Below are 57,671 nucleotides of genomic sequence, written 5' to 3' on the forward strand. Positions count from 1 at the left end.
TTATAAGGATCTTCCTCCTTACCTTATTTATGCCCTTCAGGCTAAAGAAGATGAGCGTTTCAAAGAACATTCAGGAATCGACTTGTATTCTATTGCCAGAGCCGTAGCATATGGTGGCGGACGTGGTGGTGGTTCTACGATCACCCAACAGCTGGCAAAACTTCTTTTCACAGGAAATGCTTCTCAAAATAAGTTTGAAAGAGCATTCCAGAAATTAAAAGAATGGGTTGTTGCGGTAAGCCTTGAGAAAAGATATACCAAAGAAGAGATTGTTACTCTTTATTTCAATAAGTTTGATTTTCTTTTCAATGCTAACGGTGTTGAAATGGCTTCCAGAGTTTATTTTAACAAAAAGACTTCGGAGCTTACATTACCTGAAGCTGCAACTTTTGTAGCAATGCTCGAAAACCCAAGAAAAAACAACCCTTACAGATATCCTGAAAAGGCAAAAGAAAGAAGGAATGTTGTATTGGATCAGATGCAGAAAACCGGATACATTGATGCTGCTACCTATGAAAAAGCAGCCAACACTCCGATAGAAGTAGACTTCCACCCTATCAAAAGCATTACTGACGGATATTCGGCTTATTACAAGTTCTATCTGAGAAAAGAGATTGATAAGTATCTTGAAACTCATGAAAAAGAAACCGGTAAAAAACTTAACCTTTACAAAGACGGTTTAAAAATATATGTTACTCTTGATTCTAAAATGCAGAAGTATGCAGAAGAAGCAATCAGGGAACACTTAACGGATCTTCAGAAAAGATTTGATGCAGAACAAAGAGGAAGAAAGAACAGACCTTTCTACTATCTTAATGACAAACAGATCAAAGATGTGATGCTTCAGGCTATGAAAAGAACAGGCCGTTACAAACTGTTAAAAGCTGACGGAATGCCGGAAGACTCCATTATGATGGAATTCAAGAAACCTATCAAAACTTCAAGATTCACATGGAACGGAGAAGAAGAAGTAGAGATGTCTCCTTGGGATTCTATCAGATATCACAAACAAATTGCACAGGCAGGTCTGATGTCTATGGTTCCTGGAACCGGAGAGATCAAAGCATGGGTAGGAGGTATTGACTGGCAGCACTTCCAATATGACCACATCAAGCAAGGTAAGAGACAGGTAGGATCTACCTTCAAGCCTTTCGTGTATGCAACGGCTATTATGAAACTGGGAATGACACCTTGTTCTGCTGTTTCTAACGGAACTTACGATCATAACGGATGGCATGTACCGGGAAGAGGAGGAATGCTTACTTTAAAAGATGCATTGGCACACTCTCAAAACCCTGTTGCTGCAAGACTTATTGAAATGACAGGAGTAGACGCTGTAATCCAGACTGCAAGAGATTTGGGAGTAACAGAAGATATTCCAAGAAACAATACAATTGCTTTAGGTTCATCAGACATTACTATTTATGAAATGTTAGGAGCTTACAGTACTTTTGCCAACTATGGTAACCACAATAAACCGGAAATGATCTGGAGAATTGAAGATGCCAACGGTAGAGTTATCAAAGAAGTAAATGTAGAGCCAAAAGAGGTAATGAACCCAATGTATGCTTACACCATGATCGAACTGATGAAAGGTGTTGCACAATACGGAACCGCTTCCGGAGAGCTGGGAAGAAGAGGAATTTCAAAAGCAGTAGAAATTGCTGCTAAAACAGGAACAACTCAGAACAACTCCGATGGATGGTTTATGGGAATCACACCAAAATTAGCAACCGGAGCATGGGTTGGATGGGAAGACAGAGCCACTCACTTCTTTGGAACCGGTGAAGGTCAGGGAGCAAAAATGGCATTGCCAATATGGGCAATCTTCATGAAGAAAGTATGGGCAGATAAAAGTTTAGGAGTTACTCCTGATGATAAGTTTGTAAAACCTTCTGATTGGAAAGACGGCTGTTCAAACCTTAAAGGCTTAAGCGGAGGATATGGAGATGATGGAAGTCTTCAGACGATTGATGAGATCAAAAATCCAAGACCGGCAGATCCTACTCCTAAAAAACCTACAGAAAAGAAAGAGGACAACATCAATGAAAACCTTCATTCTAATGATGAAGTAGATTTCAATAAATAAATTCTCTTTTAGAAATACACAAGACCTTTCAATTATTTGGAAGGTCTTTTCTTTTATAATTAATACCTTTGACCTATGAATATCGAACGTATCAGACAACCTTTTATCGAGAATTTCCCAGGTGATTTTTCCAACAACGCAATGCAGAGAAATACTCCAAAGGTTTTATTTGCCACTATCAAACCCGCTGGTTTTGATCAGCCTGAACTGATTTCTTTTAATGAAATTTTATCAGAAGAAATAGGATTAGGGAAATTTGAAGATAAAGATCTCGACTTTCTGGTTGGAAACAACCTTCCCGAAAACGTTAAAACATATGCTACAGCTTATGCAGGGCATCAGTTTGGAAACTGGGCTGGACAGCTCGGAGATGGAAGAGCAATCCTTGCAGGTGAGATCACAAACGAAACTGAAAAAAAAACAGAAATTCAATGGAAAGGTGCCGGAGCTACCCCTTATTCCAGACATGCTGACGGACGAGCCGTATTAAGATCTTCTGTACGGGAATATCTGATGAGTGAAGCTATGCATCATTTAGGAGTTCCTACAACAAGAGCACTTAGTCTTGCTTTTACCGGTGAAGACGTAATGCGCGATATTATGTACAGTGGAAATCCTCAGCTTGAAAAAGGTGCAGTAGTTATCAGAACCGCAGAAAGCTTTCTACGCTTCGGACACTTTGAACTAATGTCAGCTCAAAGAGAATACAACAGCCTGCAGGAACTTGCTGATTTCACCATTGAAAATTATTTTCCTGAAATAACATCATCTGACAATCGGAAATACAGAGACTTCTTTGAAAATATCTGTACGCGTACTGCAAATTTAATGGTTGAATGGTTCAGAGTAGGATTTGTACATGGAGTTATGAATACCGATAATATGTCTGTTCTGGGATTAACCATTGACTACGGACCTTATTCTATGATGGATGAATATGATTTGAATTTCACCCCAAATACCACAGACCTGCCCGGAAGAAGATATGCGTTCGGAAAACAGGGACAGATTGCCCAATGGAATCTTTGGCAGCTTGCTAATGCACTTCATCCCTTAATTAAAGATGAAAAATTTTTAGAAGATACCTTAAATAATTTTGGAACTTCTTTTTGGGAAGCTCATGATCAAATGCTTTGTAAAAAGTTTGGGTTTGATCAGCTTCAAAAAGAAGATGAGGATTTTTTCACCAACTGGCAGGGATTAATGCAGGAGCTTCAGCTAGACTACACCCTCTTTTTCACTCAGCTGGAAAAAATAACTCAAGATACGGATATCAAAGAGCATTTTAAAGATGTTTCTTATATCGTTTTGAATGAAAAAATGCTGGAAAAACTTAGGGATTTTATTAAGAATTATGAAGCGAAGCTAGATTTAAATTCTATTTCAAGAGAGGCTTCATTAGCCATGATGAAAAAAACAAACCCTAAATTTATACTGAGAAATTATCTTCTTTACGAATGCATTGAAGAGATCAGTAACGGCAAAAAAGAAATGCTGGAGAAACTCACCAAAGCTTTAGAATTTCCCTATCAGGAAATATACCCTGAGTTCTCTGTTAAAAGGCCATCTGGCTATGATGATACTGCAGGATGCTCTACACTTTCCTGTAGTTCTTAAATAAGAAATATTCATAAATAACACAAAAACAAGTAATTATTTTCATTTTTTTATTACATTTACTAATAACTTTAAAACCAAAACAAATGAAAACAAAATTACTATTCATGTTCTTAGTCTCTTTTATATTTGGGAATGCGCAAATTCTCTCAGAGACTTTCCAAGGTACAATATTTCCTCCTACGGGGTGGACAACAGGCACCAATGTAGCATCCAGACCTTGGGGTTTTACAACAATCATCTTCAATGCATCCGGACAGCTCACATTTAATATTAATGGAGGAAAATCGGCAGGTATTGGATGGATTGCACAGGCACAGGACGCTCATTTAACAAGCCCTTCTTTCAGCTTAGTAGGAACAACAAATCCAGTACTTAAGTTTAATGCCAAAATAGGATACGAATACATGGTTAATCCCAATCCTAACGGAGATTTAAAAGTAGAGGTTTCCACAGACGGAGGAACTGTATGGAATCAAGTATGGGTTGAAGAAGACTATGGAGTATTTGTTGATTATGAAACATTGGCAATTACAGTTAGTTTAACGCCATATGCCGGACAGGCAAATGTTAAATTCAGATTCCACTATGTTGCCAATGATGCAGATAGTCTTTCAATAGATGATGTACTGGTTTTATCAAGTGCTACATTAGCCACGCAGGAAGCAGGTGCAAGAGCAAAAGATATCACTGACATTTATCCAAATCCAACAAAAGGAGAAATTAATATCAAAACAGATAAAAAAATCAAATCTGCCACAGTAATTGATATCAGCGGAAAATCCTTACTCAATGGCACTTCCGAAAGAATAGACATCTCTTCCCTTCCAAAAGGAAACTATCTATTAAAAGTAGACTTCTCTGACGGAACTTCTACTACAGAAAAAGTAATCAAACAATAATACCGTTTATACAAACTTCTACAACCACCAACTTTTGGTGGTTTTTTTATTTTACTTTTGCAAAAAAATCCTACACGTGTCTTTTATCAAAACAAAAATCATCAATTTCTTTAAACTGATTTTTCCTTCCACTTACACTGAGCTGGCAGTTTTTCTCTTTTTTATAATCTGCTATGGAATGTTAGGCTCATATATCGCCCTTCATTACAGGATTATATTTGACAGCAGAATTCCTTGGGATGCTTATTTCAGTTTTGATAACAAATCTATCCTTATGACTGGGGGAAGTTTTGAAAGACACCCTCTATCCTACTATTTTTTCAACTGGGTAAGAGAATTTTCATTATTTATTTCAGGGGGAAAAATGGATGCAAACTTCAGACTTACATTGGCATGGCTTAGCAATATTATCATCAGCTTAAACATCGTTCAGGTTTTCAAATATCTAAAGAACATTATCTGTCTTCCGCTATGGTTGAGTGTTTTAATTATTTTATTTTTTGGAGCTTTTTCAACCAATATTATATTATCCTTTACTCCGGAAAACTTCACATACACTCTATTTTCACTCTCATTATACAATTACTATGCAGCAATAAAACTTAGAAAGGAGGAAAAAACACCAGCTGTCGCTCTTTCGCTTGCCGGAATTACGATCGGAGGACTTACTATTACCAATTTTGTAAAGGTTTTCATTCCCCTACTTTTTGAAAAAAATCTTTTCAAAGACTGGAGAAAATTCGGAAATGCAGTGCTTAGAGTAGCTGTTGCTGCCATCTGCTTTGTGCTGCTTTATTTAAACAGAATTGATTTTAAATATCAGAATATCTTTTCCAAAACCAATCAGCAGTATGAAAAATTCTCTAATGTAGAATCAATGCCCACCTGGGATATGATTCTTTCATTCTTTTTCGGAGGCAACATTCTTTTCCCGGGATTCATTATTTCAGACAAACATAATATGAAAGGATTTGACTTTAAAGGGCTTTATATGGACCTTTATTCATCTGCTTTTCCTTACATTTTTACAGCAATTTTACTGATCCTGCTCATTTGGAGTTATTTTAAAAATTTCAAAAACAAATGGGTTCAGGTTATTGCTATTTCTTTTTTCGTTGATATTGTGATCCATTGTGTGATGAGGTTCGGGCTTCATACTTCCTCTATCTATGGAGGACATTTTGTTTTCGTATACCCACTCCTTTTGGGATGGCTTTTTTATGCTTACAAATCATCCCCGAAAATACTGTCAGTTTTAACATTAACTATGGTTTTACTATTTGTCTATCTGCTACTCAACAACCTGTTTCGAATGACAGAATTTTTCTGGTTTATGGAAACGTATTACCAATAAAAAAAGCTGAGAATATTTCTCAGCTTTTTTGTTTTTATGTTGAAATGAATCACTTCTATTTTGCTTCCGCACAGAAAATTCTGTACTGTACTGCTACAGCAGATTTGAAATACTCTCTGATTTTAGAAAGGTCGCTCGCTGCACTTTGTTTAGTGAAATAACTTCCAGCTAAAATCTTATAGTTAGGTCTTAAAGAAGCATCCGTTTCCACTTTCAGGTTAGGGAATCTTTTTCTGAAATAAGACTTTACTTCATTAGCTTCTTCGTTACTTTTTACCGTTGTAATTTGAATCTTAAACCCTAAAATTCTAGGATTTTTCTTACAAATTTCAGCATTGGTAAGTTCTCTGTTCGGCACAAAGATTTTAGGAGGCTTTGTACTTATCCCTGTAGAAATTCCAATATCATTGGATCCGGAATCTTTAGGAGAATTTGTAGGAGTAACTTTCGCACATTTTCCTTCCACTCCTTCCAAAGCAGCATTTATTTTGGAGTCCATTGTCATAACAAGCTCTGTTCCTGAAAGAGTGTCTTTTTTAACAACCTGCTGTGCCTCAATATTATAAAAACCAAATAATGATAATATCGAAAATATTTTAATCAAATTTTTCATTTAAACTTGTTTTCGCAAATTTATACAAATTAAAAAACTATACCAAACAGAGTTATTTAGAATCAATACAAATTAAACGTAAATGATATTTTCCCCTTTCCTTATACCGTTAAATTCCTGTTAAAAATATTATTTTTGCGGGATTGATATGTTCAATATTTTACTAACATAAGATAATTTAAATGATTAGTTGGAGAAAGCATTATAAAAAAACGTTGATCGCAATAGGATTATTGCTATCAACCAGTGCTTCATTTTACGGGCAAGACGGCGATCCTAAAAACGGAGAGAAACTTTTCAAAGCGAATTGTACTGCATGTCACGCGCTGGACAAACAAGTTATTGGACCTCCATTAAAAGGGGTTGTAGAACGTGTAAAGACAGAAGGCGGTGTAGACAAAGATTGGCTTCACAAGTGGATCAAAGACAACAAAGCTCTGAGAGCTTCTGGGGATAAATACGCCAATGAAATTTTTGAAAAGTATAATAAAACTGAGATGTTGCAGTTTCCTAATCTTACAGATAAGGATATTGATGACATTTTAGCTTTCACTACTAATCCTCCTGCTCCGGAAGAGAAAAAGCCGGAAGCAACCCCTGCAACTGACGCTACTGCGGCAGCACCTGCAGACAAAACTACGACAAACGTTGTTATCATTTCACTTTTAGCGATCGCAGGATTACTAGTTTGGATCTTGGTAAAACTAAGACAATTGGTAAAACTGGGTCAATCTGAAGACTTAGCTGGGCTCAACGAATCAAGAGTTCGTTCTTTCAGTGAAATGTATGAGAAGTTCCACTACATTGGGAAAGGGCTGTTAGCAATTCTTGCTATTTTAGCTGCCTATGGAGTATGGAACTGGTTGATGTGGATTGGGGTTTACAAAGGGTACAAACCTGAGCAGCCTATCTACTTCTCTCACAAAATTCACGCTGGAGAACAGAAAATTGATTGTCAGCTATGCCACTCTAGTGCTAAATACGGAAAGGTATCTGAAATTCCTTCTATGAACGTTTGTATGAACTGTCACAGAACAATTTCTGAATACAACGCAGATCACTACATGGAGCCAGGAAAAGATAAGGCATTCTATGACGGAGAAATCCAGAAGATCTACGCTGCAACAGGTTGGGATCCTGCAAAACAACAGTACACAGGAAAAACACAGCCGGTTGAATGGACAAGAATCCACAACATGCCAGATTTCGTTTACTTCAACCACTCTCAGCACGTAATTGCTGGAGAACAAGCGATCATCAATTCTTTCAACAAAAAAAATCCTACCAACAAAATTGATGTTGTATGTAAAGCTTGTCACGGTAAAATTGATACAATGAATGTTGTTCAAATGGCTAACGACTTTACTATGGGATGGTGTATCGAGTGCCACAGAACGACTGAAGTTGATATGAACAACGGTTATAATAAAGAGTACTTCAAAAATCTACATGACAAGTTGAAAAAACAATATCCACAAGATGGAGGTAAGATCACTGTAGATGCAATTGGAGGTCTTGAGTGTGGTAAATGTCATTATTAATAACTAAAAAATTAGAAGTATAAATGGCTTCAAACAAAATACAATTCAGAAGTATTCATGAACTTAAAGATCCAGCTTTGAATAATAAGCTGGCTCAGAAAGAGTTTCAGGAAGAAATTCCGGTAGAAGATTTCCTTGGAGATGCTGAGAAAAACGGATCTAGTACTTCAAGAAGAGATTTCCTGAAATTATTAGGATTCTCTACAGCAGCAGTTACATTAGCTGCCTGCGAAGCTCCGGTAATCAAAACGATTCCTTATGTGGTAAAGCCGCATGACATTATTCCGGGAGTCCCTAATTATTACGCTTCAACATATTTTGACGGTTTCGACTTTGCTAGTGTTTTAGTAAAAACCCGTGAAGGGAGACCTATCAAAATTGAACCAAACCCAGCTGGTGGTGATTTAGGTAAAACTAATGCAAGAGCTCAGGCAAGTGTACTTTCTCTTTATGATAATGATAAAGTAAAGCAGCCTAAACTAGACGGTAAAGATGAAACTTTCGATAAAGTAGACAGTTTTGTTATTAAAGGTTTGGAAGAAGCTAAAGCGTCTGGCAAAAAGATTGTGGTTTTATCACACTCTTTTGCTTCACCAACTTTCAAAAAGTTATTTGCTGAATTCAAAGCTAAATATCCTACAGCTGAATTAGTAACTTATGATGCTTTCCCTTATTCTGCAGGATTAGATGCAGCTCAGGAGGTATTCGGACAAAGAGCATTGCCTGTTTATGACCTTAAGGGTTCTGAATTGGTAGTTGCTTTCCAGGCTGATTTCTTAGGAGACTATAATGCTTCAAGCTTAGAAACTTCTTATGCAGCAGCTAGAAAACCAGGAGCAAGCATGTTGAGACACATCCAAGTGGAATCTAACTTGTCATTAACTGGTGCTAATGCTGACTCAAGATATAGATTAAAACCAAGTGCTGTAAACAAAACGTTAGTTGAAGTTTACAATGCAATTGTAGGTGCAGGTACTTCAGATAAGACTGCCACTGAAATTGCTAACGAATTGAAAGCGAAAGGAAGCAAAGCGGTTGTTTTCGCTGACGGTTCTAAAGGAGCACAGGTTTTAGCACACTTAATCAACCAAAAATTAGGTTCAGTAGCTTTCACTGGTAAAGCAAACTTCCTTAAAGAATTTAACGGTGCTAAATACCAGGAATTCCTGGGATGGGTAAATGGTGGACAAGTTGGTGTATTAGTTACCAACAACGTAGACCCTATCTACTCTCATCCAAAAGGAGAAGATTTCAAAAAATCTTTATCAAAAGTTCCTTATGTAGTTGCTGTAGCAGATAAGAAAAATGAAATGTACAAAGCAGCGAAAGCTGTAATTCCTGTAGCTAACTGGCTAGAGTCTTGGGGAGATATCGAACCACAGACAGGAGTATATTCATTGATGCAGCCTACGATCCAGAAAATCTACAAATCTAGACAGATTGAAGAATCTCTATTGGTTTGGAAGAATGGTAAAAACAATGCAGCAAATAACTACTACGATTATTTAAAAGCAAACTCAGCTTCACTTTTAGGTGGTACTTCTTTCAACAAAGCATTGTATAATGGTATCAACGCTTCTACAAACGCAGCAACTTTATCTTACGCAGGCGGAAACGCTGCACAAGCGGTTGCTGAATTAGGAAACTTCAAAGCTTCTGAATTAGAATTAGTATTATATACTAAGACTTCAATGGGAGATGGTACTCAGTCAAACAACCCTTGGTTGCAAGAATTACCTGACCCAATTACTAGAATGTCTTGGGATAACTACCTTACAATTTCTCCGAAAGATGCAGAGAAGTTTGCAATTGACAACGATCTTAACGCGAGAATGCAGTTAGATGGTTCTATTGTAAACCTTACTGTAAACGGAGTAAAAATAGAAAACGTTCCTGTATTCGTACAGCCAGGTCAAGCTGAAGGATCTGTAGGTCTTGCACTTGGTTATGGTAAGAAAAACTCAGGAGCAACTGCAGATACAGGGGTAAATGCTTATCCTTTATTTGATGGTTCTAACTTAGCTCTTTCAGGTGTTAAAATCGAGAAGACAGGAGAAGATCACGAATTTGCAGGTATCCAGCTTCAAAATACATTAATGGGTCGTTATGAGATCGCGAAGGAAGTTCCTTTAGCTGAATTCATTAACGTTGCTTTTGATGATGAACACAAAGGATGGAATAAGCCTTTGGAATACCACACGATCAGTGGAGCACTTCCAGCGAGAAAAATCGACCTTTGGGATGCTTTTGATGATACAGATGGTCCTCACTTCAACTTATCTATTGACTTGAACTCTTGTACTGGTTGTGGAGCATGTATTATTGCTTGCCAGGCAGAGAACAACGTTCCTGTAGTAGGTAAAGAAGAGGTAAGAATGTCTAGAGATATGTACTGGTTAAGAATTGACCGTTATTATTCTTCAAGACAGAAAGTAGAAGTATACGAAGGATTGAAAGAAGGAATGGCTGTACCTGAATTGTATGGTACTGCTTTCGGAGATGGAGGTGCATTAAACCACCCTGCAGACAACCCGGATGTAATCTTCCAACCTGTAATGTGTCAGCACTGTAACCACGCTCCATGTGAAACTGTATGTCCGGTAGCGGCTACTTCACACGGTAAGCAAGGTCAAAACCATATGGCTTACAACAGATGTATCGGGACAAGATATTGTGCAAACAACTGTCCGTACAAAGTAAGACGTTTCAACTGGTTTACTTATAACCTAAATGAAAAGTTCGATTTCAACATGAACAACGATTTAGGAAGAATGGTACTTAACCCGGATGTAGTTGTAAGAACTAGAGGGGTAATGGAGAAATGTTCAATGTGTATCCAAATGACTCAGAATACTATTCTTGAGGCTAAGAAAGAGGGAAGAAAAGTGAAGGATGGAGAATTCCAGACTGCTTGTTCTAAAGCTTGTTCTACAGGAGCAATGACATTTGGAGACATGAATGATAAAGATTCTTCAATTAGAGAGCAGTATGCATCTAACAGAAGATATTATTTACTAGAGGAGATCGGAACAAAGCCAAACGTGTTCTATCACACTAAAGTAAGAAACAGAGTAGAAAAATAAAGTTTAAATAATAAATAGGTAAAAAATGTCAGGACATTACGAAGCTCCGATAAGGGAACCTCTAATTATTGGTCACAAAACTTATCACGATATTACGGAAGATATCGCACGACCTATCGAAGAAAGAGCAGGTAAATTATGGTGGATCTCACTATATGCTGCACTAGTTCTATTCCTCTATGGATTCGGCTGTATTGCGTACACTATCGGGACAGGTATTGGAGCATGGGGGCTTAACAGAACTATTAACTGGGGTTGGGATATCACCAACTTTGTATGGTGGGTAGGTATCGGTCACGCCGGAACCCTAATCTCAGCAGTATTATTATTATTTAGACAGAGATGGAGAATGTCTGTAAACAGATCTGCAGAGGCGATGACGATCTTTGCGGTTGTACAGGCTGCAATCTTCCCTGTAATTCACATGGGTAGAGTTTGGGTTGGATACTGGGTATTCCCTTTACCAAACCAATTCGGTTCTCTTTGGGGGAACTTCAACTCTCCTCTACTTTGGGACGTATTTGCGATCTCAACGTATTTCTCAGTATCAACTGTATTCTGGTTCATGGGACTTATCCCTGACTTTGCAATGATCAGAGATAGAGCTAAAACCCCTTGGACTAAGAAAATTTATACATTCCTTGCATTCGGTTGGGGTGGTAAAGCAAAACACTGGCAAAGATTCGAAGAACTTTCTTTGGTTCTTGCAGGTTTGGCAACTCCACTTGTATTCTCAGTACACACTACCGTATCTTTTGACTTCGCAACTTCAGTTATTAAAGGATGGCACTCAACAATCTACCCTCCTTACTTCGTAGCTGGTGCGATCTTCTCAGGATTTGCAATGGTACAGACACTATTGTTAATTGCAAGAAAAGTTTGTCACTTAGAAGAATATATTACAATGTATCATATCGAAATTATGAACATCGTAATCGTTCTTACAGGTGGTATGGTAACTGTAGCTTATGCTACTGAATATTTCATCGGATGGTACTCAGGATCTAGATTTGAAGATTTTACATATCTTTCTCCAGGTGCTGCTGTAGGACCTTACTGGTGGGCATTCTGGTCATTGATCATCTGTAACCTTGTGGTTCCTGCTTCTTTCTGGTTCAAAAGACTTAGAACGAACATTATCTGGACATTCATTGTTGCATTGATCATCAACATCGGTATGTGGTTTGAGCGTTTTGATATTATCGTTATCAACCTTTCAAGAGACTACTTACCAGGATCATGGACAATGTTTAAGCCAACGATCATTGATGTGGGTGTATATTTGGGAACTATCGGATTCTTCTCTGTATTATTCTTACTATACGCAAGAACATTCCCTGTAATTGCACAGGCTGAATTAAAATCGATTCTGAAAATTTCAGGTGAAACTTATAAAGCAAAAGAAGGAGATGAGCACCACTAAAATTGTATACGGACTTTATGCTGACGACGACGATTTAATGAACGGCGTTAAAGCATTCAACGATAAAGGAATCGCTATAAACGAAGTATATACTCCGTTTCCGGTTCACGGACTAGACAAGGCTTTAGGGTTAAAGAAAACTAGAATTTCTGATGCCGCATTCTTATATGCTCTTTACGGTGTTACTATCGGTGCTACTGTAACTTGGTATGTGATGAATCATGACTGGCCTCAGAATATCGGTGGTAAACCAGCTTTTGACTGGGCACACAACATGCCGGCTTTCGTAGTTCCAATGTTCGAATTAATGGTATTCTGTGCTGCTCACATGATGTCTTTAACTTTCTTGGTTAGAAACAAAATGTATCCGGGAGCTCCAGCTCAGAACCCAGATCCAAGAACTACTGATGATAAATTCATGATGGAATTTGTAACTGAAGATGTAGAATCTGTAAAACAGTTGCTTATTGAAACTGGAGTTGAAGAAATAACTGTTAAAGACGCTTAAAATGAAAAAGAATGTATTAAAAATTACAGCAGTTTTAGGTTTAACAACGGTTTTACTTAACTCTTGTGGACCAAAGGAGAATACTCCGTTGGTATATTTCCCGGACATGTATTTTCCGGTAGCTTATGATCCATTGATGAAAGCACAGGATGCTTATTCAGATCATGAAAATGAAATTCCTGCTTTTGTTAAAAATAGTGGCGCAACAGGTCTTGCTCCAGTAGAAGGATCAGTATCTCAAAATAAAGATGGAGTTTTTGAAGAAAGCTTACTACCTAAGAATGTTGATGAGTACAACGCTGGGTATGACGCTTCCAAAAAACTTACAGTATCTCCTCTAAACCCGGCTAATGCAGCTAAGGATATTGAAAGAGGAAAAATATTGTTTGATCACACTTGTGCGGCATGTCACGGAACAGGAGGTGATGGACAAGGACCTATCGTACAAAGTGGGGCATTCTCTGGAGTACCCAACTATGCAGACAGAGAAATTACTGTAGGATCTGTTCATTATGTATTAACAAACGGTAGAAATGCAATGGGATCTTATGCGGGACAACTGAACGCAGGAGACAGATGGAGAGTAGCATTGTATGTGATGAGTGCTTTCAAGAAAGGAGCAGCAGCACCGGCAGCAGCTACAGCGGCGGCACCAGCAACAACTGAAACGACTACCGAAACTAAAAAATAAGAAAAGAAATGTATAGTTTTTCACCAAAATTAAAATCAACTTCTATAATACTTCTTGTTGTAGGTTTAGTTCTTTTCGGTATTGGTTTCTTTATGAACAAAGGAATTTCTACTGAGAAAATAGAACAAATGATGGAAGCTGTTCATGCTTCTGGTCATGATGCTCCTACACACTCAAGTGAAATGGTTGGACCACAGGATCACGCAGCTCATTTAGAGCATGCTGAGCTTCAGATTCACAACCAGCCATTAGCATCGCTGCACTTTGTAGCTGTCTTTTTCTTTGGAGTAAGTTGCGCTGTACTGTTCTTCTACTGTATTCAGCACGCAGCTCACGCAGGATGGCCTATTATCATCACAAGAGTAATGGAAGCTATTGCTTCTTATATTCCTTACGGTGGGGCAATTCTGGTTATCATGATGATCTTGAACATCACTCATAATGGTCACTTATTCCACTGGATGGACCCTGAGTTGACAAACCCGGAATCTGCACATTTTGATGTGATCCTATTTGAAAAGAAAAGATTCTTAAATATTCCTTTCTATGCAATAAGAACTTTAATCTACGTGATTGGTGCTTCTTTCTTTGCTTGGAAATTAAAAGCTCAGTCTAAAAAAGTAGATGAAACTAAGTCTAAAGTAGAGTATCAAATGCTTTACAGATGGGCAGTAGGATATATCGCATTCTTCGGATTTGCTTCTGCAGCTTGGGCTTGGGACTGGTTGATGTCTATTGACCCTCACTGGTATTCTACAATGTATATCTGGTATTCAATGGTTAGCTGCCTTTCAAGTGGTATTGCTGTAATCATTTTATTAAGTGTTTATCTTAAGAAAAATGGTTTCTTACCACAGTTCAATGACAACCACTTACACGATTTAGGAGTTTTCCTTTTCGCTACAAGTATGCTTTGGACATATACATGGTTCGCTCAGTTCATGCTTTACTGGTATGCAAACGTTCCGGAAGAGGTTAACTACTTCTTCGGTAGATTCCAGCACTATGGTACTACGTTTTTACCAATGCTGATTGTAAACTTCTTATTACCACTATTGGTATTAGTAAGCAGCAGCATCAAGAGAAACTACAAAGTGGTTACCACAATGGCTGTAATCGTTATCTTAGGACACCTTTTAGATTACTTCAACATGGTAATGCCGGGAACGGTAGGACCATACTGGAACACTCCTGAAGTATTCTTATTAATTCTGGGAGCAGTTCTATTCGTAGCTGGACTATTTATGTTTACTGTACTTTCAGCTTTATCTAAACTGAAGTTGATTCCTACAGGAAACCCATACCTACACGAATCTGAAATTTATGAGTATCCTTTCTAAGGACTTGTAACAAAATAAAATTATAAAAGACTGATTGTTAAACAATCAGTCTTTTTTTATGCAATGACGCAAATAAGAATTTTCAGGCAACCATTTTCTACTTTTCCCGTCTTTATATAAAAGTCTGTTTTATTAACACCGAAACCAAAATACTGCTATGAAAAAAATTCATCTTCTATACCTTCTGTTCTGTCTGCTTTCCGTATTCACGAATGCACAGGTCATAACTTTCGTTTCTGAAAAAAGTAATAATCCTCTTCCCAGAGTTTCTGTATTTGGCAAAGACGGAAGCATACTTGCCTACTCTGATATTGATGGCAAGATTGACAAGCAGTCATTGTCCCCTGCTCAGGAAAAATTTCAGCTGGTCTATAATAATTTTCCGGTCGCCACCCTATCGTATTCCGATTTTGATCAGCCGGTCATTAAAATAAACGATCAGGTAAAAGAAATTGAAACCGTTGTTATTAAAAATAGCAAACCAGCCAAATATATTTTCATCAAGGGAAATTTTAACGCCTATGTAACGGTAAACAATAAACTGAACAGCTATGCTGACGGAATTGTAACCTACATTTTTGATAATAAATCCAAAAAACTGAAAAGTACAAATGTTGAACAGTACAGAATTTTCAGATTGGCAGAATCTAAAAATGAGAAAAAAGAAACTTCATCATGGGATTATGGCAACTCTCTTCAGCTTCCAAAACTCAAAAACGTAGGAAATCCTGAAGAATATAAAACAACAAAAAATATTATTAAAGAATTAAAAGGCGACCGCAAAGATCAGATTGAAGTGACTGGCGGTGCCCTGCAGGATAAAGAATTTTCATTCTTTGGATATAGATTTTATGACATAAGAACAATCCTAAATATGTCCTTCGAAAAAGGCTCAGAAAAAACGCTGAAAGATTTCCTGGAGTATAATGAACTTGTTTTTATAAAATTGAAACATAAAAGCGAACCGAATTACAATCAGATAGCAGTTTATACTAATTTTTATCCCACAGAACTTAACTTCAGCAATGATAATGATATTGAGAAAGTGAAGTTTGATAAAGACAACAGCAATTACAAAACATCCTACTGGCAGGATTCTTCATTTCCCAATATGCAGACTATTTTCAGCAGCTTTTTCAAGGATGATTTAAAAGAGCAAACAAATAAAAAATAATGAGAATCCTTTTCATCATCACTTTCAATAGTACAAATACCAATATTGAATTCTAAAATTAAAAGAACAGCATCCATTCCTATAAAAAAGTAATAAATAAGCAAAAAACATAAAGTAAAAAATAAAATCCAGTATTAATAAAGGTTTTATTAAATTTGCAACAAACCAAATAAAAATGAAAAAGTTTTCTTTTCTACTTGTTTTCAGTCTGTTGCTTTTTACAGCATGTAAGAAAGATCATGTAGATGCTACGAATACTAAAACACTGCAGTCAAGTATCAATGATATGACTTCCAGTTTACCTACCATTAAGCAGATTAAGTTTAATGAGGCTCTTTATATCCTTAAAACATTTGGCGTAGAGGCAGATGGTGATATCAATGAATTGAAAGCTCTTGGTAAATTGATCAACGGGAAAAAAGTTCCTGAAGTCATGGCACTTGCAGACGAAGTTGCACAGAAAAATGGAATAGAATGGGCCAGTACTGCCCCACCATCACTTGGAGAAATGAATATTTTCGGTGATGATAAAGCCAAAGAAAGCGATCCTAACGACGTTAAAGCCGGCTCATTAACCCTTATAACAAACCCTACGGGAGATGATGGATCTGGAGCACCTACTGCAATTCAGATCGTTCCAAGACTTGTGGATGCGGCTGGAAAACCTGTAGCCTTTACTGGTGCAGGTCTGGAAGCTACATTGGAAGTCTTCAGTAATGGAGTAAGACTTGCTACAGCCAAAAACCTGATGCAGGATAATAACTTCAAAGGATTCAACCTGAAGTTCTCCTCCATTCCGGCGGCAAAGGTTATCGACAACAAAATCGACATCACAGTTTCTGTAAAAACGACAGCGAAAACCTTCAAAATGTCAAAAATTGGTCTTGATGTGAATGCGGCAGCTCTGAAAGTTCCTGCAATTCCTAAAACCGATACAACAGCTGTACCAGAACAACCGAATGCTGTAATAGATCCAAATAACCCATCTGCTACCACTGGGACAACTACAGATCCTGCGACAGCTACTCCAGCTACACCAGCAGCTCCGAAACAGCCAACTGCAGATCCTAAGAATACAGTAAGCAAATTTTTAAACAGCGTAAGTTCACAGAACTTAAAAGCGGCATACGAAACTGCCAGCAATCCAAACTGGGGAAGCTATGAGTCTTTCTCAAATCCTACTTCAGGTTTCGGATCTGTGAAAAATGTAAGCGTAAAGAATATTACAACAAGCGGTGCTACAACCAACAGTGCTAGCGTAAATGCGACCTATGATGTAACAGATAAAAGTGGTAAAACAACTTCTTTAAAAGTAACATTTGGGCTTAAAAATGTAAACGGAGACTGGAAAATTTCCAGCTATAAAATCAATTAATAAATGGCTTCAGCAGAACTGATCAAAAATTTAGAAGAAACAATTGAAAATATCCCTGATTTTCCGATTCCCGGAATACAGTTTAAAGATATTTCACCCATCTTTTTAGATCCTAAACTTTATGAAGACGTGATTGCAGATCTTGCAGCCTTCAGTAAAGGGAAAGTAGATGCAGTCTGCGGAATTGAAAGCCGTGGTTATTTGTTCGGAATCGCTATTGCTGTAGCACTGGAAGTTCCATTCATTTTAATCAGAAAAGCAGGAAAGCTTCCTCCCCCTGTCATTTCAGAAAAATATGACCTGGAATATGGAAGTGCCATTATTGAAACCCGTGAAGGGCAGATAAAGCCGGGACAAAGAGTTTTGATTCATGATGATCTTTTAGCAACAGGAGGAACTACTGAAGCAGCAGCCAAATTGGTAGAAAAACAGGGAGCAACAGTTGCCCAATTCAGTTTCCTGATTGGCTTAAAAGGTTTGAATGGAGATGAAAAGCTGAAAAAATTTGGTGCAGAAGTGTATCATATTTTAGGATATTAAAGTTAAAACATATATGCTTCGGCATGCTCAGCATGACAACACTAATAATTTACTGTAAGATTAGAAGTGCCATGCTGAGCTTGCCGAAGCATCTTTTTTTAATAAATTCATCATTCACCATTAACAATTCACAAAATTTCATCAATAATACTCATAAAGTATTTTGTAAATCTCTCAGAAACAATTAAATTTGCATTTCAATTTTTAAAAACTTATGGCAAAATTGGGAAAGAGTGCTCAGAACGAGCAAGAAGGTAAAGAAACGGTTGAGTTCTTTAAAGACCTTGACAGAGAAGCTTTAAACACTGAAAGATTTGTTGAAAAATATTCAAAACCTCTAGGTTTTGTATTTGGAGCATTAATTTTAGCCGTTTTAGGATTCTTCGCTTACAAGCAATTTGTAGTTGCTCCAAAGAACGTTGAAGCTGTGAAAAGTTTCCTTTCTGCTCAGAAAAGCCTTACTGAAGGCAAAGATAAAGATGCTTTGGGAGGAAAATCTGCAGCCAACCCAGGTTTTGTAGGTACATATAACGAATATTCTTCTACTAAAATCGGTAAGCTTTCATCTTATAACGCTGGTTTACTGAAGTTCAAAGAAGGAAAATTCCAGGAAGCTTATGATCTTTTAGATCAATTTTCATCTGACAACAAAACTTTAGTAGCAATGAAATTCGGAGCTATGGCAGATGCAAAATCAGGTCTTAACAAAAATGATGAAGCTCTGGCTTTATTAGACAAAGCAGCAACAGCTTCTGATGATCCTTACACAGCATACTATTTTACAAGAAAAGCAGGTATTGTTGCTTTAGGATTAAAGAAAAATGCAGAAGCTAAAAAATACTTCTCTGCAATTGATGAGAAATATCAGGACTACGACAACGGAATGTCTGATTCTTATATTGAAATGACTAAATATTACTAAAAAATGGCAACAGTTAATCTTTCCGATTACAAGCCACTTCATATAACTAATGCCGAAGATTTTTCTATCGGCATTGTTTTTTCTGAGTGGAATGATTTTGTAACGTACAATCTTCGTGATGCAGCTTTGGAAATTCTTGAAAAAGAAGGGGTAAAACCTGAAAACATCAAACTTTTCCCTGTTCCCGGAGCTTTTGAACTCAACTATGCAAGCATGCAGCTTTGCAAAGAGAGAAAATATGACGCAGTAATTTCTATCGGATGTGTGATCCGTGGGGAGACACCTCATTTTGACTACGTATGTTCTGCAGTAGCACAGGGAATCAAAGACTGTAACATTATGACTGATACGCCTACCATTTTCTGTGTATTGACAGATGATACAAAGGAGCAATCTATCGCAAGAAGCGGGGGTGATCTTGGAAATAAAGGGGTAGAAGCAGCCGTTACAGCTTTAAGAATGATTGATTTCAAAAAGAAATTATCTGATAAAAAAGGAAATATAGGTTTCGGACATTCTTAACCGAAAATCAACCATAACCAACACAAAGGGACTATTTTTTAATAGTCCTTTTTTATTGGGACAATTTTAAATCTAAAATCTTATTAATAAACAGGATGTTTTTGTTTTTTTCCATCAAAAGTTAAGTACAAAAACTATCTTTGTGAAACTAATATAGACAGTAAATACATGTTTTTAAGAAAAATAAAACCGTTCCTATATTTAGGAGTTTTCTATCTTATTATTTCATTGATAATAAGAACAGTATTCTTTTTTCATCCTATTACTACCGCTAGTTTTGGATTTTTCGAAGTTATAAAAGTCCTGTTAATAGGCCTGGTGAATGATATTTTTGTATTCATGCTTGCCAGTGCTATTCTCGCGCTTTACTTTCTCTTCCTCTCCAATTCAAAATATAAAAAACCTTACGGCTACATTATCTTTGGAGCACTGGTTTTATTCTTACTCTATATCTGGCTTATTCCCAACAACATTTTCAAGCAATATGGAGGTTCTGTAACAGAAGTGGCCCTTGCTTTTGTAGGTATAAAGACTCTTTTCTTCGGACTGATGCTCTTCCTTCCTACACAAAGAATAAAGATTCGTAACACCCTATATTTCATTACATTATTATTATATGTTCTTCTGATTATTTTCAACGGAGTAAGTGAATACTTCTTTTACAATGAATTCGGAGTTCGTTATAATTTTATTGCAGTAGATTATCTTATCTATACCAATGAAGTCATTGGGAATATTATGGAAAGTTATCCTGTTGTTCCATTGTTTTCCGGGATAATGATCGTTACACTTACCATCACATGGTTCATTTATAAGAAAACGAAAGATGATCTGCTGGAACTTCCGGATTTTAAACAAAAAATGGTTCTTCTAGGTAGTTTTATCGTCCTTTGCGCTCTTAGTATGCTGGCAATACCATCTTTAATGCAGATCAAATCAGATAATGTTTTTGCTGACGAAATTGAAGCCAACGGACTTCCGAAGTTCTATTGGGCCTTTACTCATAATGAGCTGGATTACTTCCAGTTTTATTCCCAGATCAATCAGCAGCAGGCCGAAAAGAATTTCCTTAGCCAGTATCCACAGCAGACATTATCAAGAAATATCGTTGCTGAACAGCCTGAAACCAATAAAAATGTAGTATTGATCTCCATTGAAAGTCTTTCTGCCGACTTCATGGAACATTATGGAAATACACAAAAAATTACTCCTTTCCTGGACAGCCTTGCCGAAAAATCACTGATGTTTACCAATCTGTATGCTACCGGAAACAGAACGGTACGCGGACTGGAAGCTTTAACATTGTGTATTCCTCCTACAGCGGGAGAAAGTATCATCAAAAGAGATGACAATAAAAACAAATTCACAACCGGAAATGTATTTAAATCCAAAGGGTATGATGTTAAGTTTTTATATGGTGGTTACAGCTATTTTGATAATATGCAGGACTTCTTTAGCGGAAACGGCTACGGAATTGTAGACCGAAATAACTTTAAACCTGAAGAAATCACTTTCGCCAATGTTTGGGGAGTTGCTGATGAAGATATGGCTAAAAAAGCTATTCAGGTAATGAATGCTGAAGCAAAATCAGGAAAACCATTTTTCAATCACTGGATGACGGTTTCTAATCACAGACCATTTACTTATCCTGACGAAAGAATAGATATTCCGGGAACTGCAAAATCCCGTGAAGGCGGTGTAAAATATACCGATTACTCTCTTAAACTGTTCTTTGATATGGCTAAGAAACAAGACTGGTATAAAAACACTGTTTTCGTTATCATTGCAGACCACTGTGCTTCGAGTGCCGGAAAAACTGAACTTCCTATGGATAAATACAGAATCCCTGCAATGGTATTTTCAGAAGGGTTTATTCAGCCTCAAAAGTTTGATGCACTGATGTCCCAGATCGATGTAATGCCAACCGTTTTAGGACTATTGAACTTCAGCTACCAATCTAAGTTTTTGGGTCAGGATGTCTTCAAAAAAGAATTCCAGCCTAAGGCCTATATTGCAACGTACCAGGATTTAGGACTTGTAAAAGATGGTCGTCTTACCATTATTTCACCGGTAAAAAAGGCAAAACAATATTCTTTAGAACTGGAAAAAAGTGATTTGGCTCCAGCTTTTAAACTCTATTACGACGAGAAACTCTTAAAAAACACAGACCAGAAATTGGTAGATGATGCCGTATCAGCATATCAATCTACATCCTACTGGCTAAAAACGAAACAACTTAACAGATAAAGATCTAGATATTTTTCGCTTATAGTTTGGCTTAAAATATTTAAATTAACGAATAAATTTATTACTATGAAATGGACAGACGACAGAGGCGGAAACGTTGATGACCGCCGTGGTTCCGGAGGTGGAAATGGAGGTATGATCGTAGGCGGAGGACTTGGAACTTTAATTATAGCAGCTATCGTGTTCTTTTTGGGAGGTGATCCATCCGGTATTCTGAATTCCGGCAGTATGCAGTCTTCAGGAAATTCCAGAGAACAAAGAGAACTTACAACCGGTGAAAAACAAATCGGGGAAATGGTAAAAATGATGGATGCATGGAATAGCCAGACCTGGACCCAGATTTTCAAAGAAAATGGGATGACTTATACTGATCCGGGTATTGTTCTTTTTGAAAATACAACTTCTTCAGCATGTGGTACAGCTCAGGCTGCCATGGGACCATTCTATTGCCCTGCTGATCAGAAAGTCTATATGGATATGAGTTTTTTCGGTGAACTTCAGCAAAAATTCGGAGCCAAAGTAACGGAATTTACGGTAGCTTATGTTCTTGCCCACGAAGTAGGACATCATGTTCAGACTCTTTTAGGAACCACTCAAAAAGTGGATCAATTAAGAAGAAGCGGAAGATATTCGGAAGAACAGATGAACAGAGTATCTGTGGCTACAGAATTACAGGCTGATTTCTATGCTGGAGTTTGGGCAAAAAGGACCAATGACACCAAACATATACTGGAACCTGGAGACATTGAGTCTGCAATAGATGCTGCAGAAGCCGTTGGAGATGATAATATTCAGAAAAGAGGCCAGGGATATGTCAATCAGGAAAGCTTTACCCACGGATCGTCTGCACAACGTAAAGAATGGTTTATGAAAGGCTATAACACCGGAGACATCAGACAGGGTGATACTTTCAACCAGCTATTAAAATAGTTTATCAGAATCAAAATTATACAAAATAAAAAATGCGGTCTTAAAGTAAGACCGCATTTTTTATTTATTGCAATTCAATAGGATTAGAATTTTTCTTGACTTCTTCCTTTACCCTTTCTTCCATTCTTTTTCTCATATCGGCAGGGTTCTGATTTCCTCCACCGCCGGCACCTCTTCCTCCGCCAGCTCTTACTGTTGTCATAAATCCACCTTGTCCACTACTTTGGCTCATAAATGACATGGGATCAGTTTTAAACTTTTGCTGCTGTTTTAAATAATCTGCTCTTTTCACTTTTAAAGTATTTCCAAATTGGTTCAAAGTCGGGAACTCAGCAATTTTATAATTTTTCATTAAGTCAAAAGAATATTCTCCTTTATCATCTTCTATTTTCACAATTAATCCCGGAAGCCCTCCAAACTTGTAAGGCCCATCCTGATAAGGAAGATCTGTTGTAAACCAGGCAGTCCATTTTCTTCCTCCAAAATCAGTTTCAGCTTTCTGAACTTTGTACTCTCCTATTTTTCTTGTTTCTGACTCAATTTTCCAGTTCAGAGGTCGGTCTTCTTCATACGAATAGATATCTCTGCCAATTCTGTCTTTAAAGTAAGTCTTTTGGTTTGTTTTATCTTTTTCTACAGAATAATTGATATTCGTTCTCAAACCTTCCATCTGATCTCTGTTGATACTTCCTCTTCCGCCTCCACCTTGAAATGCTTTTTGCATGACAGAGTCTCTTTTGATTCTGTTTTCAGAATAAAACACAGATTTTTCCGGAGAAATGTCCAGATAAGCATTTTCTGTCTTAATGTCTGTTTTATTTTCAGCATCAGGTTTCATAGTCACCTGATACACAAACCTGTTTGCCTGTGCAGAAACATTCTGTATAAAGAGTGCCAATGCGATAATACCTAATTTTTTCATTTATATTTTTTTTATTTATTTTAACTCAATTGGGTTTTGGACTGTATTAGTAAAAGAAGGACTTTCTACAGATGAACTTTGTGACATAGGAGAACCCTGATTTCCACCATCCATTCCGCCTCTATGCATTCCGCCACCTCCGTGGCCTCCGCCTCTCATTCCTCCTCCGTTCATTCCGCCACCGTGTCTTCCACTTCCAGTGCTCATATTTCCACCTCCTATATTTCCGGCTATAGCTTTTCTATTTTTACCAAACTCTAGTTCCAATGCGGCTTTATCGCTATGAAAATTAACTCTGGTACTTTGTTTTGCATCGGAATATATTTGTTCTTCAAAAGCATTTTTAATGGTAATTTTTTTAACAAGATCAAATTTGTAATCTCCTTTATCATCTTCCAGCTTTACAATCAACCCCGGTAATCCAGAAAACTTATAAGGTCCGTCAGATAGAGGAATATCTTTTGTGAACCATGCTGTCCAGATCCTTCCTCCAAACTCTGTAACTGCTTTTTGGGCAGAATATCCATTTTGCTTCTCAATAATATTTGTCACTTCCCATTTTACAGGTCTGTCTTCCTGATAATAAATCTGTTTTCCGGCCGCTCTTTCATAATAATATACTTTCTGGTCCGGAATACTTTTAGAAATAAAATATTCAAAAAAAGTAGGTTCAAAATATTTCTTTCCTTCCAGCTTTGAAAAAGCTTTTTCTTCTTTTTTATCATTTTCTTTTACTTCTGATCTTAGAGAAGTAAAAAGAGAGTCTCTTTTCAGTTTATTTTCGCTGATGAATAATGACCGCTCTCCCTTAACATCCAGAAAAGTTCTTTCACTTTTCATACTTACCAGATTAATAGAATCTGGGTTTACAAGCGTTTCATAAACATATCTTGTAGTCTGTCCGTAAGACACTACGGTGAAAAACAATACAAAAAAAAATATTATTTTTTGTCCCATTACCGATTTTCTTTATAGATAGAAAATACGATTCAAGGTTAAAATCAGAAGTAAAATCTTCACATCAGGATAAGAAATTTATCTAATTTTAACATAAATCACCCCCTTCAAGATCGCTATTAATATCAGAATCATTAAAATAGATATCTTCGATTTGAGATTGCGGAAATTAGTTCGTATTTTTGCATCATTAAATCATTCTAAATAAATACAATGATAAAAGTATCAGACTATGCAAAGGAGAAAGCTATCCAGTTGATGACTGAAGATGGTTTTAACCCTGCTGAAGATTATATAAGAGTAGGGGTGAAAAGCGGCGGATGCTCTGGTTTAGAGTATGTTTTAAAGTTTGATAACCAAAAAACAGACACGGATCAGATATTTGAAGATAATAACATCAAAATTATTATAGATAAGAAATCCATCCTTTATTTGGCTGGAACAACTCTTGAGTATTCAGGAGGATTGAACGGAAAAGGGTTTGTATTTAACAACCCGAATGCATCCAGAACATGTGGATGTGGAGAATCATTTAGTCTTTAAGAGAATTTAAAATTAAAAGATTAAGAAATTTAGAGAGCATTACGACTGTATCCTTTGAAAGTTTTCAGATTTATAAAAAATCAATTTCTTTTACGGTCGCTATTTTTAAACTTCTTGATAACGAAAATTTACAAAAAGAATTTTCACTTAAAGATCAAATAAAAAGAGCTGTTTTATCAATAACCAATAATATTGCTGAAGGGTCTGAATATGGAAGTAACAAACAATTTATCAGATTTCTCTGGATTTCAAAAGGAAGTTGTGCAGAGGTAAGAAATATGCTGTTTGTTTTATATAGCTTAGAAAAAATCAATGATGAGACTTTCAATGCATTGAACACCGAGTGTTTGGATATAGCAAAGGAAATTTATCATTTCATTAAATATTTGGAAAGGAGCAATTCAGGTAACAAGTAATATCTAAATTTCTTAATACCTTAATCTCTTAATAATTATGAAGTATACAGAAGACGATCTAAGAGTCGATTTAGAAAATAAAAAATATGAATTCGGTTGGGAAACGAAGATTGATTATGAAGACTTCCCGATCGGTTTAAATGAGGATATCGTCCGTGCCATCTCTGCTAAAAAAGAAGAGCCGGAATGGATGACCGAATGGCGACTGGAATCTTTCAAAATCTGGTTGAAAATGGTAGAGCCTACCTGGGCGAATATCAAGTATGAAAAACCAGATTTTCAAGCAATCCGTTACTATGCTGCTCCTAAAGTAAAGCCTGAACTGGCAAGTCTTGACGAGGTAGATCCTGAATTATTGAAAACATTTGCAAAATTAGGGATCAATATCGAAGAGCAGAAAAGACTTTCAGGAGTTGCTGTAGATATCGTAATGGACTCAATTTCTGTGAAAACCACTTTCCAGGACACATTGGCAGAGAAAGGAATTATTTTCTGTTCAATTTCTGAGGCTATTAAAAACCACCCGGATCTGGTAAGAAAATATCTTGGAAAAGTAGTTCCAAGAGGAGATAATTTTTATGCAGCATTGAATTCCGCAGTATTCTCTGACGGAAGTTTCTGTTATATTCCTAAAGGCGTAAAATGCCCAATGGAGCTTTCCACGTATTTCCGTATCAACCAAGCAGGAACAGGACAGTTTGAAAGAACGCTTCTTGTAGCTGATGAGGGAAGTTACGTGTCGTACCTTGAAGGATGTACAGCACCATCAAGAGATGAAAACCAGCTTCACGCTGCAGTAGTGGAACTGATCGCTTTAGACGGAGCCGAAATTAAATATTCTACCGTTCAGAACTGGTATCCTGGTAATGAAGAAGGTAAAGGAGGTGTATTCAACTTTGTAACGAAAAGAGGACTTTGCGAAAGAAATGCAAAAATCTCATGGACACAGGTAGAAACAGGTTCAGCAGTAACATGGAAGTATCCTTCTTGTATTCTAAAAGGTGACAATTCTATCGGAGAGTTCTACTCTATTGCGGTAACCAACAACCACCAGTATGCAGATACAGGAACGAAAATGATCCACATTGGAAAGAATACCAAATCAACGATTATTTCAAAAGGTATTTCTGCAGGAAAATCTCAAAACTCATACAGAGGACAGGTGAAAGTAATGCCTTCAGCAAAAGGAGCAAGAAACTTCTCTCAATGTGACTCTTTATTGATGGGTAATGAATGTGGGGCTCACACTTTCCCTTACATTGAAATCAAAGATCCTACTGCACAGTTAGAGCATGAGGCAACGACTTCAAAAATTGGGGAAGATCAGATTTTCTACTGTAACCAAAGAGGTATTGATACGGAAAGAGCCATTGCTTTGATCGTAAATGGTTTCAGTAAAGAAGTTTTAAACAAGCTTCCTATGGAATTCGCTATTGAAGCACAGAAATTGTTGGAAATTTCACTGGAAGGTTCAGTAGGATAATCCTTAAAAAAAGATCTATTAGATATAAACGAACTGATTAATGGCAAGGTTTTCAGCGTTTTTATCAGATCAAAAACCGTTACATACGGAAATATAAGTTCTAATCTTCACAAAAGATTATGACAAACATAAAATATAAAAAGCTTCTCTTCGTCTGTTGAGAATACTGCAGATAATAGGCATTATTATACTTACAGTGAAGAAGCTCACACAATTATAAAAGCAAAAGTTAGCAAGAATGTTACAAATTAAAGACCTTCACGCCAAAATTGAAGATGGCGCAGAAATATTAAAAGGTATTAATCTTGAAATAAAGCCAGGCGAAGTTCACGCTATCATGGGGCCGAACGGAGCTGGGAAATCTACCCTATCTTCTGTAATCGCTGGAAAAGAAGATTACGAAGTGACTGGTGGAGAGATTCTTTTCCAGGGAGAAGACATCATTGAAGACGCTCCTGAAGATAGAGCTCACAAAGGAATTTTCCTTTCTTTCCAATATCCAGTGGAAATTCCGGGAGTTTCTGTAACGAACTTTATCAAAGCTGCTTTAAACGAGACAAGAAAAGCAAACGGATTGGGAGAAATGCCTGCAAAAGAAATGCTTGCATTAATCCGTGAAAAATCTGAAAAACTAGGTATCAAGAAAGATTTCCTTTCAAGATCACTGAACGAAGGATTCTCCGGAGGTGAAAAGAAAAGAAACGAGATCTTCCAGATGATGATGCTTAATCCTAAACTGGCTATTCTTGATGAGACCGATTCCGGATTGGATATCGATGCTCTAAGAATCGTAGCAGATGGGGTAAATCACTTTAAAAATGAAGGAAATGCAGTTCTTTTGATTACTCACTATCAGAGATTGCTTAACTATATTCAACCTGACTTCGTTCACGTTTTAGCGGATGGAAAAATCATCAAAACCGGTGATAAATCTTTAGCGTTAGAACTTGAAGAAAAAGGTTACGACTGGCTTCTTAACTAAGAAGAAAATATATTATTTCAGAGATTACTTTTTTTCGCAGTCATTCTTGAAATCACGGGAAAATAAAAATCTCTACTATTAAAAATTGGGTTCCCTATTCCTCGGAATAACAATATTTTAGTTAATAAAAAAAGAAAAAATGGTGCAAACCACAGATATACCAGTAATGGCATTAAAAGAACAAATTATAGAGAACCATAATGAATTTTTGGAGAGTCTTCGTCACCGATTTTTGGATGACAGCAGAAAAGCAGCTCTTCAAAGGTTTCAAAGCGTTGGTTTTCCGACAAAAAAAGACGAAGAATATAAATATACCAATCTAAAGGAAATCACGGAAAAAAGCTACAACTTCTTCCCGAAAGAGAGCCACAATATCACTAAAGAACAGTTTGATGAACTGCACCTTGGTGAAGAAAATTTTGATTGGATTGTTTTTGTAAATGGTAAACTTCACAAAGAACTTTCAAAAGTTTCTATTGAAAATGTAGAGTTCCTTTCATTCAACTATGCACTGAATGATGCAAAGCATAAAGAAGTTTTTGAAAAGTATTTCAACAGCATTGCTTCTAAGGAACAAGCTTTTACGAACTTAAACCTTGCCTACTGCAAATACGGTTTCTTTTTGAAAGTTCCTAAAAATGTAGTGATTGAAAAACCAATCCACATTTTTTATATTTCTCAGAATCAGGAAGAAAATACATTCTACAATACAAGAAACCTTTTGATCGTAGAAGAAGGCGCAAAAGTAGAAGTGATTGAAAGCCACCATAATTTTGACAGCACTTATGTATTGACAAACTCTGTAACAGAGATCTTTACATACCCTAATGCAAAGGCTGACTGGCACAAGCTTCAGAATGATAACAACACAACATATCTTATCGACAATACGTTTGCAAGACAGGAGAAAGACAGCTTAACGACTGTAAATACATTCACTTTCGGAGGTAAACTGGTAAGAAACAACCTTGATTTTATTCATAATGGATCCAACATCAATTCATTCATGAACGGAATCACCATCATCGGGAAAGATCAGCTGGTAGACCACCATACGGCAGTTCACCATAACTTCCCGAACTGTGAAAGTTATCAGAACTATAAAGGAATCTTCGATGGCAATGCCCACGGAGTTTTCAATGGAAAAGTTTTTGTAGATAAAATTGCTCAGAAAACAAACGCTTATCAGCAAAACAACAACGTGTTACTAAGTGAAGGAGCAAGCATCGATACAAAACCTCAGTTGGAGATCTTTGCAGATGATGTAAAATGTTCTCACGGATGTACGGTAGGACAGCTGAATGAAGATGCTTTATTCTACCTGAGAGCAAGAGGAATCTCTAAAAAAGAAGCTCAGGCATTGCTTTTATATGCTTTCGCAAATGATGCCATGCAGAACATTGATATAGAGCCTCTAAAAGAGAAAATTTCAAAGCTATTGGCTGAGAAACTAGAAGTAGATATAGAATTCTAAGACTTATATATATTGATACGCAAAAGCACTTCTTTTTGAAGTGCTTTTATATTTCTTACAGATGTTATTTCTGTTTATTTTTTTAACCAACCTTGGTTATCCTTATTATCTGAACGTTTCTTACCATTATCAAAATTGTAAGCCAGACCTACTCCCAATGTCTGCTTCAGCTGTGTTTTCCAGATCTGATTATGGTCATACAGCAGATCCAGGGTAATATTGGATGAAATATATTTATTGATCTTCATATTTAAGATCGCTCCATAAGCCAGTACCAATCTATCCGGATGATCCAGATAATTAGAAAATACAGACGCTGTATTGGTCAGGTTAATATTCTCCATGATCTTGATCTTATAAATAGCAGTTCCAAGGAAACCGAACTGGAAAAGCGATGAATCACCATCATTTTTAAGGCCGTAGGTTCCTGCAGTTTGAAGATCCTTATCCAACACAAAAGTCCATCTTGCGTTCGCTGGACGTAAAGTCACAGTCAGATTATCATTAGGACGGTAGGTAACCCCTGCACCCACATTTACATATCCGGGAGCCATAAAATTGGAAATCTTTTTAGCATCAGGATTATTGCCATCTTCATATCCCGGAGCAAACTGAGTCTGAAGACCGGCTCCTGCTGAGAAATACCAGCTTTCAGCAAATTTTCTACCATAGTTTGTAGAAAGATTAATCACATCCTGAGTTTTTCTCACTCCTGTTCCCTGGGTATTATTCTGTCCATAGCCCAGAATAATGATATTTTCCCAAAGATCTTTCCCTTTTTCATACGTCAGGTTGTAATTGACACCAGCAAGCCATCCCACATTGTTGGCTCCACCTCCTACCCAGTTTGAAAAGGCCGCCTGGTTAAGCATTAATGTGTTTTGTCCCTGAATAGACCAGGCTTTAACAGTGTCTGCTGCCGGAGCATCTGTTTTAGTTTCTTGCGCCAAAGCCATCGCTCCAAAAGAAATGGAACTGATCAATAAAAGTTTTTTCATAATAATGATTTTTACAAATGTATAAATAATAATCTACGTCTAAATAAAATTCACTTTAAAATGAATTGAATATAGTTGATTTTTCGCTTATAATACAATGAAAACAAACTATTTAAACTACCCCATATTATGTCACAAACTTAAACCAACTTAAAACCACAGTATTTTAAAAACAAAAAAACGCCTCATTTCTGAAGCGTTTTTCTATTAAAATTGATGTATTCTATACTATTTTTTAATCCACCATTGACTGTCCTTACGTTCAGAACGTTTCACACCATTATCTATGGTATAAGCGAATCCGATTCCAAGGGTTTGTTTCATCTGTGTTTTTTCGATCTGATTGTGATCGTACAATAAATCTAATGTCACATTGGATGAGATATACTTGTTTACTTTCAGGTTCAATAGTGCTCCATACGCAAGAACCAGTCTATCCGGACGGTCAAGATAATTTGAAAAGACAGAAGCAGTATTCGTTAAATAAATATCTTCCATTATTTTCAGCTTATAAATTGCCGTTCCCAGAAAACCAAACTGTAATAATGAAGAATCACCATCACTTTTCAAACCATAACTTCCTGCCGTCTGAAGATCTTTATCCAATACAAAAGTCCATCTGGCGTTGGTAGGACGTAAAGTGACTGTAAGATCATCATTAGGTCTGTACGTGATACCCATACCGACATTCACGTAACCTGGTGCCATAAAATTCGATATTTTCTTTGCCTCAGGATTATTCCCATCTTCATACCCTGCAGCAAACTGGGACTGCAGCCCTGCTCCACCAGAGAAATACCAGCTTTTTGAAAATTTCCGTCCGTAGTTGGTAGAAACATTGATAACATCCTGGGTTTTCCTTATTCCCAATCCTTTGGTATCATTCTGTCCATACCCCAGAATAATGATATTCTCCCACAGATCGTTGTCTTTTTCATACGTCAGGTTATAATTGATCCCGGCAAGCCATCCTACGTTGTTGGCTCCCCCTCCTACCCAGTTTGAAAAGGCAGCCTGGTTGATCATTAATGTGTTTTTTCCAATCACTGACCAGTATTTTACTGTGTCCACCACAACCGAATCTTTCTTCAATTCTTCTTGTGCACTTGCATAAATCCCTATAAAAAAGGAAAGAATCAATAAAAACTTCTTCATTACTCAAATAATTTTCACTGCAAAAGTATTAATATAATTTTTTTTAAAGGCAAATTCAGCTTTAAAGAATCCTGTTTCATTAAAGTTTAATTACCTAACAATAAGATATCTCTATAAAATCAATGCCAAAATAATAAGTCTGAAAAATATTTGATACCTTTTGTCTTAAAATCAGGTGAGTAGAAATTGATTCATCGACAAATTTTCCGAAATTTACCATTGGCTTTTGATTTGACGTAAAATCATCATGTTTAAAAATGCAATTTCCAAAAGAGCGATTATATACCCATTGCTGATGCTTTCTGCGATGTGGCTCGGGTATTTTTTACAAATGCAGGGCTTTTTCCAAAGCTGCTTTGGAGCGATTATTCCGCTTTTGCCTGAAGGGCTTCTCGGTATAATTACCTCTCCTCTTTTGCATGGAAATATAGATCATATTATAGGAAACTCTATTCCGATAGCTGCACTTATGTTTTTGCTCTATCAGTTTTACCCTTTGGTAGCAAACAAAGTTTTTATTATCGGCTGGCTGGCAACAGGCCTTTTGGTATGGCTTCTTCCTCCTATCGACATTCTTTCCGGCGAATATATGTATACATGTACAATAGGAGCCAGTGGTGTAGTCTATGTACTTGCGTTCTTCCTTTTCTTCAGCGGGGTATTCAAATGGAATACAAAACTTCTGACTATTTCAATGCTTGTTGTGCTGTATTATGGAAGTTTAGTCTGGGGAATGCTGCCGGAAGAGCTGTTCTATAATATGCAGGAACCAAGTAAAATTTCGTGGCAGGCCCATCTTTCCGGAGCTGTAGTTGGAAGTATTATTGCCTTTGCTTTTAAAAATGTTGGGGAAAAGAAGAAAAAATTCATTTGGGAATTCCCTAATTATTATAGTGAAAAAGATGATAAATTGTGGCAGGAATACAAGGAAAATCATCCCGAAGATTTTATGGAACTTCCTTACAAAAAAAGAGATGATATCTGGGATCATTTGGATCAATTGAGGAAGAGATAAAAACTTATTTTCACTACATTTGAAAAAAAACACACATGATTTCCGAAGAATACCTTTACGCAATCGCCCTCCGCGAGTGCAGCCAGATTGGCGACATTCATTTTCATAAACTTGTCCGTACTTTTGGAAGTGCTCAGGAAGCATGGAAAAGAGCAAAGAAAGAATATAAAAAACTGGAAGGCATAGGGCAAAAAACAGTTTCAGATATTGGAAGTAACAATCATTTGGAATTCGCAGAAGAAGAATTAAATTTTTGCGAAAAGAATAATATTCAAATCAGATTAAAACATCTTAATGAAACCCCTCTCCTCCTCAATGAATGCAATGATGCACCCGCTATTCTTTATCAAAAAGGGAATATTGAAGATGCTGTTTCAAAAGTAAGTATTGTTGGAACCAGAAATATGACGTCTTATGGCAGACAGTTTATTGAAGATTTTTTTGAGACTTCACAATCTTCAAAGTATGTATCAGTAAGTGGTCTCGCTTTAGGAGTTGACAAAGAGGTTCATGAACAGTCTATTCGTCATCAGAAACCAACCGTAGCAGTCCTTGCACATGGTTTTCAATATTTATATCCGGCAAAAAACAGGAAACTTTCTGAGAAAATTCTTCAGGAAGGAGGTGCATTAATCACAGAATTCAGTTCTTCTAAAAAACCGGACCGTGAAAACTTTATCCAGAGAAACAGAATTGTGGCGGGAATATCTCCGGCAACTATTGTGGTGGAAACCGCTTTTGGAGGTGGCTCTGTAAGTACAGCCGCTTTTGCCAATGATTATAATCGCGACGTCTTTGCCCTTCCCGGAAAAATTACAGATATCTGCAGTCAGGGATGTAATCAACTGATTTTCCATAACAAAGCGACAGCCATTTCTACCCTAAAAGATCTTATCAGCATGCTGGGATTTAATGGTCCTAAAGAAAAAATTGAAGAGTTATTTCCTTATAGTGAGACTACAATACAATTATCTGATAATCAGAATTTAATATACCAATCTATTAAAGACCAACCTCAGATTTCTTTGGATGATCTGGCTCAGAAGGTTGAGGTTCCCACTCACAAAATATTGCCAATAATTTTGGAATTGGAACTTTTAGGGAAAGTAAAATCATTTTCCGGGAGGCAATTTATCGTAATTTAAGATTTAACGATTTCTTAATATTGCATTATTTCACACATAACATTTCATTTTTAATAAAATTTGAACACAAATTATCAATTTAATAATATTACGAAACATTATTATTTAATTTTTAACAATGTTGAAATACAGTGTTGTGAATCTTGAAAAAAAAATTAAATTTGTTGACAATAATATTCAACCTTAATATATGGAACAATATAATATTGACCAGAAAATCCAAGAGTTTATTGCAAAAATTGAAGCAAAAAATCCTAACGAACCGGAGTTCTTACAGGCTGTAAAAGAAGTTGCCGTAACCGTAATTCCATTCATTGCTACTAAAAAAGAATACACCGGAATGAAGCTGCTTGAAAGAATGGCTGAAGCTGAAAGAATTATTATTTTCAGAGTTCCATGGGTTGATGATAAAGGAGAAATTCAGGTTAATAGAGGTTTCAGAATTCAGATGAACTCTGCTATTGGACCATACAAAGGAGGAATCCGTTTCCACCCTACTGTAAACTTATCAGTTCTTAAGTTCTTAGCTTTCGAACAAGTGTTCAAAAACTCTTTGACAACTCTTCCAATGGGAGGTGGTAAAGGAGGTTCAGATTTCGATCCGCAAGGAAAATCTGATATGGAAGTAATGCGTTTCTGCCAGGCTTTCATGACAGAATTGTGCAAGCACATTGGTCCTGAAACAGATGTACCTGCAGGAGACATTGGTGTTGGAGCAAGAGAAATCGGATATTTATTCGGACAGTACAAGAAAATCAGAAATGAGTTTACCGGAGTTCTTACAGGAAAAGGTCTTGCTTATGGAGGTTCATTAATCCGTCCTGAAGCTACAGGATATGGTGTAGTATACTTTGCTGAGCAGATGCTTAAGACTATCGGACAGAACTTCGAAGGTAAAACAGTAACGGTATCAGGTTTCGGAAACGTAGCTTGGGGAGTTATCAAAAAAGCAACTGAATTAGGTGCTAAAGTAGTAACCATCTCTGGTCCTGACGGATACATCTACGATAAAGATGGTATCAGCGGAGAAAAGATCGATTATTTATTAGAACTTAGATCTTCAGGAAACAACAGAGCTGAAGATTATGCTAAAAAATATCCATCTGCTGAATTCCACGCTGGAAAACGTCCTTGGGATATTAAGTGTGATGTTGCTTTCCCTTCTGCAACTCAAAACGAATTAGATTTAGATGATGCAAGAAAACTAGTTGAAAACGGATGTGTTTGTGTAACTGAAGCGGCTAACATGCCTTCTACATTAGATGCAATCAACTATTTCTTAGATAATAAAGTATTATTCTCTCCTGGTAAAGCTTCCAACGCTGGAGGAGTTGCTACATCAGGATTAGAAATGACTCAGAACTCTATCCGTCTTAACTGGACTTCTGAAGAAGTTGATGCAAGATTAAAGGAAATCATGATCGGTATCCACAAAGCTTGTAGAGACTACGGAAAAGACGAAGACGGTTATGTAAACTACGTAAAAGGTGCAAATATTGCCGGCTTCGTAAAAGTAGCAGAAGCAATGTTGGCTCAAGGAGTTGTGTAACAGAAAAAAATAAAGGTTGGGAAAAATTCCCGACCTTTTTTGATATAGCCTGTTCCCGGGATAATGGGAAAAAAGTAAAAAGTGAAAGGAGAAAGCGCTGCTATATGCAGCGCTTTTTTTATTTTTATATCATGATAAACACTTTTAAAAATATTGATGAATATTTTCTTCTGTTCCCAATAGAAGTACAGCAAAAACTGCTTGACTTGAGACAAGCCATCCATTCACAGGTTCCTGACTTGGAAGAGTATATTGGATACCAGATGCCAGCTTTCAGGTATAAAGGAAAACCTTTGGTTTATTTTGCCGCGTATAAAAAACACATTGGCTTTTATCCCGGGGCAGAAGGGATCCGTAATTTTGAAAAAGATTTTGAGGAAAGAAAATATACATTTTCCAAAGGAGCTGTACAGTTTCCTATTTCAGATGACCTTCCGTTAGAGTTGGTCAATAAGATTGTCCGGTTCAAAGTAGAGGAAATTGAACAGAAAAAATCCTGAAATACAAGATTTCAGGATTCCGACTAGTGTTTGCTAAAGTACTTTACTTTTTCTTCTTTTTGTCTTTCTTCTCTTCTTTAGGCGCATCTGCAGGTTTAGTCGCATCTGTAGGTGTTGTACTTACAGCTGGGTCAGTTGCAGGAGCAGTTTCCATTGTGGTAGCAGGTGATTTTTCCTGTTGAGTCTTGGAATCCGAAGGACTTGTAGTCTGTGTATTCGGTTGTTGTGTTTGAGTTGTCGTTGGGTTATTAGTAGAAGTATCGGCTGGCTTTTGTGGTGTTGATTGTGCTGATACTGCGATTACTCCGACTAATGTAAACGCTGCCGTTAAAAATAACTTTTTCATAATGTAATATTTAAATGATTGTTTAACTTAAACGAAGCATCATTTATAAAATTATATGCAATAAGCTTATTTAACGTACTTTATAATTATTTAAGAGGAATTTGCAAAAAATAATTCTAATGAATTTGGCTGAAGGAACGAAGCTTGAAGCTTGAAGTTTATCATAGTTGAACCATCATTTCTTGGTGTAAAAACCACCTTCTCCCAAGCTCTATCCGTGAAACCTACTTCGCTATGTTCTTCATCATTTTTTCTACAAATTCAAAGGCGGCTGGACAGATCACTGTATTTTTCAGCATCAGATTATTAATCTGGTAGATCTTTTTCCGGTCTGTATGAGGATATTCCCGGCAGGCTTTGGGCCTTACTTCATAGATAGAACAGGTATTATCACTATTCAGGAAATAGCAGGGAAGATTCTGCAGTACTTTATCATTGTCTTCATCTACTCTCAAGAACTTGGCTTCAAAATCTGCAGACTTCATACGGAGATGCTTGGCAATACGCTCAATATCCTTTTCTGTATACAAAGGGCCGGTTGTTTTGCAACAATTGGCGCATTGTAAACAGTCTATTTCATCAAAAACTTCATCGTGGGTTTCCTGTACCACATAATCAAGGTTTTTGGGCGGTTTTTTCTTTAATCCATCCAGAAATTTCTTGTGTTCCTTCTGCTTTTGTATTGCTTGTTTTTTATAAAAATCTAAATCCATTTATTCATTATTTCCAGTTGAATCCGGAAGATCTTCTTTCTTATATTCATTTATTTTATCCAGATCCAGAACCGTGGTAAGATTTTCCTTGCTTGGATAATACATGGGAACAAATTTAGCCCCATATACAATTTCCCTTGTGGTGTAAGAAGACCGCTGAACTACTGTATTGGAAAATACTTCATCAAATGCACGTACCTGCACAATAAGCTCGAGATCGGTATTTTTAAAATCCTCTTCTGAAAAGCCATAAAACGGGGAGTTTTCATCTATTTTATGCACTACAGTCCAGTTAAGAGCCAGCGTATTAATCTTACTCATCTGAATATTAAGCCTGTAAAAATTACTTTTTGCAATTCCATTTTCTATCACTTCAATGGCGACAGATACAATGACGTCTGCATCCGTCAATGCATTATTCTTATACGGAGCCAGCCTGAACATTAATGCTGAGGATTCCTGAAAAGGGGCAATAACTGCTATATCAGAAAATCTTAGATATGCTCTCGGTCTTGAAAATCTTCCATAAAAAAGCCCCGTTGCAATGGCAAAGGTAAGCAATCCCAGAAAAGCCTCAAAAGTAGCCACAAGACTTGCCAAAAAACCCACAGGCGCTATTCTTCCATATCCTACAGTTGTAAATGTCTGGGAACTGAAGAAAAAAACGTCAATAAATTCATTCAAGGGATCACTTTTATCAATTCCGGTAAGATGCTCTACACCAATCAGATAATAGATCATTGCAAAAACAAGATTGATCAGAATATAAGCTATAACCAGATAAGAGATAAAGCGAAACGAGGAAAGATTCAGCATGGTATGATACCAGCTTAACCTGTTAAAAACATTCACCCCTCTTCTCTGAACATTCGGAAGGCCGTCTTTATTGATAAATCTTCCGGAGGCATTCGTTCCGAATCCACTGTTCTCCGCGTTTTTCTGACGGATCTTTTTTCTGAATCCTCCTGTCATTTTTTAATCATTTTGACTGTGTTATATTATGATTTCCCTTTGCAAATACGCTGATAATGATCAACTCTTTTCCTCTGTTTTATATTATTTAAAAAAGCAAAGTTATGTTTTTTAGTAATCATTCGGATAACAGATTTTTTTCCATATCCTTTTATGATGTTTTTACTTAAAATAACACCTACAAAAACAGCAGAAGATTTTGAACCTCTGCTGTTTGTACAATATTTACTAAAATGGTTTTATATAGTTTGTGCAGGAGATTCCATCACCGTAACACTTACATTGCTGACCGATTTCACAGTCCCGGATTCTCCATGTATAGTAGAAAGAAAATCAGGGAAGTTTTCGATAGGAAAAGCCCAGTAATAATGCCCATTAACCGGAGAAGGAAAGTTGGCCTGCAATCTCCCATTCAACTTCATAGGGACAAAGTATTCTACAGAAGATCCTTTTAATTTCGTCAGGATAGAAATGGTCTTTTTAGAGTGTGCCGGAACGGTAGTCTTGTAGGTACTGGTTTCTGTAATTTCTTCAGAATTTTCTGTACCTTCCGTTGTATCTCCTCCCACCACAACTTTAGTGCTTGCGGAAGTTTTTGCAACCAGCGGAATATCAACAGATACGGATGCAGCTACCTCAAATGACCCTGAGACTGTACGTTTCCACGAAGTTGAATATCCTTTTTTGTAAGAATAAGACACCGTAATTTCGCTTTCACGATCTCCGTTATTAATAGCTTCCGTAGTATAAGCATTATCCGGTAAATCTACTCCGTCAGTTTTTATTGTCACTTGAGGGGTGCCTAAAACAATAGAAACATTCGGATTGGGGGCTGTATTCCGGGTATCTCCATCTACAGAAAGATCAGGATTAAATATAATTCCATCCGGAACCTGGCCGGCGTAGGCAAAAACATTTTTTAACCTCGTTTTTTCTCCGGAAAAGCTGATATCATATCCCATATCTTTCAAATGGTTAGCCTTGAAAGAGATTTCGCCCTCTTCATTGGCTGATCTGTTTACACTCAGATTATTATGATCTAACAGTTTAAACTCATCTACAATTTTCCACCCTTTCTGCAGCATCTCAGCTTCTGTCAGCTGTACTTTCTTTACTTCAGAAGAATTTACCTTTTCTGAATCATCATTCATTACATTCACTTCATCTCTTGAACATGATACCGAAAACATCAATAAGAGAAACCAAAAAGAATTGATTTTTTTAATCATTTTAATAATTTTTTAGTGTTTAATAATTAAATTTACAAAATTCAAGTTCTTTTAAGTCATTTTTTTGCGAATTAATCAAATTTTAATTTTTCTTAATCTTTCTTCTTATTATCTGGTATTTTACTCTAAAATGCTGTTTATATGAAATTTATCAATTTTCCGACTGAAATTGTTTACATGATTTATACTAACTTTGAGCTATGAAAAAGCTTGAATCAAGAGAAGATATTGAACACCTCGTTAACGCATTTTATACAAAGGTCATTAAGGATGAAACCATAGGATTCTTCTTTAATGATGTCGCTAAGGTAGATTGGGATAAACATCTTCCTAAAATGTATTCTTTCTGGGAATCTATTCTTTTCGGGCAGATGTCTTATAAAGGAAATCCAATGGGCGTTCATTTCCCGATTAATGAGATACAGGCCATGGAACAGAAACATTTTGACCGATGGCTTGAGCTTTGGCGTACTACCATTGAAGAAAACTTCGTAGGAGAAAACGCAGATATGGCCATCTACAAATCCGAAAATATAGCAAAACTAATGGCTTTCAAGATGGAATTGTCAAGAAGACTTTAGTGAGTTACGGGATACTGGATGCGAGATCCTGAGAATCTATTTTAATCAGGTTTCCTTCTTATTTAAGGAACGATTACCGTAAAGATATATGCAGCCAGGTTGACTAATAAAACGGTCCCATAAAGAACATTTGTTTTACCACGGCTTAATGAAAGCATTACGATAAAAACAGATAAAGAAAGCAGAATAATATCTTTTTTATCCAAACCAAGTACCAGTGGAATATCATACATGATACACACTGCTGACACTGCAGGAATCGTTAATCCGATACTTGCCAGTGCAGAACCTAATGCCAGATTCAAGCTGGACTGAATCTGATTGGCTCTTGCAGCACGGATTGCGGCTACTCCTTCAGGAAGAAGAACAACGGCTGCAATAATGACCCCTACCAAAGATTTGGGAGCTCCCAGACTTTGTACCATTCCTTCTATTGTATCAGATAATCCTTTTGCCATAAGCACTACAATAACAAGGCAAACCACCAGAAAACCAAAACTGATAAGCGTTTTTGCCAATGAGGGGATATAATGTTCATCCGGGTGTTCATCTGGAACGATAAAGTAGCTTCTGTGACGAACGGTCTGTACCATCAGAAAAATCCCATAAATGACAAGGCAGGCAATGGATATAAAGATAAGCTGAGCTTCGTTATAGAAAGGTCCGTTAACACTTGAAGTAAAATTGGGAAGAACAAGGGTAAGTACAAGGATTGAAACAATACTCACCAGATAAGTAGTTGCTGAAGTTCTTGCAAAGAACTGCTCATGATATTTAACGCCACCTACAAGAATACATATTCCCAGAATTCCGTTAAGAATAAGCATTACAGCGGCAAAAACTGTATCTCTGGCCAGCGTGATCGCCTGATCTCCGCCGGCCACCATCAGTGAGATGATAAGCGCGACTTCAATAATGGTGATACAAAGAGCCAGAATAATGGTTCCGAAAGGCTCCCCTACTTTATGAGCAACTACTTCCGCATGGTGTACTGCCGACAACACACTTCCAATCAATAAAATTCCTGCAAGAATATCATAAAGCACTCCCGCTCCCATCAGTCCGGAAAAGTAGTACCCTACTGCAAGAAGAGGAAAAATATAGGTATAATGTAAAAATTCTTTAGGTCTCATAAAGTGACTACAAAATACAAAAAATCTATGAAAATTTCAATATCAAAAGAAAATATTAATAATATTTTAATGAGGCCAGAAGTTAAAGTCCTGATAATCTGTCAACATATGAAACAGAAGCCCAATTCCTATAATTCTGATATTTCCTTTAAAGAACAGCATCAAAAAATACACCGCAATGGCATAATAAGAATGTAAGAAGTGAAAACCTATACTTCCTCTTGACGGATCAAAAATAGGATTGGCAAAAAGATGGTCCAGATCTACCAGCATCGTAGCAAGAAGAATAAAATAAGCCTTCTTCCAGTTTTTACGATAAAAAATCAATGCAATAAAGACCGGAAAAACGAGATGCAAAAAATAATGAGTAAAGGTTTTGAGCAATGCGATGTCTGATGGAGCCATTAATGAATAATTTATTCGGTTTCTAAAGTTACCACCGTAAAATTAAGGGTAATTCTCCGTTTTTTGCTTTTATTTTTACCCAATAATTCTGTGACTTATTTCCATACAACACATAATCTATGTCTGAAATGATTCTTTTTTCAGTCTGACCAAGCGTTTTCAGAGAAGAATACAGCAGAGCACTGTTTCTGATGAAGATGTAGTTTTCTTTTGAACGTGGTGACAGTGATATTGGCTTTCTGGTTGAGTGTATTACTACTCCACTGTTATTCTGACTGATTGTATTGGGTTGGAAAGGAATTGCTGTAAATTGATTTTCACTGTTGACCCATTTTTTAGACTGGAAATACTCCAAGGTTTTTTTTGAATCATTACTTTGAATATCAATAATATAATTAGGCTGCGTTATTTTTTGAAAGGCCTTTTTTTCAACTTCATTGAAATTATCATCATATTCATAACTGATAATCGTGTCATTGACCTGTTCAAGATCTGCCGTTGCTTTAAGGTAAACAGCTTGTGAGGAATCTGCAATGCTTTTATTGAAAAAACGGCTAAAATTCCTGATGTTTTCTTTGTCTAATTCCAGATCAAGAAAGTGATTTCCCGTCTGGAGTTTTGAAGCAATAGAACTAAGAATTTCCGGAGTTGAATTGTTTTTTATTTCAATTTCATCATCATTCAATTCAATAGAAAAATTTTGAATTTTCTGTCCTGAAATGAAAGAAATACTCCCTGATGTATTATGAATAAACTTATCGGCATCCCAAACAGGAGTTTCAGAAGTCTGAAGAAGTTTTTTTTGAATGTTTTCAAAAGCCAGATCTGAGGTTCCAGCAATACAATGATCTCCATTGATCATGATAAACATCTGATCCTTCTGAAAACGGTTGTTTCCTTTATCTACAAAGTTCTGTTTTTTTAAAAAAGCAATGAACTTTTGAGAATCTTTAAGCTCTAAAACACTGTACCATTCGGAAAACTTTGTGTCTTTAATATGGAAAATCTGCAGGAAATCCGGAATTCTGATTCCTGAATCTTTCAGTGAGCCTGTACTTTTGCCTTTAGACTTCCTTCCGGACCAATGCGAAGGATGTGTTGCCAGACTGAAGAGATATTGTCCCGTTAGTTTCTTGATATCCATTAAAACTACCGCGTCTGCATTTTCAGGAATATATCTAAGGTTCTTATTTTTATGAAAAACCACAAAATATACTGCAACTGCGAGCAATAAAACTAACGGGACAATAATCTTCTTTTTATTCATCTATAAAATTTGTGGCTTCTCTTCTGTTTCTTTTGTTTTAAAAACCTGATCGAATACATCAAAGAAATACATTAAACTATTTTCTGAAGAATCTTTAATATTATAATTCATTTCAGTCTGAATGCTTTCTCCTTTCACCTCTGTTTTATAATATAATTCCCCTACATTTTTTCTGATCGCATCCAGGGCTTTTCTCTCTTTAGGGCTCTTGAATTCTTTATCTAAACCTGTTAAAAGCTTTTGGATATCCAATCTTCCTGACAAAGGATATTTTGCAGAATCTTTCGCCCATTTTCTGGAAACATCAGATTGGTTTATGGATAAAATATTGTCAGCAGAACTCATCAGATATACAACTCCATCTTTTACTGTAAAGAACAGCTGATCAATATATCCTCCGTCCTTTTCGTCTTTAAAGGTGTAAAGGTTCCCTTTTTTAGAGAATCTCTTAGCCAGTTTTTTATTGGTAGTCAATAGATCAAAAATACGGTTCCAGTAACCCTCATTTTCTGTTGCAAATGCAAAAGTAAAGTTAGGAACAGCAATATCTTTGGTTTTCTTTACTTCTTTTTCGTTGAAATCGGCATCGTATTCGTAATCGGTGTATTCTACTTTTTTAGATTTTAATTCATTCAAAACAAAAATTCCGTTTCCTGGTGCTATTTTGGTAATGGCTTCTTCATCCAGGACAATTTTCATGGTTTCCATAATGAGTTCCATTTCTTTTTTGTACTCATTTTCTCCGGAATCCTGAAGCAAGCTGTACATCATATCAAAGCATTTGGCACCATTCACGTTCATTGCATAGTAACCAACGCTTTTTTCATTGATCAGTTCCAGCAGCTTTTTATTTTTCTTTCCTTTGTAAATAGCTGAGATATTCTTTTGAATATCAGCGTTTTTATGTTGATAATTATTAACAAGTCTTACTTTATCTTTATCAAAATACAGATTGTAAGAGTAGTTGGAGTTGTACATGTTCTTAAAGAACTGTCCATAACTATAGAATTTCGTCATCTTGCCATAGATTCCTTCATTCACAATTCTCCCATAGTCTGTGTAGACAAAAACATCAGAATTGGAATCTCTGAATGACAGCATTTCTTTAGGAACTTCAATTTCCAGATTTGAACTGAAGTATTGATCAAAATGATCTTCAGCATTCTTTTTAACGATCTTGAAGTTTTCTCTGCGGATAGAATCCTGTTCTTTCTTGTAAGATGTCTCTTCTTCCTCATCATACGCTGCTTCAGGCATTTCTTCACCATTTTCAGAGTTTTCAGCACTTTCCTTCTCTTCAGGATATTTATGGTGTTTCTGAAGGTATTTGATATCTTTTTGAATTCTTGCAATCTCGTTGTTGTTATCTTTGATGCTTTCTTTCAAATACTTGATATCATCTTTAAGGTTTTTGATTTCCTCTTTATAATCAAAAGGTTTTTCCGGCTCATCAGTATAAGCACTATCTCCGGCATCAGCATAAGCCGTGTCTACAACCGCAACGGCAGTACTGTCTGCAACTGCTTCGGTTGCCCAAAGATCCTTATAAGGTTTGGTATAGCTTATCATCCTAAGAACCGCACGGCTTCCGTTCCAGCCAACAAAAATATCATCATCGATATCTACGTAGGAATAGTTCTTTTTATTAGAAACTTCCTGTCCTTTCTTCTTGACAGAATTAATGAATTCCTGAAACTTCTCCTTATTATCAATGATAAAATGAGTATTGTAGGCCTTAATAGAGTCATTAAAGCTTGCATAATGGTATTGAACGGCGTCGTACTTGATTCCGGTTTTTGAATAATCTGTCCACGAAAGGGTTTCTTTATTCTTTTTGCTCAGCTCATGCAGCAAAGGGTTCAGTTTATTCCAGTTGATTTTGTTATTAAGCTGTTTCCCGTTGACTTCCATATAAAATACGGCATCCGTAGGGATTTTCATACTATTCTGGGCAAAAACCAGTGTAAAACCAAAGAGTACAAAAATAATTTTTTGTGTTTTTAATAAGATAGATTTCATGACTATAGTTTAGAAATTTATTGGAAAAGGATTGTGTTTTGTATTTGTTTTTTCTGAAGAATCAAATCCAGAATATCAGCCTCCAGTTTAAGTGCTTTTTTATTGGGAGAAAGCACATAAGTATTGTTTGTTTGTGATTTCACCGTACTCTCGAACTGCATAATGGAAGTATATCTGGCATCATTAAAAACTTCCTTATCTGCCTTGCTCATCTTGTCGTAATCTGTTTTGAATGTATTGACTTTATTTCTTGTCAATGTCTTTTTTTCCAGATTCTGACTGTAAATTTGGGTAGGAATCATTTTACCCAATATGTTCTGAGCTTTAAGTTTTTCCAGGCCGGCATTGATATTTTCAATTTTTTTGAAATTACAGCTCAATTTGATGATATAATTATCAAAATCCATGGCTGTTTTCACATTGCTGATTCCGGGAGTTCCTTTGAAAATTTTTGCTGCTTCATTGATTTTGTTTTCAATATCAGTCTTTTTGGGAACTTTTTTACCATTGATGGTTTCCATTTTGGAGATTGAAGCCAGCCTTGTCTTGCTTTTGCTGCCATTCAAAATAATCGTATACTCTCCTGTACCGTCAGCCTTTACATTCACTTTATCAAGAATGTCGAAACAACTTGTCAGGAACATCAAAGGGATACATAAAAGAAATAATTTGAGAAAATTTTTCATGATTGGTTTTAAAGCCTCAAAATTACTCAATTTTGGCCTTAAATCCTTATCATCTTCGATTTTTTGGCCATAAATAGCTGTTTCCCGGTACTTTTTTAGGGGGAAATACGGTACGATCCGTATACTATTTTTTTAAATACGTCCTTTCAGATAATCCTGACGAAGATCTTCGTCCAGCTTTTCAATAGCATACCGAAGACAGGTTCTGGGCATTTCTTTGTAATATAAATTCAGATAGCTGATCAATTCGCTTTCATTCTTATTCCCCATTTCGCGTAACAGCCATCCGTTTGCTTTATGCATCAGATCGTGAGGATGCTTCATATTTCGGGTCACGAATTCCTTAGTAAGATCAAATGACCCCTTTTTTATGTAATGCATTGTCCCCACAACGGCTATTCTCTTATGCCACATTTCTTCAGATTCCGAAAGCTCTCTGAGAAGGTTTTCTTTGTGATTTTCAAAAGCATACCTGCCCAGAATTTTATAACAGCTTGAATCTACCAGATCCCAATTGTTGACATGAGGAAGATGATTAAGATAAAACGCAATCACTTCTTCTTTTACAGCTTTATCTTTTGTTTTTTCAAACTTTGAAATCAGCATAAAAAGCGCTGTCAGTCTATGTTCGTGGTATTTGGAAGAGAGTAATGTACTGAGCTCTTTTAAATTTATTTTCGGATAATATTCTTTGGCAACAGACCGCTGATCCGGGACTTTTACGCCCAGAAACAAATCTCCTTCCCCATATTCTCCTTTTCCCGTTTTGAAAAACCTTGGAAAGAATTCTGCCTTTTCAGGGATGGATAAAACAGCCAGTGATTCCTGTATTTCTTTAACAATACTCATATCCGAAATGACTTCTATTTATAATTTACGCTTTCTCTTCCAGGGCAATACTCTCCTGTTCTTCCTCTTCTTTTGCAATCTTATTAGGATTGGCCACTTTGGCAATGGTAAGCCCCTGAACAATGATTGAGAATACGACAACACAGTAGGTAATACTTAAAATAATCTCACTGTATTCACTTTTAGGAATAGACATCGCCAATGCAATGGAAACTCCACCACGGATTCCTCCCCAAACCAGAACTTTTACCGTTTGTGGGCTGAAACTTCTTCTCAAAGAAGTAAACTTCGTAGGTCCCCAGATTGAAATAAATCTTGCAAACAACACAACCACAATAGCAGCTAAGCCCGGAATCATGAAATGTCTAAGATCTTTAATCATCAAAAGCTCAAATCCAATAAACAGGAATAATACAGCATTCAGAATTTCGTCAATCAATTCCCAGAATTTGATAAGATAATCCTGCGTGACAGACTTCATTTTAAAGCTTCTGTTGAAGTTCCCCATAAATAATCCTGCTGCCACCATCGTCAATGGTCCTGAAATATGCATTTGTCTTGCAATAAGATAACCTCCCATCACCACAGAAAGTGTTACCAAAACAGAGATAATATAATCATCCACTTCACGCATTAATCTTGAAGTAACCCATCCTAACAGAACACCCAGTAAAAGACCTCCTCCTGCTTCTTTAAGCAAAAGCAATCCGATCGTTTCAACACTCAGATCCACTTCTTTTCCAACTGCAAGTTGAAGGATCACTGTAAAGACCACAACCGCCATACCGTCATTGAAAAGAGATTCCCCAGCTACTTTTGTTTCCAGTGATTTGGATACGTTAGCCTGTTTCAGAACACTCAAAACAGCTACCGGATCGGTGGGTGAAATCAATGCTCCAAAGACAAGACAGTAGATGAATGGAAGTTTAACTCCAACATAAGGCAGTAAATAAAACATTCCAAAACCTACGACAAAGGTAGAGATCACAACTCCCACCGTGGAAAATATTACTACAGGTCTGAACTGTTCTTTCAGATCATTAATATTAATATGGATTCCTCCCGCAAAAAGAAGAAAATTAAGCATAGCCCCCATCAAAACCTCTGTAAAGTCGATACTGTCCATCAGATTATGAAGATGTCCGAAAGTTCTCGGAAGTACTGTTTCTCCAAACATTACCAGAAAAATAGATACCACAATGGCGATCACCATAATTCCGATGGTACTTGGAAGTTTTAAAAACCTGTAATTGAGATATGCAAATATTGATGCTAATACGATTAATGCTGAAAATGAATAATATAATTCCACTAAGTGTTTCTTATTTTATGATTAATTGGTGAGTTCTAAATAGAGTATTTTAATATAGAGCTGCTGCCCTTCTTTTTCCCAAACATCAAACATACCGTCTTTAGCGGGTTTTGAGCTTCTCGTATAATCCTTACCTATATTCAGAATGTTCAGAAGAATGTATTCATCTCCTACAGAATTGACGATATAGGCTGTTTTTTCAGATTTTCCGTCTCCTGAGACTTTTATTCCTTCCGTAAGCGAACGAAACTGATTCAGGTGATGTATAAAATTGCTGCCATCCTTCACTGAATCATAGGCTCTGAGAAGGATCAGCAAAACATCCAGGTTCGTAGGATCTTTATCATACAAAGCTTTCCCCTGCTTGATACAGTCTGCAAAATTGTTTTGCTTAAAGGCTTCGGCAAGGCTTTTAAAGCTATCATCTGACGTGCTTACTTTATCTTTCCTGAAATTTCTTCCATAGTAAAGATATTGTGACTCTATACTGTCCAAAGACTTTGGATATCCCTTATATTTAAAAATAAGCTTCTCATAATTGTAGGGAGAATCAGAATTTTTGAGACTTTTCTCAACAGCTTTTAAATCAAGTTTTGATTTCTGGCTGAAACCAAAAACCGAAAACATGATGAATAAAAGGAAAAAGTGATATTTCATTAATTGTTGCTTTCTTCTTCCTCGTCGTTATCGAAATATTCGAAAAGGAAATCATTGTATGGGAATCTGGAAATATGAATCTTCATCACCTCATCGTAAATCATTTTCTTCATTTCCGGGAAGTTTTCCTTCGTTAAAGCAGAAATGAAAACAGTTGGATACTTTGATTTTCCCATCCATGTTTTCGTCCACTCTTCCAGAGAAATATTTTTACGGGTTGAAGGGGTAAGATCGTCTTCATCCTTTTTCTCATAACTGAAATCGTCAATCTTATTAAAAATCATAATCATCGGTTTCTGATGAGCATTGATTTCCATCAAAATATGATTTACAGACTCTATGTGATCTTCAAAACTCTCGTGCGAAATATCCACTACATGAATCAAAAGATCGGCTTCACGAACCTCATCCAAAGTAGATTTGAATGATTCTACCAGCTGAGTAGGCAATTTTCTGATAAATCCTACCGTATCTGTAAGCAGGAACGGTAAGTTTCCGATCACCACTTTTCTTACTGTGGTATCCAGAGTGGCAAATAGTTTATTTTCTGCAAAAACCTCAGATTTTGAAATAGAATTCATCAAAGTAGATTTTCCAACATTGGTGTATCCTACCAAAGCGGCACGAACTACTTTCCCACGGTTATTACGCTGGGTTGCCATCTGCTTATCAATGGTCTTCAGTTTTTCTTTCAGTAATGTAATCCTGTCACGGATAATACGACGGTCAGTTTCAATTTCCGTTTCCCCAGGACCTCTCATTCCAATTCCCCCTTTCTGACGCTCAAGGTGGGTCCACATTCTCGTCAATCGCGGTAAAAGATATTGATATTGTGCCAGTTCTACCTGAGTTCTCGCATAAGAAGTCTGAGCTCTCTGGGCAAAAATATCAAGAATAAGATTGGTACGGTCCAAAATCTTAACTTCCATATCTCTTTCCAGGTTTTTAAGCTGTGAAGGAGAAAGTTCGTCATCGAAAATTACAGTTCCTATCTCGTTTTCTTTTACATATTCTTTTATCTCAATTGCTTTTCCACTTCCGATAAAGGTTTTGGAATCCGGCTGAGTCAGTTTTTGGGTAAAACGCTTTTGTACGGTTGCTCCGGCTGTGAAAGCTAAAAACTCAAGTTCATCTAAATACTCTGTCAGTTTTTCTTCGTCCTGATTCTGGGTAATAACACCCACCAAGACCGCTTTCTCATAGTTATGTTCTTTCTTTTCTAACATTAAGTTCTATCTATGTTTATGATTTTTACAAGTTAATATTTTTCAGAAAAAAAACAAAATCAATTTTTATTTAATAACATATTTTAATATAAATTTAAGTTTACCGATGAAAGTTTTACAAAAAATCAATAACTTTATGTAATAAATTTCTGATTATTAAATATTTAAACTAAAACTAATCTCCGGAATATCATGATTACCCATATTAGATGTATGATTATTGATGATGATGAACTGGACAGACTGGTTCTTCAGCATTATATCAAACAATACCAAAACATTGAGATTGTTGCCTCTTTTGATTCTGCAGAAAAGGCAATTCCCTATCTTGATCTCCCCACAGACCTTCTGATCACTGAAACTAATTTACGGGGAATGTGCGGGCTCGAATTCCGGAAGCTGGCCCATAAAATCCCCGCCTGTATTTTTGTAAGCTCACATCCGGAACTGGCTGCCGGAGTTTTTGAAACAAACACTTTAGATTTTATTACCAAGCCACTTACTGCAGAACGTTTTCATTATTCTATGGAAAGACTTTTCGATTTTTTTGAAGTAAAAGAGAAGTGTAAATGCTATGATGCCATGGTAGGAGAAAACTGCATTAAAATAAAAGAAGGTGGAAACATTTTTCAAATCAAAATGAAAGACATCCTGTATCTGGAAGCCCTGAAAGACTATACAAGGATCATTACTCTTGAAAAAAATCACTGTATTTTAAATTCTCTGGGAAATCTCCTGCAAAAAAACTTTTTTGATTCTTTTGTCAGAATACACAGAAGCTATGCAGTGCCACGCCACCTCATCCGCGGAAAAAACTGCCACGAAATAGAACTGGCTCATCACATCAAACTCCCCATAGGACGAACCTATAAGGATAATCTTTCTTTTTTCAATCCTTAAAAGGTTAAACAAACCTCAACAATAATTCACAAAACGCCATTGGTCGATTATTTCTGCCGTTGGTCTATTTTCCCACCATTCAATTGAGATAGGTGGTAATTTAGTCTTCCCAAAATTCCCTTAAAAAACACATCTATTAATCACCAAAAACTGTTATCCATGGAAAGAATATCTATTTATTGTATTATTCTGTCTGTCTTTTCCGTCCCCATACTGCACGCACAATCTGCAGTTTTGGCAACCGGACTGGATGCTTCAGCAGCTAATGGTTTTGTTTCTTACAGCGTAGGCCAGACGACCTACCTTGAAAAAGGAACAGGACAGGTTCTCGAAGGCGTTCAACAGCCTTACGAAATTATCACTCTTACTTCCCTTGAAACTTCTTCTGAACTCACAGGCATTTTGCTTTACCCTAATCCTTTCAGAGATTATTTGTATCTGGATTTCACCTCAAATAATTTTAAAGGATCAGAGTATCAGTTATTCGATGCCCAAGGTAAGCTGGTAAAAAAAGATAAGATCTCACAATCAAAATCTGAGCTTAATTTCTCCTCACTTCCTTCTGCAATGTATATCATCAGGATCACTCAAAATGGAGAAAAAATTAAAACATTTAAAATCATCAAAAAATAAAATGCCATGAAAAAAATATTATTATTGTTTTGGATCCTGACCGGTTTCTTTATGGGACTTTCTCAGGCTCCGGAAAAAATGAGCTACCAGTCTGTCATGAGAAACGGTTCAGGACAACTCTTAGTCAATCAAGCTATAGCCGTGAGAGTAAGCGTATTGCAGGGATCTCCTGCCGGCGCCGCAGTCTATTCAGAAAGACTCACCGGAAATACCAATGCGAACGGGCTTGTCAGCCTTGAAATAGGAACGGGAACTGTACTTACAGGAACATTTGCCACCATCGACTGGCCTGCAGGAAGCTATTATTTAAAAACAGAAACTGACCCTGCCGGAGGAACAAGCTATACTATAGTAGGAACCAGCCAGTTGCTAAGCGTTCCTTATGCCATGTATGCCAAATCTGCAGGTGGAGGTGGCGGAAGCTTTGCGATTCCTTACACCACGACTGTTAATAATGCCTCTACTCTATTTTCATTGATCAACGATGGAGATGGTACTTCCGTGGAAGGAGTAAATAACACAGCTACATCAAATATTGCTGCAGTAAGAGGAATTGTAAGCAGTGCTTCTCCTGGCGGATTTTCGAGTGCTGTACGTGGTATTAATAACGGAACAGGCGGACTTGGAGTTGGTGTATATGGAAGCCAGGCCGGAAGCGGATGGGGAGTTTATGGTACAACACCAAATGGTTTAGGAGTCTACGGAAATTCTAGTGGAAACGGTTATGGAGTATATGCAAACAGTAATACAGGAACAGGTCTTAATGCTACCAGTAATAATGGAATCCCTGCAAGTATTGCAATCCTGAATAACGCGAATAATAATGTTGCTCTTAATGCATCCAGTGTAGGAAATGGTACGGTTGTAAATGTTACGACCTCAGGAAACGGAGCCGGAGTAAGAAGTTCTACTGCAGCAGGATTTGGGGTACATGGTTCCACCTCTTCTCAGTCTTCTGCAGGTATTGTTGGTGATAACACCGGAGCTGGTGAAGCCATCGTTGGTAGAACAACCAGTGATATTGCCGGAGCTGTAGTAGGCCGCAATGACGGAGGAGGATATGGAGTAAGAGGATTTGTTGCTACCAATACATCCGGAACCGGTATAGGTGTTTATGGGCAAGTAGGTTTAAATAACAGTACAGGCCGTGCCGGACGATTTGAAAATTTTAACCAAACGAATACTACAGGAAATACTTTTGAGGTAGAAACGAATGGAAACGGAAACATTCCGGACAACACACAGGGAAATGCAGCCTCTTTTCTAGTTGACAACACCAATAGTGTCGGTGCAGCAGTAAGAGGGGAAGTAAATACTATTTTCGGAAACTTTGGTGCAGCAGGTATTTTTGGAATTTCTTCAGGAACAGGAGGACGTGCAGGATTATTCTACGCTTCCAATCCTGCCGGAAACGGAGCTTCATTGATTGCCCTGACAGATGGTAACGGTAACGCCATTACTGCCAATGCAGGAAAAGATGGTAACGGAGTGGAAACCAACATTGATGGAGCCGGAAATGCGCTTTATGCATGGGTTCCTTCTTTTGCTACCGGACGTGCCGCAAGATTTGAAATATTCAATGATAATAATACCAGTGATGTTATAACATCAACCACAGTTGGAAACGGTATTGCAGGGAATTTTAAAGTAGACCGAACTACAGGAACTTCCCCAGCTATAAAAGCTGAAGTAAATTCACAGTTTGCTAATTTCGGTACTGCAGGAATCTATGCGATATCTTCAGGAACCGGAGGGTATGCAGGTCTGTTCCACGCTTCCAACCCTGCCGGAAATGGACCAGCATTAGTCGCTATTGCAGATGGAAATGGAAATGGGATTACCGCCAATGCCTCGAATACCGGAGACGGAGTAGAAACAACGGCAGATGGAACAGGAAATGCCATTTTTGCCTGGGTTCCTAATTTCGGTAATGGCCGGGCTGCAAGATTTGTTAATTTCAATACTTCTAATACCAACCCGCCCCTTACAGTAGAAACTCACAGCACCGGTTCTATCGCTCTATTTAAATCCGGAAATCCGGGCACGGTGAATGTGGCAAGAATCAATTCAGCCGGACGTGGATTTTTTAACGGAGGAACGCAAAACAGTGGTGCTGACGTTGCAGAAGTCTTTGATGTAAACGGAAGTATTTCTCAGTATGAGCCCGGTGATATTCTGGTCATCTCAACCACCGCAGACAGAACTGTTGAAAAATCTTCAACACCTTATTCCAGTCTTGTTGCAGGTGTATACGCTACCAAACCCGGTGTATTACTTACGGAAGAACATATTGACACTGATATTTCCGATAAAGCCCCCATGGGTGTCATTGGGGTAATTCCTACCAAAGTATGTCTTGAGAACGGAAAAATAAAACGAGGAGACCTTTTGGTAACTTCATCCAAAGCAGGTGTTGCCATGAAAGCGGATATCAAAAAGGTAAGAATAGGACAAGTAATCGGAAAAGCACTTCAGGATTATGACCAAAAAGAGATCGGAAAAATTCAAGTATTAGTCAACATAAAATAAACCGTCATGAAAATAGCATATATTATCCCGTTATTATTTTTAAGCACTATTATTTATGCTCAAGAAAATAAGCAGGCTGTTCCGATGGAAGATCAGGCACTGGTTGTAAAACAGGCCAAAGAACAACAGGCGATCCTAATGCAGGAAGCAAAGGAAAGAGACGAAAAGAAAACTGTAAATACAGGATTACCTTCTGATCATGGCCTTGCCGTTAAAAAACAGGAATCCAAACCAAAGGCAGCTGACAATTCGGGAAAATTACTTCCCAACACAGCAAGTCTTGAAGAAATAAAAAAAACAATCCCCAACAGACAGGCATATCATAATACTATAAATTCTAGGAACACAAAAATGACAGTTACCGGGCTGCCTAATACAGCAACCCTGGAAGAAATAAAAAAAACAATTCCAAAAAACTAATGACTCTCAAAGGCTAATAACCTCAAAAAGCTGATAACCAAACTAGATTTTTCAAACCAAGAAGTCCGCTTTGCAGCGGACTTTTATTTATATTGTATGAATGCATAATTAATCCCAATCAGCTGCTACAAATTTCATTGAATTTCCATTACCATCATTTAAGGTAAGGAAATGCCCTTCTACCGAATATTTTGTCATCGTTTCAAACTTCTTCTGAAAAGAGGTTTCAAGATTCATATCCTGACATGCTTTCATAGTACTTATTCCATTTGAAATTTTCACTTTTCCTCCTTTTTTAAATTCAGATACAAAAGATATTTGGTTGCATCCCATATAGGCATTCCCCTGAATTTTACCGTCAACGATACTGGCTGTCAGATTAATTTCTGCTTTATTCGCAATGAGCTGCTCTTTTGAAAAACCATCGAAGGAAACCAGCATCCACTGCCTTTGAAGGGAAGGATTTTTATCCGGCATTGCGGAACAATTCACAACAAGTCCTAAAAGTAAAACTGCAAAAATTGATAAGAGCATCTTTTTCATGCAGACTATCATCCCATTTTCATACCAATCCGGGACAGAATCTCGTAAAAATTAGTAAATTAGCGACACAAAAATTATTTTATAAAATGAAAAGACTATTTCTACTATTCACTTTCTTACTGGGCTTTGCTCAGATGAGGGCGGATGAGGGGATGTGGCTGCTAATGCTCATCAAAAGACTTAACGGTGTTGATATGCAAAAAGAGGGTCTGCACCTTACGCCTGAAGAAATTTATTCTGTAAACAATTCAAGCTTAAAAGATGCTATCGTAAGTTTCGGTGGTTTCTGTACAGGTGAAATTGTTTCTGATAAAGGACTTATTTTTACGAACCACCACTGTGGTTACGGTGCTGTTGCTGCGGCTTCTACACCAGAAAAAGATTATTTGAAGAACGGTTTCTGGGCAATGAAACAGAAAGACGAATTCAATGCAAAAGATCTTTATGTAAGATTTTTAGTGAGAATGGACGATGCTACGCAGAGAATCACTTCTAAGCTAAACAACAATATGACCGGAGCAGAGAGAAAAGCTGTTATTGATGCTGAAACAAAAGCCATCCAGACAGAAAACTCTGAAAACGGAAAATATACTGTAGTGGTAAGAGATTTCTTCAATGGAAATGAATTCTACTATTTTGTATATCAGGACTATAAAGATATCAGATTAGTAGGTGCTCCACCTTCTTCATTAGGAAAATTCGGAGGAGATACGGATAACTGGGAATGGCCAAGACATACTGCTGATTTTACGGTTTTCAGAGTATATGCTGATGCTGCAGGAAACCCTGCTGAATATTCTCCAAGCAACACTCCTTTGAAGCCTAAACATTTCCTTCCGGTTTCTCTTAAGGGAATTAAGCCTGGTGATTTCTCAATGATCTTAGGTTACCCTGGAAGAACAAACCGTTACCTGACTTCTTACGGAATTCAGCAAATGGTAACTAAAGATTACCCGGCTTGGGTTGAGGCTTCTAAACTTGCCATGGATGTTATGAAAAAGTACATGGATAAGGATAAAGCAACTCAGCTTAACTATGCTTCTCAATATGCTTCAGTAGCTAATTACTGGAAAAACAGACAAGGTACTATTGATGCCGTAGATAAAAACGGAACAATTGCAGACAAGCAAAAAACTGAGGACATCTTCAGAAAATGGTCTATGACCTCTGGAAATGAAGCTTATGATGGTATTTTAGAAGATATTGGAATGTACTATAAGCAGACTTCTGAAAGAAATGTGGAAAGAAACTATGCTTCACAATTCTCAAGAAATGCAAAATACATCTCTCTTGCCCTTCAGGTAGGTTCTGTATTGAAGACTTATTCTGCTCAGGATATGCAGGGAAGACTGGCAATGAAAGCTAAAACAGAAGCTGCGATCAAAGCTGCTTATGAAAACTTCAATCCATCTTTAGAAGGCGAAATGCTTTCTTCTATGGTAAACCTATACCAAACGAGAGTTACCAATAAAGAAATTGCTTCTGCTACTATTTTAGGATTAGATGCTAAAACAATTTCTAACTTGGCTTATTCTTCAATCTTTGCTAACAAAACTTCTGCAACGAATTTCTTATTGAATCCGGATGCATTGAAGCTTGATGCTGATCCGCTTTGGAAAACAGCAAACGGTATCGTTGCTGATCAAAAAATAAGCACTGAAAGATTTGTTCAGGTAGATGATAATTTTGCTAAAAAGAACCGTATGTTCTTAGCGGGATTAATGAAAGCTATGCCTGAGAAAAAATTCTACCCGGATGCTAACTCTACCATGAGATTAACTTATGGTACTGTAGATAAATTACCTATCAGAAATGACAGAAACTATTTCGGTGTTACTGATAACTATTATACAGACATGACTGGTCTTGTTGGAAAATACAAGAAAGGTGATGAAGAGTTTGATCTTCCTCAAAGAGTGATTGATCTTTATAACCTTAAAGATTTCGGACAGTATGCTGATGCAGCAGGTTATATGCCTGTAAACTTCCTTTCTAACAATGATATTACAGGAGGTAACTCTGGTTCTCCAGTAATTGATGGAGACGGAAACCTTATCGGTATTGCTTTCGATGGTAACAGTGAGGCATTAAGCGGTGATATTGTATTCGAGCAGGAATGGCAGAAAACAATCAACGTAGACGTTCGTTTCGTTCTTTGGACAATTGATAAGTTTGCTGGTGCAAGAAGAATTGTTGACGAATTGAAGCTTGTAAGAGGAGAAAACACTCCAGCTGATACAAAAACTAAAAACTCAGGTACTACAACAACACCTAAGAAAATCAATAAAAAATAATCTTAATTGATTTATTTTTAAAACCGTGAAATTTACTTTCACGGTTTTTTTATTTTTGACTATTAAAATCTTTCATTATGGATCCTCAAACAATCAAATTTTCTGCTATTATTCAGCAAAACGGAGAGATGAATGCTGCGTTTGTAGAATTTCCTTTTTCTACAGAAGAACTGTTTAATAAAAAGGGACAGGTAAAGATTAACGCTCTATTTGATGGCAATGTGAAATATCGTGGAAGCCTTGCTAAAATGAAATCTGACTATCATATTTTAGGACTTACACAGGAGGTCAGGAAACAGCTTGGGAAAACCTTCGGAGATGAGGTTTCCGTTTCGCTTACCGAGGACAAAGAAGAGAGAATGATTGAGATTGCAGAAGATATTGTTTCTGTTTTTAATGAAAATCCTGAAGCAAAGACTTTATTTGACAAGATGAGCTACACCCACAAAAAAGAATACATCCGCTGGATTGAGGAAGCCAAGAAACCTGAAACAAGGGAAAATAGAAAAATAAAAATGATCCAGATGATTTTGGATGGGAAAAAGGGAATATAAAAAAGAGCCCAGGAAATCCTGGGCTCTTATATTTTATATTACTTAATCTATTATTTTAATAGGTATCATAAGTACAGATTGGGAAAGTAATATCCGCATCATTCACAGTAATATGAGATGGAATATTAGCCGTTATCGCATTTCCTGTTTTTGCTGCAATTTTAAAACGAACGGTACCTCCGGCAGTATTGATGTAAAAAATTGTTCCAAGAGACAGTTTATTTATATCTCCGGTCTTTATTGTAAACATTCTTGATCCTGCAACAGCGTCTACAGTATATCCTGACAGCACACTTCCAACTCCCGATTCTTTAACTACTGAAGTTTTATGTGTATTAAAATTATAGAATTTCTCACCAGTGCTGAAATTGAATCCAATCATAGCTGAAGCTG

At 36.9% G+C, this 57,671-nt stretch carries 53 protein-coding genes (2 of these 53 cut by a window edge); 33 read left to right on the forward strand and 20 right to left on the reverse strand.

Translation table 11 applies throughout. The annotated features are described in order from the left end of the window. The 4 genes from GFU89_RS12740 to GFU89_RS12755 all read left to right on the forward strand — a co-directional run. A protein-coding gene (locus tag GFU89_RS12740) for a transglycosylase domain-containing protein (protein WP_318847484.1) crosses the window boundary here: on the forward strand, window positions 1-2,089 show its 3' portion. 290 nt of this gene lie to the left of the window's left edge; the window shows 2,089 of its 2,379 coding nt (coding positions 291-2,379); the start codon falls outside the window, past its left edge; the stop codon is at window positions 2,087-2,089. A 75-nt stretch (window positions 2,090-2,164) separates the two neighbouring features. Continuing rightward, entirely contained in the window at window positions 2,165-3,706 is a 1,542-nt protein-coding gene (locus GFU89_RS12745; RefSeq protein ID WP_318847485.1) for a protein adenylyltransferase SelO, read from the forward strand. Window positions 3,707-3,792: 86 nt separating this feature from the next. Next, window positions 3,793-4,608 (forward strand): T9SS type A sorting domain-containing protein, encoded by an 816-nt coding sequence (locus GFU89_RS12750; RefSeq protein ID WP_318847486.1) that lies wholly within the window; start codon window positions 3,793-3,795, stop codon window positions 4,606-4,608. Between the two features lie 76 nt (window positions 4,609-4,684). Then, on the forward strand, window positions 4,685-5,962 hold the full coding sequence (locus GFU89_RS12755) for a DUF6080 domain-containing protein (RefSeq protein WP_318847487.1): 1,278 nt from the start codon (window positions 4,685-4,687) through the stop codon (window positions 5,960-5,962). 55 nt (window positions 5,963-6,017) lie between these two features. Here the strand turns inward: GFU89_RS12755 and GFU89_RS12760 are convergent, their stop codons facing one another. Continuing rightward, the gene (locus GFU89_RS12760) at window positions 6,018-6,575 is read right to left on the reverse strand and encodes an SPOR domain-containing protein (RefSeq protein ID WP_318847488.1); all 558 of its coding nucleotides are present in this window, start codon (window positions 6,573-6,575) and stop codon (window positions 6,018-6,020) included. 182 nt (window positions 6,576-6,757) lie between these two features. On the opposite strand from GFU89_RS12760, the gene GFU89_RS12765 reads away from it, so the two are divergent. The 13 genes from GFU89_RS12765 (at window position 6,758) to GFU89_RS12825 (ending at window position 22,871) form a co-directional block, all read left to right on the forward strand. Further along, the gene (locus GFU89_RS12765) at window positions 6,758-8,116 is read left to right on the forward strand and encodes a c-type cytochrome (RefSeq protein ID WP_318847489.1); all 1,359 of its coding nucleotides are present in this window, start codon (window positions 6,758-6,760) and stop codon (window positions 8,114-8,116) included. 23 nt (window positions 8,117-8,139) lie between these two features. Beyond that, a complete protein-coding gene (locus GFU89_RS12770; protein WP_318847490.1) occupies window positions 8,140-11,199 on the forward strand; it encodes a TAT-variant-translocated molybdopterin oxidoreductase in 3,060 nt (1,019 codons plus the stop codon). A gap of 25 nt (window positions 11,200-11,224) precedes the next feature. Further along, a complete protein-coding gene (gene nrfD, locus GFU89_RS12775; RefSeq protein ID WP_047380200.1) occupies window positions 11,225-12,622 on the forward strand; it encodes an NrfD/PsrC family molybdoenzyme membrane anchor subunit in 1,398 nt (465 codons plus the stop codon). Continuing rightward, window positions 12,609-13,130 (forward strand): DUF3341 domain-containing protein, encoded by a 522-nt coding sequence (locus GFU89_RS12780; RefSeq protein ID WP_047376185.1) that lies wholly within the window; start codon window positions 12,609-12,611, stop codon window positions 13,128-13,130. The genes nrfD and GFU89_RS12780 overlap by 14 nt, the downstream gene beginning before the upstream one ends. Before the next feature lies 1 nt (window position 13,131). Next, window positions 13,132-13,821: a c-type cytochrome gene (locus tag GFU89_RS12785; RefSeq protein WP_047380199.1), complete on the forward strand. Its 690-nt coding sequence runs from the start codon at window positions 13,132-13,134 to the stop codon at window positions 13,819-13,821. Window positions 13,822-13,829: 8 nt separating this feature from the next. Continuing rightward, window positions 13,830-15,161, forward strand: coding sequence for a quinol:cytochrome C oxidoreductase (locus tag GFU89_RS12790; RefSeq protein WP_318847491.1), 1,332 nt, complete (start codon window positions 13,830-13,832; stop codon window positions 15,159-15,161). Window positions 15,162-15,318: 157 nt separating this feature from the next. Further along, window positions 15,319-16,335: a hypothetical protein gene (locus GFU89_RS12795; RefSeq protein ID WP_318847492.1), complete on the forward strand. Its 1,017-nt coding sequence runs from the start codon at window positions 15,319-15,321 to the stop codon at window positions 16,333-16,335. Window positions 16,336-16,510: 175 nt separating this feature from the next. After that, window positions 16,511-17,710: a hypothetical protein gene (locus GFU89_RS12800; protein ID WP_318847493.1), complete on the forward strand. Its 1,200-nt coding sequence runs from the start codon at window positions 16,511-16,513 to the stop codon at window positions 17,708-17,710. A 3-nt stretch (window positions 17,711-17,713) separates the two neighbouring features. Beyond that, window positions 17,714-18,250: an adenine phosphoribosyltransferase gene (locus GFU89_RS12805; RefSeq protein ID WP_318847494.1), complete on the forward strand. Its 537-nt coding sequence runs from the start codon at window positions 17,714-17,716 to the stop codon at window positions 18,248-18,250. Window positions 18,251-18,464: 214 nt separating this feature from the next. After that, window positions 18,465-19,172 carry a tetratricopeptide repeat protein gene (locus GFU89_RS12810; protein ID WP_318847495.1) on the forward strand — a complete coding sequence of 236 codons (708 nt, stop codon included), beginning with the start codon at window positions 18,465-18,467 and terminating at the stop codon, window positions 19,170-19,172. Between the two features lie 3 nt (window positions 19,173-19,175). Next, complete coding sequence (gene ribH / locus GFU89_RS12815) at window positions 19,176-19,694, forward strand: 6,7-dimethyl-8-ribityllumazine synthase (protein WP_034734563.1); 519 nt, start codon at window positions 19,176-19,178, stop codon at window positions 19,692-19,694. 168 nt (window positions 19,695-19,862) lie between these two features. Beyond that, on the forward strand, window positions 19,863-21,941 hold the full coding sequence (locus tag GFU89_RS12820; protein WP_318847496.1) for an LTA synthase family protein: 2,079 nt from the start codon (window positions 19,863-19,865) through the stop codon (window positions 21,939-21,941). 66 nt (window positions 21,942-22,007) lie between these two features. Next, window positions 22,008-22,871 (forward strand): neutral zinc metallopeptidase, encoded by an 864-nt coding sequence (locus GFU89_RS12825; protein ID WP_318847497.1) that lies wholly within the window; start codon window positions 22,008-22,010, stop codon window positions 22,869-22,871. 64 nt (window positions 22,872-22,935) lie between these two features. Here the strand turns inward: GFU89_RS12825 and GFU89_RS12830 are convergent, their stop codons facing one another. Next, on the reverse strand, window positions 22,936-23,793 hold the full coding sequence (locus GFU89_RS12830) for a GLPGLI family protein (protein WP_318847498.1): 858 nt from the start codon (window positions 23,791-23,793) through the stop codon (window positions 22,936-22,938). Between the two features lie 15 nt (window positions 23,794-23,808). Then, a complete protein-coding gene (locus GFU89_RS12835) occupies window positions 23,809-24,750 on the reverse strand; it encodes a GLPGLI family protein (protein ID WP_318847499.1) in 942 nt (313 codons plus the stop codon). A gap of 213 nt (window positions 24,751-24,963) precedes the next feature. Between GFU89_RS12835 and GFU89_RS12840 the strand changes: the two genes are divergently transcribed. From GFU89_RS12840 to sufD, 5 genes are all read left to right on the forward strand, one after another. Continuing rightward, entirely contained in the window at window positions 24,964-25,293 is a 330-nt protein-coding gene (locus GFU89_RS12840) for a HesB/IscA family protein (RefSeq protein WP_027372006.1), read from the forward strand. A 68-nt stretch (window positions 25,294-25,361) separates the two neighbouring features. Next, complete coding sequence (locus tag GFU89_RS12845) at window positions 25,362-25,709, forward strand: four helix bundle protein (protein WP_318847802.1); 348 nt, start codon at window positions 25,362-25,364, stop codon at window positions 25,707-25,709. Between the two features lie 37 nt (window positions 25,710-25,746). Next, complete coding sequence (gene sufB, locus GFU89_RS12850) at window positions 25,747-27,192, forward strand: Fe-S cluster assembly protein SufB (RefSeq protein WP_318847500.1); 1,446 nt, start codon at window positions 25,747-25,749, stop codon at window positions 27,190-27,192. Between the two features lie 238 nt (window positions 27,193-27,430). Further along, the gene (sufC, locus tag GFU89_RS12855; RefSeq protein WP_318847501.1) at window positions 27,431-28,174 is read left to right on the forward strand and encodes a Fe-S cluster assembly ATPase SufC; all 744 of its coding nucleotides are present in this window, start codon (window positions 27,431-27,433) and stop codon (window positions 28,172-28,174) included. A gap of 166 nt (window positions 28,175-28,340) precedes the next feature. Continuing rightward, window positions 28,341-29,648: a Fe-S cluster assembly protein SufD gene (sufD, locus tag GFU89_RS12860; RefSeq protein ID WP_318847803.1), complete on the forward strand. Its 1,308-nt coding sequence runs from the start codon at window positions 28,341-28,343 to the stop codon at window positions 29,646-29,648. 74 nt (window positions 29,649-29,722) lie between these two features. Here sufD and GFU89_RS12865 read toward each other — a convergent pair whose 3' ends face one another. After that, window positions 29,723-30,646 carry a DUF3078 domain-containing protein gene (locus GFU89_RS12865; protein ID WP_318847502.1) on the reverse strand — a complete coding sequence of 308 codons (924 nt, stop codon included), beginning with the start codon at window positions 30,644-30,646 and terminating at the stop codon, window positions 29,723-29,725. Between the two features lie 228 nt (window positions 30,647-30,874). Further along, window positions 30,875-31,801: a DUF3078 domain-containing protein gene (locus GFU89_RS12870; protein WP_318847503.1), complete on the reverse strand. Its 927-nt coding sequence runs from the start codon at window positions 31,799-31,801 to the stop codon at window positions 30,875-30,877. A 247-nt stretch (window positions 31,802-32,048) separates the two neighbouring features. Here GFU89_RS12870 and GFU89_RS12875 point away from each other — a divergent pair, with 247 nt between their 5' ends. From GFU89_RS12875 to GFU89_RS12890, 4 genes are all read left to right on the forward strand, one after another. Beyond that, the gene (locus tag GFU89_RS12875) at window positions 32,049-32,816 is read left to right on the forward strand and encodes a rhomboid family intramembrane serine protease (protein WP_318847504.1); all 768 of its coding nucleotides are present in this window, start codon (window positions 32,049-32,051) and stop codon (window positions 32,814-32,816) included. A gap of 35 nt (window positions 32,817-32,851) precedes the next feature. After that, window positions 32,852-33,961: a DNA-processing protein DprA gene (gene dprA / locus GFU89_RS12880; protein ID WP_318847505.1), complete on the forward strand. Its 1,110-nt coding sequence runs from the start codon at window positions 32,852-32,854 to the stop codon at window positions 33,959-33,961. 190 nt (window positions 33,962-34,151) lie between these two features. After that, on the forward strand, window positions 34,152-35,510 hold the full coding sequence (gene gdhA, locus GFU89_RS12885) for an NADP-specific glutamate dehydrogenase (RefSeq protein ID WP_318847506.1): 1,359 nt from the start codon (window positions 34,152-34,154) through the stop codon (window positions 35,508-35,510). A gap of 131 nt (window positions 35,511-35,641) precedes the next feature. Next, complete coding sequence (locus tag GFU89_RS12890; protein WP_318847507.1) at window positions 35,642-36,010, forward strand: DUF1801 domain-containing protein; 369 nt, start codon at window positions 35,642-35,644, stop codon at window positions 36,008-36,010. 43 nt (window positions 36,011-36,053) lie between these two features. Here GFU89_RS12890 and GFU89_RS12895 read toward each other — a convergent pair whose 3' ends face one another. From GFU89_RS12895 to GFU89_RS12910, 4 genes are all read right to left on the reverse strand, one after another. Beyond that, window positions 36,054-36,356 (reverse strand): hypothetical protein, encoded by a 303-nt coding sequence (locus GFU89_RS12895; RefSeq protein WP_318847508.1) that lies wholly within the window; start codon window positions 36,354-36,356, stop codon window positions 36,054-36,056. Window positions 36,357-36,580: 224 nt separating this feature from the next. Continuing rightward, window positions 36,581-37,069: a YkgJ family cysteine cluster protein gene (locus GFU89_RS12900; RefSeq protein ID WP_318847509.1), complete on the reverse strand. Its 489-nt coding sequence runs from the start codon at window positions 37,067-37,069 to the stop codon at window positions 36,581-36,583. Then, complete coding sequence (locus tag GFU89_RS12905) at window positions 37,070-38,041, reverse strand: ion channel (RefSeq protein ID WP_318847510.1); 972 nt, start codon at window positions 38,039-38,041, stop codon at window positions 37,070-37,072. Window positions 38,042-38,280: 239 nt separating this feature from the next. Next, window positions 38,281-39,270 (reverse strand): hypothetical protein, encoded by a 990-nt coding sequence (locus GFU89_RS12910; RefSeq protein WP_318847511.1) that lies wholly within the window; start codon window positions 39,268-39,270, stop codon window positions 38,281-38,283. A 200-nt stretch (window positions 39,271-39,470) separates the two neighbouring features. Here GFU89_RS12910 and GFU89_RS12915 point away from each other — a divergent pair, with 200 nt between their 5' ends. Then, a complete protein-coding gene (locus GFU89_RS12915; protein ID WP_318847512.1) occupies window positions 39,471-39,851 on the forward strand; it encodes a group III truncated hemoglobin in 381 nt (126 codons plus the stop codon). Window positions 39,852-39,913: 62 nt separating this feature from the next. On the opposite strand, the gene GFU89_RS12920 is transcribed toward GFU89_RS12915, so the two are convergent. The 9 genes from GFU89_RS12920 to hflX all read right to left on the reverse strand — a co-directional run bounded on the left by GFU89_RS12920 (window position 39,914) and on the right by hflX (window position 49,405). Then, a complete protein-coding gene (locus tag GFU89_RS12920; protein ID WP_318847513.1) occupies window positions 39,914-40,984 on the reverse strand; it encodes an ionic transporter y4hA in 1,071 nt (356 codons plus the stop codon). Window positions 40,985-41,050: 66 nt separating this feature from the next. Beyond that, complete coding sequence (locus GFU89_RS12925) at window positions 41,051-41,389, reverse strand: DUF6122 family protein (RefSeq protein ID WP_318847514.1); 339 nt, start codon at window positions 41,387-41,389, stop codon at window positions 41,051-41,053. Between the two features lie 28 nt (window positions 41,390-41,417). Further along, window positions 41,418-42,656 carry a hypothetical protein gene (locus GFU89_RS12930; RefSeq protein ID WP_318847515.1) on the reverse strand — a complete coding sequence of 413 codons (1,239 nt, stop codon included), beginning with the start codon at window positions 42,654-42,656 and terminating at the stop codon, window positions 41,418-41,420. Further along, a complete protein-coding gene (locus GFU89_RS12935; protein WP_318847516.1) occupies window positions 42,657-44,675 on the reverse strand; it encodes a hypothetical protein in 2,019 nt (672 codons plus the stop codon). 17 nt (window positions 44,676-44,692) lie between these two features. After that, window positions 44,693-45,361, reverse strand: coding sequence for a hypothetical protein (locus GFU89_RS12940; RefSeq protein WP_318847517.1), 669 nt, complete (start codon window positions 45,359-45,361; stop codon window positions 44,693-44,695). 132 nt (window positions 45,362-45,493) lie between these two features. Continuing rightward, a complete protein-coding gene (locus GFU89_RS12945) occupies window positions 45,494-46,210 on the reverse strand; it encodes a DNA alkylation repair protein (protein ID WP_318847518.1) in 717 nt (238 codons plus the stop codon). A gap of 25 nt (window positions 46,211-46,235) precedes the next feature. Beyond that, on the reverse strand, window positions 46,236-47,522 hold the full coding sequence (locus GFU89_RS12950; RefSeq protein WP_318847519.1) for a sodium:proton antiporter: 1,287 nt from the start codon (window positions 47,520-47,522) through the stop codon (window positions 46,236-46,238). 21 nt (window positions 47,523-47,543) lie between these two features. Continuing rightward, window positions 47,544-48,179 (reverse strand): DUF4919 domain-containing protein, encoded by a 636-nt coding sequence (locus GFU89_RS12955; protein WP_318847520.1) that lies wholly within the window; start codon window positions 48,177-48,179, stop codon window positions 47,544-47,546. Then, window positions 48,179-49,405 (reverse strand): GTPase HflX, encoded by a 1,227-nt coding sequence (gene hflX, locus GFU89_RS12960; RefSeq protein WP_318847521.1) that lies wholly within the window; start codon window positions 49,403-49,405, stop codon window positions 48,179-48,181. Before hflX ends, GFU89_RS12955 begins: the two co-directional genes overlap by 1 nt. A 192-nt stretch (window positions 49,406-49,597) precedes the next feature. Here hflX and GFU89_RS12965 point away from each other — a divergent pair, with 192 nt between their 5' ends. The 4 genes from GFU89_RS12965 to GFU89_RS12980 all read left to right on the forward strand — a co-directional run bounded on the left by GFU89_RS12965 (window position 49,598) and on the right by GFU89_RS12980 (window position 53,887). Continuing rightward, window positions 49,598-50,305, forward strand: coding sequence for a LytTR family DNA-binding domain-containing protein (locus GFU89_RS12965; protein ID WP_318847522.1), 708 nt, complete (start codon window positions 49,598-49,600; stop codon window positions 50,303-50,305). 159 nt (window positions 50,306-50,464) lie between these two features. Then, on the forward strand, window positions 50,465-50,938 hold the full coding sequence (locus GFU89_RS12970) for a T9SS type A sorting domain-containing protein (protein ID WP_318847523.1): 474 nt from the start codon (window positions 50,465-50,467) through the stop codon (window positions 50,936-50,938). 6 nt (window positions 50,939-50,944) lie between these two features. After that, entirely contained in the window at window positions 50,945-53,467 is a 2,523-nt protein-coding gene (locus tag GFU89_RS12975; RefSeq protein WP_318847524.1) for a collagen-like protein, read from the forward strand. Between the two features lie 6 nt (window positions 53,468-53,473). Continuing rightward, window positions 53,474-53,887 (forward strand): hypothetical protein, encoded by a 414-nt coding sequence (locus tag GFU89_RS12980; protein ID WP_318847525.1) that lies wholly within the window; start codon window positions 53,474-53,476, stop codon window positions 53,885-53,887. Between the two features lie 108 nt (window positions 53,888-53,995). On the opposite strand, the gene GFU89_RS12985 is transcribed toward GFU89_RS12980, so the two are convergent. Beyond that, on the reverse strand, window positions 53,996-54,430 hold the full coding sequence (locus tag GFU89_RS12985) for an META domain-containing protein (RefSeq protein ID WP_318847526.1): 435 nt from the start codon (window positions 54,428-54,430) through the stop codon (window positions 53,996-53,998). Between the two features lie 86 nt (window positions 54,431-54,516). On the opposite strand from GFU89_RS12985, the gene GFU89_RS12990 reads away from it, so the two are divergent. After that, on the forward strand, window positions 54,517-56,724 hold the full coding sequence (locus tag GFU89_RS12990) for a S46 family peptidase (protein ID WP_318847527.1): 2,208 nt from the start codon (window positions 54,517-54,519) through the stop codon (window positions 56,722-56,724). A 77-nt stretch (window positions 56,725-56,801) separates the two neighbouring features. Beyond that, window positions 56,802-57,278, forward strand: a complete 477-nt coding sequence (locus tag GFU89_RS12995) for a YdeI/OmpD-associated family protein (RefSeq protein WP_318847528.1) — start codon at window positions 56,802-56,804, stop codon at window positions 57,276-57,278. Window positions 57,279-57,333: 55 nt separating this feature from the next. Here GFU89_RS12995 and GFU89_RS13000 read toward each other — a convergent pair whose 3' ends face one another. Beyond that, on the reverse strand, window positions 57,334-57,671 hold the 3' end of the coding sequence (locus GFU89_RS13000) for a hypothetical protein (RefSeq protein WP_318847529.1). The gene runs 1,684 nt beyond the window's last position; the window shows 338 of its 2,022 coding nt (coding positions 1,685-2,022); its start codon lies off the right edge, out of view; its stop codon occupies window positions 57,334-57,336.

It is taken from the genome of Chryseobacterium sp. JV558 (assembly GCF_033712365.1).
GTDB lineage: Bacteria > Bacteroidota > Bacteroidia > Flavobacteriales > Weeksellaceae > Chryseobacterium.

Coding starts and splice junctions, on each gene's coding strand:
- GFU89_RS12745 (WP_318847485.1), top strand. CDS start 2,165: ATGAATATCGAACGTATCAGACAACCTTTTATCGAGAATTTCCCAGGT.
- GFU89_RS12750 (WP_318847486.1), top strand. CDS start 3,793: ATGAAAACAAAATTACTATTCATGTTCTTAGTCTCTTTTATATTTGGG.
- GFU89_RS12760 (WP_318847488.1), bottom strand. CDS start 6,575: ATGAAAAATTTGATTAAAATATTTTCGATATTATCATTATTTGGTTTT.
- GFU89_RS12765 (WP_318847489.1), top strand. CDS start 6,758: ATGATTAGTTGGAGAAAGCATTATAAAAAAACGTTGATCGCAATAGGA.
- GFU89_RS12770 (WP_318847490.1), top strand. CDS start 8,140: ATGGCTTCAAACAAAATACAATTCAGAAGTATTCATGAACTTAAAGAT.
- nrfD (WP_047380200.1), top strand. CDS start 11,225: ATGTCAGGACATTACGAAGCTCCGATAAGGGAACCTCTAATTATTGGT.
- GFU89_RS12780 (WP_047376185.1), top strand. CDS start 12,609: ATGAGCACCACTAAAATTGTATACGGACTTTATGCTGACGACGACGAT.
- GFU89_RS12785 (WP_047380199.1), top strand. CDS start 13,132: ATGAAAAAGAATGTATTAAAAATTACAGCAGTTTTAGGTTTAACAACG.
- GFU89_RS12790 (WP_318847491.1), top strand. CDS start 13,830: ATGTATAGTTTTTCACCAAAATTAAAATCAACTTCTATAATACTTCTT.
- GFU89_RS12795 (WP_318847492.1), top strand. CDS start 15,319: ATGAAAAAAATTCATCTTCTATACCTTCTGTTCTGTCTGCTTTCCGTA.
- GFU89_RS12800 (WP_318847493.1), top strand. CDS start 16,511: ATGAAAAAGTTTTCTTTTCTACTTGTTTTCAGTCTGTTGCTTTTTACA.
- GFU89_RS12805 (WP_318847494.1), top strand. CDS start 17,714: ATGGCTTCAGCAGAACTGATCAAAAATTTAGAAGAAACAATTGAAAAT.
- GFU89_RS12810 (WP_318847495.1), top strand. CDS start 18,465: ATGGCAAAATTGGGAAAGAGTGCTCAGAACGAGCAAGAAGGTAAAGAA.
- ribH (WP_034734563.1), top strand. CDS start 19,176: ATGGCAACAGTTAATCTTTCCGATTACAAGCCACTTCATATAACTAAT.
- GFU89_RS12820 (WP_318847496.1), top strand. CDS start 19,863: ATGTTTTTAAGAAAAATAAAACCGTTCCTATATTTAGGAGTTTTCTAT.
- GFU89_RS12825 (WP_318847497.1), top strand. CDS start 22,008: ATGAAATGGACAGACGACAGAGGCGGAAACGTTGATGACCGCCGTGGT.
- GFU89_RS12830 (WP_318847498.1), bottom strand. CDS start 23,793: ATGAAAAAATTAGGTATTATCGCATTGGCACTCTTTATACAGAATGTT.
- GFU89_RS12835 (WP_318847499.1), bottom strand. CDS start 24,750: ATGGGACAAAAAATAATATTTTTTTTTGTATTGTTTTTCACCGTAGTG.
- GFU89_RS12840 (WP_027372006.1), top strand. CDS start 24,964: ATGATAAAAGTATCAGACTATGCAAAGGAGAAAGCTATCCAGTTGATG.
- sufB (WP_318847500.1), top strand. CDS start 25,747: ATGAAGTATACAGAAGACGATCTAAGAGTCGATTTAGAAAATAAAAAA.
- sufC (WP_318847501.1), top strand. CDS start 27,431: ATGTTACAAATTAAAGACCTTCACGCCAAAATTGAAGATGGCGCAGAA.
- sufD (WP_318847803.1), top strand. CDS start 28,341: ATGGCATTAAAAGAACAAATTATAGAGAACCATAATGAATTTTTGGAG.
- GFU89_RS12865 (WP_318847502.1), bottom strand. CDS start 30,646: ATGAAAAAACTTTTATTGATCAGTTCCATTTCTTTTGGAGCGATGGCT.
- GFU89_RS12870 (WP_318847503.1), bottom strand. CDS start 31,801: ATGAAGAAGTTTTTATTGATTCTTTCCTTTTTTATAGGGATTTATGCA.
- GFU89_RS12875 (WP_318847504.1), top strand. CDS start 32,049: ATGTTTAAAAATGCAATTTCCAAAAGAGCGATTATATACCCATTGCTG.
- dprA (WP_318847505.1), top strand. CDS start 32,852: ATGATTTCCGAAGAATACCTTTACGCAATCGCCCTCCGCGAGTGCAGC.
- gdhA (WP_318847506.1), top strand. CDS start 34,152: ATGGAACAATATAATATTGACCAGAAAATCCAAGAGTTTATTGCAAAA.
- GFU89_RS12890 (WP_318847507.1), top strand. CDS start 35,642: ATGATAAACACTTTTAAAAATATTGATGAATATTTTCTTCTGTTCCCA.
- GFU89_RS12895 (WP_318847508.1), bottom strand. CDS start 36,356: ATGAAAAAGTTATTTTTAACGGCAGCGTTTACATTAGTCGGAGTAATC.
- GFU89_RS12900 (WP_318847509.1), bottom strand. CDS start 37,069: ATGGATTTAGATTTTTATAAAAAACAAGCAATACAAAAGCAGAAGGAA.
- GFU89_RS12905 (WP_318847510.1), bottom strand. CDS start 38,041: ATGACAGGAGGATTCAGAAAAAAGATCCGTCAGAAAAACGCGGAGAAC.
- GFU89_RS12910 (WP_318847511.1), bottom strand. CDS start 39,270: ATGATTAAAAAAATCAATTCTTTTTGGTTTCTCTTATTGATGTTTTCG.
- GFU89_RS12915 (WP_318847512.1), top strand. CDS start 39,471: ATGAAAAAGCTTGAATCAAGAGAAGATATTGAACACCTCGTTAACGCA.
- GFU89_RS12920 (WP_318847513.1), bottom strand. CDS start 40,984: ATGAGACCTAAAGAATTTTTACATTATACCTATATTTTTCCTCTTCTT.
- GFU89_RS12925 (WP_318847514.1), bottom strand. CDS start 41,389: ATGGCTCCATCAGACATCGCATTGCTCAAAACCTTTACTCATTATTTT.
- GFU89_RS12930 (WP_318847515.1), bottom strand. CDS start 42,656: ATGAATAAAAAGAAGATTATTGTCCCGTTAGTTTTATTGCTCGCAGTT.
- GFU89_RS12935 (WP_318847516.1), bottom strand. CDS start 44,675: ATGAAATCTATCTTATTAAAAACACAAAAAATTATTTTTGTACTCTTT.
- GFU89_RS12940 (WP_318847517.1), bottom strand. CDS start 45,361: ATGAAAAATTTTCTCAAATTATTTCTTTTATGTATCCCTTTGATGTTC.
- GFU89_RS12945 (WP_318847518.1), bottom strand. CDS start 46,210: ATGAGTATTGTTAAAGAAATACAGGAATCACTGGCTGTTTTATCCATC.
- GFU89_RS12955 (WP_318847520.1), bottom strand. CDS start 48,179: ATGAAATATCACTTTTTCCTTTTATTCATCATGTTTTCGGTTTTTGGT.
- hflX (WP_318847521.1), bottom strand. CDS start 49,405: ATGTTAGAAAAGAAAGAACATAACTATGAGAAAGCGGTCTTGGTGGGT.
- GFU89_RS12965 (WP_318847522.1), top strand. CDS start 49,598: ATGATTACCCATATTAGATGTATGATTATTGATGATGATGAACTGGAC.
- GFU89_RS12970 (WP_318847523.1), top strand. CDS start 50,465: ATGGAAAGAATATCTATTTATTGTATTATTCTGTCTGTCTTTTCCGTC.
- GFU89_RS12975 (WP_318847524.1), top strand. CDS start 50,945: ATGAAAAAAATATTATTATTGTTTTGGATCCTGACCGGTTTCTTTATG.
- GFU89_RS12980 (WP_318847525.1), top strand. CDS start 53,474: ATGAAAATAGCATATATTATCCCGTTATTATTTTTAAGCACTATTATT.
- GFU89_RS12985 (WP_318847526.1), bottom strand. CDS start 54,430: ATGAAAAAGATGCTCTTATCAATTTTTGCAGTTTTACTTTTAGGACTT.
- GFU89_RS12990 (WP_318847527.1), top strand. CDS start 54,517: ATGAAAAGACTATTTCTACTATTCACTTTCTTACTGGGCTTTGCTCAG.
- GFU89_RS12995 (WP_318847528.1), top strand. CDS start 56,802: ATGGATCCTCAAACAATCAAATTTTCTGCTATTATTCAGCAAAACGGA.